Annotated in this window: 27 protein-coding genes and 1 pseudogene; 12 read left to right on the plus strand and 16 right to left on the minus strand. The window is 37.5% G+C overall.

What is annotated here, in order from left to right; translation table 11 throughout:
• Positions 1–346: 346 nt before the first annotated feature.
• On the minus strand, positions 347–6,442 hold the full coding sequence (locus D5R40_RS10685; protein ID WP_124154628.1) for a non-ribosomal peptide synthetase: 6,096 nt from the start codon (positions 6,440–6,442) through the stop codon (positions 347–349).
• Between the two features lie 1,190 nt (positions 6,443–7,632).
• Between D5R40_RS10685 and D5R40_RS10690 the strand changes: the two genes are divergently transcribed.
• The gene (locus tag D5R40_RS10690; protein ID WP_124143570.1) at positions 7,633–7,932 is read left to right on the plus strand and encodes a sll1863 family stress response protein; all 300 of its coding nucleotides are present in this window, start codon (positions 7,633–7,635) and stop codon (positions 7,930–7,932) included.
• A 392-nt stretch (positions 7,933–8,324) separates the two neighbouring features.
• Here D5R40_RS10690 and D5R40_RS10695 read toward each other — a convergent pair whose 3' ends face one another.
• Positions 8,325–10,022 (minus strand): potassium channel family protein, encoded by a 1,698-nt coding sequence (locus D5R40_RS10695; protein WP_124143569.1) that lies wholly within the window; start codon positions 10,020–10,022, stop codon positions 8,325–8,327.
• Positions 10,023–10,933: 911 nt separating this feature from the next.
• Here D5R40_RS10695 and thiL point away from each other — a divergent pair.
• Positions 10,934–11,959, plus strand: a complete 1,026-nt coding sequence (thiL, locus tag D5R40_RS10700; RefSeq protein WP_124143568.1) for a thiamine-phosphate kinase — start codon at positions 10,934–10,936, stop codon at positions 11,957–11,959.
• Positions 11,960–12,017: 58 nt separating this feature from the next.
• On the opposite strand, the gene D5R40_RS10705 is transcribed toward thiL, so the two are convergent.
• A complete protein-coding gene (locus tag D5R40_RS10705; RefSeq protein WP_124143567.1) occupies positions 12,018–13,037 on the minus strand; it encodes a type I glyceraldehyde-3-phosphate dehydrogenase in 1,020 nt (339 codons plus the stop codon).
• A gap of 1,152 nt (positions 13,038–14,189) precedes the next feature.
• Here D5R40_RS10705 and murC point away from each other — a divergent pair.
• From murC to D5R40_RS10725, 4 genes are all read left to right on the plus strand, one after another.
• Positions 14,190–15,848, plus strand: a complete 1,659-nt coding sequence (gene murC, locus D5R40_RS10710; RefSeq protein ID WP_124143566.1) for a UDP-N-acetylmuramate--L-alanine ligase — start codon at positions 14,190–14,192, stop codon at positions 15,846–15,848.
• A 38-nt stretch (positions 15,849–15,886) separates the two neighbouring features.
• Positions 15,887–16,858, plus strand: coding sequence for a UDP-N-acetylmuramate dehydrogenase (gene murB / locus D5R40_RS10715; RefSeq protein ID WP_124154629.1), 972 nt, complete (start codon positions 15,887–15,889; stop codon positions 16,856–16,858).
• Between the two features lie 577 nt (positions 16,859–17,435).
• Positions 17,436–17,786 (plus strand): YbaB/EbfC family nucleoid-associated protein, encoded by a 351-nt coding sequence (locus tag D5R40_RS10720; RefSeq protein ID WP_124143564.1) that lies wholly within the window; start codon positions 17,436–17,438, stop codon positions 17,784–17,786.
• A 639-nt stretch (positions 17,787–18,425) separates the two neighbouring features.
• A complete protein-coding gene (locus D5R40_RS10725; protein ID WP_124143563.1) occupies positions 18,426–18,902 on the plus strand; it encodes a low molecular weight protein-tyrosine-phosphatase in 477 nt (158 codons plus the stop codon).
• A gap of 302 nt (positions 18,903–19,204) precedes the next feature.
• Here the strand turns inward: D5R40_RS10725 and D5R40_RS10730 are convergent, their stop codons facing one another.
• The 8 genes from D5R40_RS10730 to D5R40_RS42545 all read right to left on the minus strand — a co-directional run bounded on the left by D5R40_RS10730 (position 19,205) and on the right by D5R40_RS42545 (position 25,304).
• Entirely contained in the window at positions 19,205–19,879 is a 675-nt protein-coding gene (locus tag D5R40_RS10730) for a response regulator transcription factor (protein ID WP_124143562.1), read from the minus strand.
• A 363-nt stretch (positions 19,880–20,242) separates the two neighbouring features.
• A complete protein-coding gene (locus D5R40_RS10735) occupies positions 20,243–21,829 on the minus strand; it encodes a glucose-6-phosphate isomerase (protein WP_124143561.1) in 1,587 nt (528 codons plus the stop codon).
• 53 nt (positions 21,830–21,882) lie between these two features.
• Positions 21,883–22,140, minus strand: a complete 258-nt coding sequence (locus D5R40_RS10740; protein WP_124154630.1) for a cytotoxic translational repressor of toxin-antitoxin stability system — start codon at positions 22,138–22,140, stop codon at positions 21,883–21,885.
• Positions 22,141–22,191: 51 nt separating this feature from the next.
• Entirely contained in the window at positions 22,192–22,419 is a 228-nt protein-coding gene (locus tag D5R40_RS10745; protein ID WP_240041576.1) for a hypothetical protein, read from the minus strand.
• A 78-nt stretch (positions 22,420–22,497) separates the two neighbouring features.
• Entirely contained in the window at positions 22,498–22,743 is a 246-nt protein-coding gene (locus tag D5R40_RS10750) for an HNH endonuclease (protein ID WP_124143559.1), read from the minus strand.
• 1,911 nt (positions 22,744–24,654) lie between these two features.
• Positions 24,655–24,795 carry a hypothetical protein gene (locus D5R40_RS42535; protein WP_161564357.1) on the minus strand — a complete coding sequence of 47 codons (141 nt, stop codon included), beginning with the start codon at positions 24,793–24,795 and terminating at the stop codon, positions 24,655–24,657.
• A gap of 79 nt (positions 24,796–24,874) precedes the next feature.
• Entirely contained in the window at positions 24,875–25,087 is a 213-nt protein-coding gene (locus D5R40_RS42540) for a transposase (protein ID WP_124154631.1), read from the minus strand.
• Positions 25,088–25,106: 19 nt separating this feature from the next.
• Positions 25,107–25,304, minus strand: a complete 198-nt coding sequence (locus D5R40_RS42545; RefSeq protein WP_124143557.1) for a hypothetical protein — start codon at positions 25,302–25,304, stop codon at positions 25,107–25,109.
• A gap of 703 nt (positions 25,305–26,007) precedes the next feature.
• Here D5R40_RS42545 and D5R40_RS42550 point away from each other — a divergent pair.
• Positions 26,008–26,109 (plus strand): element excision factor XisI family protein, encoded by a 102-nt coding sequence (locus D5R40_RS42550; protein ID WP_124143573.1) that lies wholly within the window; start codon positions 26,008–26,010, stop codon positions 26,107–26,109.
• Between the two features lie 91 nt (positions 26,110–26,200).
• Entirely contained in the window at positions 26,201–26,506 is a 306-nt protein-coding gene (locus tag D5R40_RS10765; RefSeq protein WP_124143556.1) for a small RNA NsiR4-regulated ssr1528 family protein, read from the plus strand.
• Positions 26,507–27,171: 665 nt separating this feature from the next.
• Here D5R40_RS10765 and D5R40_RS10770 read toward each other — a convergent pair.
• The gene (locus D5R40_RS10770; RefSeq protein WP_124154632.1) at positions 27,172–29,664 is read right to left on the minus strand and encodes a dynamin family protein; all 2,493 of its coding nucleotides are present in this window, start codon (positions 29,662–29,664) and stop codon (positions 27,172–27,174) included.
• A gap of 1,721 nt (positions 29,665–31,385) precedes the next feature.
• Entirely contained in the window at positions 31,386–31,526 is a 141-nt protein-coding gene (locus D5R40_RS35035) for a hypothetical protein (protein ID WP_161564356.1), read from the minus strand.
• 196 nt (positions 31,527–31,722) lie between these two features.
• Between D5R40_RS35035 and D5R40_RS10775 the strand changes: the two genes are divergently transcribed.
• Positions 31,723–32,412, plus strand: a complete 690-nt coding sequence (locus tag D5R40_RS10775) for a glutathione S-transferase family protein (protein WP_124143554.1) — start codon at positions 31,723–31,725, stop codon at positions 32,410–32,412.
• A 1,771-nt stretch (positions 32,413–34,183) separates the two neighbouring features.
• On the opposite strand, the gene D5R40_RS10780 is transcribed toward D5R40_RS10775, so the two are convergent.
• Both D5R40_RS10780 and dnaK read right to left on the minus strand, forming a co-directional pair.
• On the minus strand, positions 34,184–35,182 hold the full coding sequence (locus D5R40_RS10780; protein ID WP_124143553.1) for a DnaJ C-terminal domain-containing protein: 999 nt from the start codon (positions 35,180–35,182) through the stop codon (positions 34,184–34,186).
• 239 nt (positions 35,183–35,421) lie between these two features.
• Positions 35,422–37,437, minus strand: coding sequence for a molecular chaperone DnaK (dnaK, locus tag D5R40_RS10785; protein WP_124154633.1), 2,016 nt, complete (start codon positions 37,435–37,437; stop codon positions 35,422–35,424).
• Positions 37,438–38,085: 648 nt separating this feature from the next.
• On the opposite strand from dnaK, the gene pds reads away from it, so the two are divergent.
• From pds to D5R40_RS40930, 3 genes are all read left to right on the plus strand, one after another.
• Positions 38,086–39,543: a 15-cis-phytoene desaturase gene (gene pds, locus D5R40_RS10790; RefSeq protein ID WP_124143551.1), complete on the plus strand. Its 1,458-nt coding sequence runs from the start codon at positions 38,086–38,088 to the stop codon at positions 39,541–39,543.
• A complete protein-coding gene (crtB, locus tag D5R40_RS10795) occupies positions 39,527–40,465 on the plus strand; it encodes a 15-cis-phytoene synthase CrtB (protein WP_124143572.1) in 939 nt (312 codons plus the stop codon). The genes pds and crtB overlap by 17 nt, the downstream gene beginning before the upstream one ends.
• Positions 40,466–40,624: 159 nt before the next feature.
• The gene (locus tag D5R40_RS40930; protein ID WP_275670291.1) at positions 40,625–40,747 is read left to right on the plus strand and encodes a hypothetical protein; all 123 of its coding nucleotides are present in this window, start codon (positions 40,625–40,627) and stop codon (positions 40,745–40,747) included.
• A gap of 157 nt (positions 40,748–40,904) precedes the next feature.
• Here the strand turns inward: D5R40_RS40930 and D5R40_RS10800 are convergent.
• Positions 40,905–41,217, minus strand: a pseudogene (locus D5R40_RS10800) (RNA-binding protein); the annotation flags it as partial.

The following is a 41,217-nucleotide window of genomic DNA, read 5'->3' on the forward strand; positions in this document are numbered from 1 at the left end:
CTTCTTCCTTCTTCCTTCTTCCTTACCTTTGCTATACAAGACCGATGCTACCGGACATGATATTATACTATCGGTCTTTTATTCCTCCTGTTGCCTGTTGCCTGCGCACAGCGCTATATAAAATCCGGGTAATTAGTCACTGCATTCGTCATTGCGACTGGAACGGAGTGGAAGGAAACAATCTCGTTTGACCATGAGATTGCTTCCCTTCGGTCGCAATGACAACTGTTGCCACTTTGCAAAGATACCAAATGGCTATCTATAGATAATCATAGGTTTCTCAGAACGGCATAATCATACCCATAATCAGCAACGGTAATCAATAAATCTTGCTTTGATAAATCCCTTATAATTCAGTTTTCCATGCTTTAGCTAGACAAAATTTAAGTTTTTCAGCTAATACCATTACGTGAGGTTCACTCAACATGGTAATATGATTTCCAGGAACCACATGAACCTCTACAGGTTGACTAGAAAACTGGTTCCATCCCCAAGTTGTATCTGTGGGAATGTCACCAAGCATTCCCAATTCATCCCGATCAACTTTACTTGTACGGAACAGGGTAATCGCACCTTGATAGCTTCTTTGTGGGAGATAACTCATAAAAGCCAATTCCTCAGCTTTAATAGTTTGGACAATCCCACGCACTCGTTCAATTCCTGAGTTAGGTGGCAATAAACTGACGATTTCCATCTGCCGTTTGAGATAGTTTAATTGTGCTTCAGGAGTTAAAGGTTTGAGGGTTTCATAAGAAATGTCGAAATTTTTCCCAGATAAAATTTCTAGCATATGGGCAATATTGGACAACCATCGGGTATCATCCCAATCTAGCTGTTTTGGGGTGGTACCTTGAAGTGGGGCGGGAAAGTCAAATAGGGCGAGTAGGGCGACTGTTTCTCCCTTCTGTTGTAGCTGTTGTGCCATTTCAAAAGTAACTAGACCCCCAAAGGAATGACCGCCGAGGAAGTACGGACTAGAGGGTTGAAGGGTTTGGATGGCTTGGAGGTAGTAGGCAGCTACCTCTTCAAGACTACTAAAGGGTTCTGATACCCCATCTAAGGATGGAGGTTGCAAAGCGTAAAAGGGTTGCTCGTTTCCCAGATGACGGGCAAGTTGGTGGAAGTAGACCACATTGCCACCGGAACCAGGCATACAGAAGAACGGTGGGTGGTTTCCTTGGGGTTGAATAGCAACTAAGGGAGACCAAGAGTGAGTATCAGTTTTTTGAGTGAGCGAAATTTTGGGTTGAATTTCTCTTATAGGCGTCCCCGCGTCCCCGCTTTGGCGCAGTAGAATGGCTAATTTTTCTAGGGTAGGACCTTGGAAAAGGGCTGCTAAAGATATATTTTGGCCAAATTCTTTCTCAATCTCAGCCATGAGACGCACTGCTAACAGAGAATGACCACCGAGGTCAAAGAAGTTATCATGCATTCCCACCTGTTCTATTCCCAACACTTCTTGCCAAATCTCTGCTAATGCTTTCTGTGTCTCTGTTTCAGGAGCAACATACTCCGTTGATACACTACTGATATTATCCGGTATAGGTAATGCCTTACGATCTACCTTACCGTTAGGAGTCAGTGGCAGTTGCGGCAACACTACAAACCCGCTTGGTATCATATACTGCGGCAACCGCTGTTTCAGATACTGTTTCAATTTTCCTATTGCTTCTGTCTGCGATCCTTCTGGAGTTTCACTTTCTAGCACTAGATAAGCGACTAGACTTTTATTACCAGAGTTATCTTCTGTTGCTAATACTACTGCTTGTTTAACACTGGGATGTTGAGTGAGAGTCGATTCTATTTCTCCTGTTTCAATACGGTATCCTCGCACTTTTACCTGGTTGTCGATGCGACCGATAAATTCTATATTGCCATCGGGTAAATATCTACCTAAGTCTCCTGTCTTATATAGTTTAGAGTTGTGAAGATCGAAAGGGTTAGGTATGAATCTTTCTGCTGTTAATTCTGGTCTGTTTAGATATCCTCGTGCTAAACCTGCACCACCAATATGTAGTTCTCCTGTTACTCCTATGGGTACTGGTTGTAAATCACGATCAAGGATATAAATTTTCAGATCGCCTAAAGCTTTTCCAATTGGACTACTGACCTGTTCTATGTTGTCTGTGCTTAAGATTTTGTATGTTACATGGACTGTTGTCTCCGTGATACCATACATATTGATTAACTGAGGGAATCGATCGCCATGCCGCTCAAACCAGGGGACAAGAGTTTTTATCTGTAGAACTTCCCCCCCGAAGATGACATATCGTAGTTTGAGAGCATCAACACTATAGTCTTGATCGACTTCAATTAGTTGAGTGAATGCAGATGGAGTTTGATTCAGGACAGTCACCTGATGTTGGACTAACAGATCGTAGAATTCTTTTGGAGAACGACTAACCCAGTACGGCACAATTACAAGGCGACCACCATACAGCAGAGCGCTCCACAGTTCCCACACAGATAAATCGAAGGCGTAGGAATGGAATAATGTCGAGCAGTCGTTAGTGTTAAAATTGTAAATTGATTCAGTTGTGCGAAATAAACGGGTGACATTTTGATGGGAAATTAAGACTCCCTTTGGTTGTCCTGTTGAACCTGAAGTATAAATTACATAAGCCAAATTGTCAGGAGTTACTGCCATAGCAGGATTATCTGTACTTTCTTGAGATGAGGGGAGTGTTTCTAAATCTCTATCCAAACAAACCACTTTGGCTTGATGTTGTGGCAAATTTGATAAAACTGATTTAGTTGCTACTAATATTGGTACTGCTGCATCTTCCAAGATATAACTCAAACGTTCTGCTGGGTAACTGGGATCTAATGGCAAATAAGCTCCACCAGCTTTAAGAATCCCCAACAATCCCACTATCATCTCCAGAGAACGTTCGACACAGATACCCACTAATACCTCTGGTGCAACCCCCAGAGTTTGCAAATAATGCGCTAGTTGATTAGCTTGACAATTTAACTGGTGATAAGTTAATTGTCGGTCTTCAAATACTACCGCCACTGCATCCGGTGTTCTTTCTACTTGTTCTTCAAACAACTGATGAATACATTTATCTTTTGGATATTCAGCTTGAGTATTATTCCACTCCACTAATAGTTGATGACGCTCTTTGTCCGTTAACAGAGGTAATTCAGAAATGCTTATGTGGGGATTGGTAACGATTCCCTCTAGCAAAGTACTCAAATGCCCACTCATCCCCTTAATTGTAGTGGCATCAAACAAATCACTGTTGTATTCACTCACAATAACCATTCCCTCCGCTCCTTCTTCTAAGAGAGAGAAAGTGAGGTTAAACTTAGAAATCCCAGGATCTACCTTGTAGTGAAACGCCTTCCATCCTAACTTGTCTTCGGTGGGAGACCAAGACTGAGTATCAGCTTTTTGAGTGAGCGAAATTTTGGGTGGAATTTCTCTTATAGGCGTCCCCGCGTCCCCGCGTCCCCGCGTCTGTGCGTCCCCTACTAGAGGTGGATTGATCGTCAAAGCCACCTGAAACATGGGATTTTGGTTAACTTGTTGATTGGGGCGAAAGGCTTCTACCACCTTCTGGAACGGCACATCTTGATGGGAATAAGCTGATAAACAAACATTCCGGACTCGCTTTAACAGTTCGCAGAAACTAGGGTTGCCGCCCAGGTCACTACGCAAAACTAAAGTATTGATAAAGTTTCCCATCATTCCTTCTAACTCTGGTCTGGTGCGTTGGGAGATGACAGTACCTAGAACAATATCTTCCTGATTTGAATAGCGATAAAGCAAAACTTTGATTGCTGTCGCGAAGGTCACAAATAAGGTAACACTTTCTTTGTTGCTAAGAGTTTTGAGCTTTTCGATTAAGTCAAATGAGAGTCGGTGACGAACAAATGAACCAGCAAAAGTCGTTTGTGCAGTGCGAGGACGGTCAGTGGGAAGTTTTAATTGGGGTAAGTTTTCGAGTTGTCTTTGCCAGTAGGTAAGCTGATGAGAAAGTATTTCTCCTTTTAGGCGCTGGCGTTGCCAAACCGTAAAATCGGCATATTGTATAGTTAATTCTGGCAGAGGTGATGGTAAACCTTGACAAAATGCCGTATAAATAATTTCTAATTCTTGTACTATTTGGCTCAACGATTCGGCATCTACCAGAATATGGTGAATAGCGAAGTAGAGTCGATAGCTGTCTGAAGTAAGCTGAATTAGAGTAGCTCGCAGTAGGGGTCCTTGATTGAAGTCAAATCTCTGACGAAGTTGTTCAGTGGCAATACGCAGTGCTTCTGTTTCTCTTGCGGTTTCTGACCATTGCCGCAAATCGACTATTGGTAAAGTAAATGTAGATGGTGGCTGAATTTCCTGGCAGGGTTGACCGTTAACCAGTGGATAGGTAGTTCGGAGAATTTCGTGGCGACGGATGATTTCTGTGAGACCTTTTTCCAAGGCAGGAATATCGATCTCTCCACCTAGATGAATGGTCAAGCTTTCATTGCAGACTGGTTCTTCTGGTGTTAACTGATTGAGAAACCACATTTGTTCTTGACTAAATGATATTGGCATCATTGGTTCTCGTGGAATTGGTTGTAGGGATGCTCCAACATCTAATCCCTCAAGGGGAATAACCTCCTGGGCTAACTCAGCAACTGTGGGACACTCGAATAGGAGATTTAGAGGTAATTCTACTTGCAGGCGTACCCGCACTAGCCCGATAATTTTGGTGGCTAACAAGGAATGTCCGCCTAATTCAATAAAGTTGTCGTGGACTCCGATGGGAGAAACACCCAGAATCTCTGACCAGATTTGCGCTAGTTGCTGTTCCATTGCATCCCGGGGGGCAACAAAACTGGTTTCACGAAGCAAATTTGAAGCATCGGGAATGGGTAGATCCTTGCGATCGACTTTGCCACTGGGTGTTAAGGGTAAAGCTTCCAGCATTATAAACGTTCCAGGCATCATGTAGTCTGGTAACTTTTCTGATAGAAAGTGGCGCAGTTGACCCGAAGTCGGGATTTGCCCCTGATTTGGACAAACGTAGGCGACTAAGCGTTTATCCCCTGGTTGGTCTTCTCGGACAATCACCGCAGTCTGCCGCAGGTTGGGGTGTTGGGCGAGTATTGCTTCAATTTCTACGAGTTCGATCCGGAAACCCCGCACCTTGACCTGATTATCAATGCGACCGAGATATTCGATATTTCCATCAGGTAAATAACGAGCTAAATCTCCAGTTTTGTAAAGACGAGACCCCTCTTCTTGACTAAAGGGATTGGCAATAAATCGTTCTGCACTCAATTCGGGACGGTTGAGATAGCCTATAGCTAGGCAAACTCCCCCGATGTACAACTCGCCGGGAATCCCCACAGGTACAGGTTTTGCGAATTCATCTAATAGGTAAATCTGAGTGTTAGCAATGGGACGACCAATAGGTGGTAGTGCTGACCAATTCTCAGTAGAACCGGTTAAGGTGAATGATGTCACTACATGAGTTTCTGATGGTCCATAATGATTATGAAGGGAACAATCTTTTAGCTGGTCGAAAAAGCTGGCGATCGCCGGAGTTATTTGCAACTGTTCCCCTGCTGTTATTACTTCCCGCAAACTGGTGGGAATCAATCCTAAAGTTTGAGCGGTCTGTGCTAACTGCTGTAAAGCAACGAAAGGAAGAAACAGTCTTTCTATTTGTTTTTCTCTTAATAGATGTAGTAAAGCAACAGGGTCTCGTCGCACTTGTTCTGAGATTAAGACTAAAGTTCCACCCCCACACCAAGTTGAAAATATTTCTTGAAAGGAGACATCAAAGCTAATTGGTGCAAATTGCAGAGTTTTTGCTTTTGGTGAAACTCTTGTGTTTTCTAGTTGCCAGAAAATCAGATTACTCAAGGCAATATGCTTCATCGCTACACCTTTCGGCTGACCTGTAGAACCAGAAGTATAGATTACATAAGCCAAGTTTTCTTCAGAAGCAGTACAGTTTAGATTGAATTGATTTTCTTGATTAACTACATCCCACTCACCATCTAAACAAATGATTTGCGCTCTTATTTTCGGTAATCCAGCTAACAAGTTTTTTTGAGTTAATAGCACTGAAGCTTGAGAATTTTCCAGCATATAGGCAATGCGCTCAATCGGATAAGTTGGGTCTATAGGAACATAAGCACCACCTGCTTTGAGAATACCCAAGAGACTGATCACCATCTCTAGCGATCGCTCAAGGCAAATTCCTACTAATACGTTTGGACCTATCCCCAGATGCTGCAAGTAATGAGCTAGTTGATTGGCTTTTTGATTTAAACTTTCATAAGTTAGTTGGTTCCCCTCAAACACAACAGCTACAGAATTGGGAGTTCGTTCTACTTGCGCTTCAAACAACTGATGCAGACAAATATCCGGAGGGTAATTTACGGCAGTCTTGTTCCACTCTCTTAAAAACTTATAATTTTCTTGATCTTGAATCAATGCCACATCCCCTCGTTTTTATTGTTAAAATAGCAATATTCTTTTGAGATTATAATGGACTTTGAGTTTTTTACCGAATAATTAATTAAGATTTAATGCCTCTCCTTTAAAGGATAAAAAATAAGTCAAAAGTAAGAAATAAGAAATAAGAAATAAGAAGTAAGAAGAAAATTATAGTGGTCAATAGGGGTCAAGGATTCAGCAAGTATTTATGCTTAATATTTAACTGATAATTTGACTCCCGATCAAGGTAAATGAAGATAATTTATTTGAAGAAGGAGACAGGAGACAGGAGACAGGAGACAGGAGGAAAATTACATGGGGATTCTCACCCCAAGTAATTTTGAACACCGTGTAGACGGTGGGGTATTAAACCCACAAAGAAAATGATAATATAAATACCTAAGCAAGCTACGGATTTTATACTAATTTTTATGTTAAAAATTGAAGTGCGGAATGTGGGTTTTAAGCTTCATTTTTCAGCGCTTGGTCAACCGTTTTACCGCAATTATGAATCATTTATCAACACAATTAAAACAGATAAACAGTTTCAAAATCTTACCCATATTGTTTTTTCTAGGATATTTTCTACAGAACCCCAAGAGGACTGATTTATGTTATCTAAATATACTTATCAAAATAATATGGGTTTAAAACCCCGCCTTGACTGGCGAAATATTTTTGGAGCGAAGCTCAAATCCCCGTTACAAAAATAACTTCTGACTTCTGACTTCTAACTTCGTTAAACTCTAGCCCAATATCACTATGGAAACATTTAAAAATAGCCTAGCTTTTTATGTTAACATGAAAAGCACATTACCTCTAGGGATATAACTAAATCTATATTCAGATCGGGCAATTTAATTTATTTAGAGGTTGAATAAAATAAATCTTGACATATCGTTATATATTGTGATGTATTGTTGACAACAACCAGAGCAATTATTACAATCATACATAAATAAAATAGACAATATATATTCTTTCAGATTCTTAGTAGCCCAATTAACTAATCAGAGTTAGTTGTTCTGGCAATTAGCCAACTTTTAAATCTGTTTGAGAAGTCAAAGTATTAGTCTATTTTTTTTAGAAAAAATAGTTTTTAATCAAAAAGTGTTTCAGTCCGGAATGCTGTTTGCGGAGCATTCCGGTACGGAAAATGCTAATAGTTAGTTAAACCATATCGAGTCATAATTATGGCAAATAAACCAGAAACAAAACAAGCCTACGAAGCTAAAATCAAAGCTCAAATTGATAAACTTAATGCTCAAATTGATGAAATGAAAGCCAAAGCAAAACAAGCTAAAGCTGATGCTGCAATTAATTATCACAAAAAAATAGAAGAATTGTCTACTAAGCGTGATGCAGTCAAAACCAAATTTCAGGAACTACAAAACTCAAGCGAACAAGCATGGGGAGATGTAAAAGTTGGTTTTGAAAAGGCTTGGAATGATTTGCACAACGCCTTTGATAGTGCAGTTTCTAAGTTTAAATAACTGATATTTAGCTACAACTAATTACAGAGTATTTTTGACTATCCCCAGGACTAAAGTCACGGGGATTTTTAATGTGGCGTTGATGAATCAAGCTATGAAACCTAAATTTCGCCAAATATAAAATGCTTTTCAGTTAATAGTTAGATATAGCAATGAGCGCTGGTATATTTACAAATTGCAGGAGGGGTTAAATAGCTAAAAGTCTTATATTATCGGCAATTTATTCCCCCTTCCGGAGCTGTTGCTTTCCGGAGCTGTTGCCTGCGCACAGCGCTATAATTTTTCCTACCCACTTAATTAATTACGAAAAGTTGAAAACTCCTGAGTTAAAACCCAGGAGAATAAAAATGACATATTTGCAAACCTCCCAATCTATTCGGTGGAGAATTAAACTATTTAACAGCATTACTTATTAGTTGTATAGGTGCATCTCTCCAGAGTTGGTCTAATCTATTAGCTGGCATCGTTAAGTACAAAACATCACCAGAATTCAGAGTCGCATTTAGCAATTCCCAACCATGAATTTCTTTACCGTTGCTTTCTATATACAAAGGTACAAAATCAGCACTGCTAGCTGCTTGTTGAACAATTTTTCCACAAAAAGGATGTCCCGGTGTAATTAAAGTGGCTAACGCTACCCACAAACTATCTGTTGTAATCCCATTACCAAGAATTCTACCGCCGATAGCTGCTGCTGCAAAAGCAGGGGAAGCTAATTCTGTGGGACTAAGTACAGACTCAAACTCAAAAACCTGTTGCACCATTAGAGCTAAGTGCGGGTCTTGACTTCTCACCACAACTGTGATTTTAGGAACAAGTCCCTTGGCACTCAGAGCAATTTCTAAATTAACAATATCATTACCAGTTACAGCTAAAAGTGCTTCAGCTTTTTCAATATTGGCAACTTCTAGAGTCGTAGATAAACTTGCATCTCCCTCAATTACAGGAATTTTCATAGACCTGGCAGTACTGAGAAATCTACAGCTAGGGTTACGCTCTACCACTACTACTTCATACCCACTACCAATCAGTTGCTCGGCAATATGTAAACCAATGCCACCAAACCCACAAATAATGTAATGTTGTTTTAGTGGTATGCGGGCAGCATCCCAATACTCTTGGAAGCGAGTACCTAATACAAAATCATTCAGGAGCGCATAACAAATACCAACGATCGCCGTTCCCACAAGCATCATTATCGAAGTAAATATTTTGATACTGCCTGGTGCTTGTTCGGCTATTTTTTCATTTCCCCCTGCTCCCGTAATCATCCCAACTGTAAAATAGAGAGAATCAACAAAGCTGTTATTCAGATTTATACTAATATAAGTAATAGTGCAGAATAACACAGTTACTAAAAGAGCCAAGTTGAGAATTACTGCTGATTTACTGTGTCGCTGAAATTGCCTGAGTCTGCCAAATATTTTGAATAAGTAATAAACTAAATTTTGTCTGCGAGTTCGCAGCTTTGGTTTGCTAGAAAGAATCAGACGATCTCCTACCTGTAACTCCCGCTCTTCTACTACAGCAGAGACTAAATCTATTGGATCTGCCACTGGTATATAGTAGATCAACATTAGAGAGCGGTCGTCCCACAAAGAACTCAGTTTACGACCTTTCCAAGGATGATTATGACCGATTAATTCTTCTCGCATTGGCCAGGTCTGATTGTATATGTGTAACTGGCCAATAGCATGATTTCCTAAAGCTGCAAAAGCAAACACTGGAGCTGCTAAAGCTGACACACTCATTGTTGTATGATCGGTTAGAGTGTGGTCTAAGCGATCGCCCAAACTTGTATTAAATAGGCGATTGATAATCCGAATTTTCGGATTGAGAATTCTTGCTAACATTAAGACGGCCAAATTAACAGACTCATCTTTCCCTGCTAAAACCAGAGTATGAGCGCTTTGAATGCCTGCTGCTAATAAGGTAGATGCTGAACGAAAGTTGCCGACAATAATCTCTGTACCCTCTCCACGGAGTGGGCGATCGCTTATACCTACAACTGTTGCACCCTGCTGTCTTAATAAACGGAATACTTTGTAGCCGGTACGACCCAAGCCACAGACTATTATTCTAGGTTTCATTAGATCGGGAAACTTATTAAAGTAATATTAAGAAGTCATCTTTTAGTTTGTACTATAAACTATCATTTATTATTTATACTAAAAAAAATGTAACTTACAACACTGTTTTTTTGCTAATATTTATCTTTGTTTTTTGTCAATAGTCATTCTTTTTATTGATTTATCTTGATTTTTTGACACAAAAATTAATGTTGTTTTTTAATTTTTATCAATCATTCTTTTTAGTGAGTTACAAAAATCAGTTTAAATTCAGCTATTTTTCAAACTAATCAATCTCCTTAATAATTCATATTCTAACAAAAAAAGCACAAATATGTCAAAGTAATATTGATTTTTCATCGAGAAAAAAAACTTTTGAATGATTATATTTTTTGAAGAATATAGTGTATAATTACTATCAAAATTATGCACATGATTGAAAGTATATAAGTAGCTGATATAAAGCCTTTTTATGTTACTTACAAAATATTCTGGGAAAAGGCAATAGAAGCTAATAATTCAAAATTGCTATCTGAAATCTATTTTCAGATAGAGGGAGCAAAACTTATTGTTTAATCTAACTTTTAGTTTCTAGAAATTTAGATAAATAACTATAGATTTAATACACTTTATTTTACTATTTCTCAATTCTGGAGAAATAGACTTAGATCCTCTCTTTATTCTTGACAACCTTGATTTAGGTAAAACTTGTAAATTAACTACAGATACTGATGATACTGATGATTTAAAGAGTAAGTTTGCAGATAATTACTGAATACATATTCTCCTATAGCTAAAAACAAAGTATTTTTCGATCAGTAATTATCCAAGCATGATATAAAAACAAATAATTGAGAAATTTTAGACTTTCAAAAGTAATTAGATATGTAGGTTTGAATTCTAAATATAACTGCAGTATAGTATAGATTGTCATGACCACAGTTAAAGATATTAGTGAACAAGGACTTTTAAAGGTATTACACCGTTTTTGCCCCACAGAAGTTGTTGGGGATGATGCTGCTATTGTGCCAATTCAACCCCACAAATCATTAGTAGTTACAACAGATACACTCGTTGATGGAGTACATTTTAGCGATCGCACCACTTCCCCTGAAGATGTCGGTTGGCGTAGCGCTGCTGCCAACTTATCCGACCTCGCAGCAATGGGTGCATTCCCTATTGGTATTACGATCGCACTCGGTCTCACTGGCGATACTCCCGTTACTTGGGTTGAAAAACTTTACCAAGGAATTTCTGAATGTCTACAACCATATAATACTCCTATAGTCGGTGGAGATATTGTGCGATCGCCTATCCGTACTATCTCAATTACTGCTTTCGGACAAATTGAACCTTCACAGACTATTCTTCGTTCAAATTGCCAACCCCAAAATGCGATCGTTGTTACTGGAGTACATGGAGCATCAAAAGCAGGGTTAGAATTATTACTGCATCCAGAACTAGGTGAATTTCTCACAGAAGCAGAACGTTCTTCCCTAATTTTAGATCATCAACGTCCTCGACCAAGGCTCGATCTTTTAACAAATTTATGGAATTGCTTATCTTTAAATAGTTCTAATAGTGTAGAGAAGAACCAAAACTCGGTCTTAGTAGGAGGAATGGACAGTAGTGATGGGCTAGCAGATGCGATCGTTCAGATGTGTCAAGCATCTCAGGTCGGAGCTAAGATCGATCGCAATCAAATTCCCATTCCTTCTTCTTTAACTAAACTTGTCTCACCCGAACAAGCATTAAAGTGGGCACTCTATGGAGGAGAAGATTTCGAGCTAGTATTATGCTTACCTCCAATTTGTGGCCAAGAATTAGTCAAAAAAATTGGAGTCGGTGCAGCCATAGTAGGTACAACCACAGACGACACCGACATCTTATTAATAGATAGCCAAGGAATTTACCCAAACGAGCAACTTACACTTAGCCAAGCATTTCAACATTTTTGAAAAAATTATTTATCTTGGGTTTTTAATTCAATTGCCAGAGAGTGAAAACTCAGACACACTAAGCAGGCCACTTCTGTGCGACAACTTCAGCCAAGTCTACAACACGCTGACTATAACCCCATTCATTATCATACCAAGCAATAACTTTCACCATATCGCCATCCATAACCATTGTCAGACTAGCATCTACAATAGAAGATGAATCATGACCACGAAAATCACAAGAAACCAAAGGCAAATCGCAGTATTCAATGATACCCTTCATTGGTCCATTAGCAGCTTCTTGTATAACTTCGTTAACTTGTTCAGTAAAAGTATTTTTCTCAACTTGAGCTACAAGGTCTACTACAGAAACGTTAGGAGTAGGTACCCGCATAGCAATACCATTTAACTTACCTTTCATTTCTGGAATTACCAGAGCCACTGCTTTAGCTGCACCTGTAGAAGTTGGCACAATATTTACAGCCGCTGCTCTAGCCCGCCGTACATCTCTGTGACTAGCATCCAAAATACGTTGGTCGCCAGTGTAACTATGAGTTGTGGTCATTGTACCTTTAATAATGCCAAAATTGTCATTTATCACTTTGACCACTGGAGCTAGACAGTTGGTTGTACAACTAGCATTGCTGACAATATCATAATCATCATGCTCATAATCTTGATGGTTAACACCTACCACGAAAGTACCAACTTTTCCACCCTTACCAGGAGCAGTAATTAAAACCTTTTTTGCTCCAGCTTGTAAATGCTTTGAGGCTCCTTCCTCAGTCACAAATACACCTGTAGCCTCTATAATTAGATCGATATTCCAGTCTGCCCATGGTAAATTTAAAGGATTACGGTCAGATACACACTTAATTGTTTTACCATTAACTGTGATGGAATTTTCATCCGTACTAATATCCACACCCTTTAATGTGCCCAACATTGAATCGTACTTTAGTAGATGAGCATTGGTTTTGGGGTCGGAAGTATCATTGATAGCAATAACATCAAGTTGGCTATCTGTACGAGTGAGCCAGCAACGTAAAAAATTTCGTCCAATCCGTCCAAAACCATTTATAGCAACTCTAATCACTTTTTACCTCCTAACAACAGCAATAATCATGTATAATTAAAGTTTTTGACAGTTTTAAATACTGAATTAATCCAGTTTCAGTGTTAACTAGCTATCAGCGCTTCAGCATTTTCCGTACCGGAATGCTCCGCAAACAGCTATCAGCTTTTTGACCTTGGGTTTATACTCCGGCAAATAATGCGCCGGATGGTTGAGTCGGGGTTGAAATCCTCGACTAGGGCATAAAAAAAACTCCTAATGCTGACTGCTGACTGCTGACTGCTGACTGCTGACTTCTATTTAATTGAGCCAAGCCCCGTGCTGCCCCACTGGGTGCTTTTTGGTAGTTCCAGATATTGATTTCAGGCTTAAACTCTACCTTACCTTCATCTCAGATCCCTAACTTTTTCAGAAGTGATATGAATTTTAGATAAGGAGAGCTTAAAAGAAAATTAATCTTGACCATTATCATACAGCAAAATGGTAATTTGGTAATTTTTTTGTAGGTTAATTACGATCCCTGCCATTAATCGAGTTAGCTATGGCATTAAATTTAAGTTTTTGTTCACAGCTTGTTGTATAAAGGAACCTATGTGGATGGGGTATAGAACTTGTGAGGATTTTTTGTCAAAAGTCAAAATTATAAAAGTCAAAAGTCTACATTGAAGTAGAAAAATTTTTCTGCTCCACTAATCAATCCTGGGACAGTTTAAGTAGTAAGAAGATATAGAAGCGAATAAAAAACTTTTGTTAAATAGTTTTATAGTAAGTTATTCATAACAAATTTTGTTTGCTCAATTTAAGTAAGTCAGAATTAGCAACCCATTAGTTATTGGACAACAAGTTACTGACTAACAACTAATGCTTGAATAGCAATCTAAACTGTGAATGATAATTCATAATTGATTTTGTCTAGTTAGGTTCTATAAATACTTATTCTTTTGTAAAAAATCCTGATAATTTATCCTTGATTAATTTTTCGAGGTATATCCGGAAAAAGACTGGCCAGTGGGTAAAGATTTGATAGAAAACAAACTCATTGCAAGTAATAGAGCTGATTAACTAAACTAACCAGTATTTTTGGTAAATTACTGCTAGACTCTATCTAAAAAAAAAAAATCCTGGTATGATATCGCGTGTTATGGGCACAGTGTGGTGTATAAGGAGTAATTAATGTCTATATATGTAGATTTCAGTGGTAGGCCGTTTCATTTTATTGGTATTGGAGGCATCGGAATGTCAGCTTTGGCTTACATTTTAGCCAAACGCAATTTACCAACTTATGGATCGGATCTAAAATCAAGCCATATAACAAAGCGTTTGCAAGCAATAGGAACCCATATATTTTGGGATCAAGATGCTAAAAATTTAGAACTATTTCAACAAATTTCTCTTGAGAAAAATGTATCTCCGTCAAACGACTCAAACTTAAATTTATCCCCTATCGACCTCTGTCTAAGTACAGAAGGATTAATGACGGAAAAACACAATAGTAGGATGGAGGATAACCAAGAAATTTCTCAACTTCCACAAGTAATTTGTTCAACAGCAATTAATCAAACTAACTCTGAGTATAAAGCCGCAATTGCATTAGGATGTCCCATTTTACATCGCTCGGATCTATTAGCAGCTCTAATTCAAGAATATCAAAGCATAGCTGTAGCAGGAACTCATGGCAAAACTACAACTAGCAGTCTCATCGGATTTATGCTTCTAGAAACTGGTTTAGACCCCACTATTGTTATTGGTGGAGAAGTAGATGCTTGGGAAGGTAATGCTCGTTTAGGTAACAGTCCTTATCTAGTCGCAGAAGCAGATGAATCAGATGGCTCTCTGATTAAATTATCTGCACACATTGGTGTAGTAACAAATATCGAATTAGACCATCCAGATCATTATGAAAGTTTAGATCAGGTGGTTGAGACTTTTAAAGTATTTAAAGAAAATTGTCAAACTTTGGTAGGTTGTATAGACTGTTCTACAGTGAAAAACTTCCTCCAGCCAACTATTAGCTATAGCCTTGACTCAGATAGTAATGCAGATTATACAGTCGATTGTGTAGATTATCAATCTCATGTTACCTTAGCTCGTGTTTGGGAGCGGGGCCAAATTCTGGGAGAGTTACAGTTGGGGTTATTGGGTAAACATAACTTAAGTAATGCTTTAGCTGCTGTAGCAGTAGGCAGGTTACTAGGTTTAGAATTTCCTGCTATTGCTATGGCGATCGCTAAATTTGAAGGCGCTCATCGTCGATTTGAACATCGCGGAGAGTGCAATGGTATTGTATTCATTGATGACTATGCTCACCATCCTAGTGAAGTTAGTGCAACTTTAGCCGCAGCTCGCTTACGAAAAAACAGTCAAAAAGTGACTACAAAATCTCACATATCTAAAACCAGTTTATCTTTGACAAAACAAAATAACTCATTGCCGATCCAAAGAGTTGTTGCTATATTCCAACCTCATCGTTATAGTCGTACTCAAGCTTTTATTTCAGAGTTTGCGAAGTCATTTAATGATGCTGATATGGTGATTGTTACTGATATCTACAGTGCAGGGGAATCACCATTGGGTAAAATTAGTGGCCAACAAGTAGCTGAAGCAATTTCTGAAGATCATCAACAGGTTTACTATCAACCATCTTTAGAATTAGTAAGTAAATTTTTAAATGAAGTCTTAAGACCAGGAGATTTGGCAATATTTCTCGGTGCTGGCAACCTCAATAAAATTATTCCAGAGGTTATGGCATATTATCAAAAACCTCACTATCAGGTTGTATCTATTGAAACAGCTTATATAGAGGAACATTCAGTTGAGTTAGCTAACTCTTAAACAATATCTTTAAAATTACGATAATTCAAGTATTAGTTATGACAATGACTCTCCCTTATAACATAGCTAGTTCAGCTCAAAAGCCACAATATAAACCTATTCCACTACTGGGAACAGATTGTGTAATTAGGTCTAATGTTCCTTTAGCTCCTCTGACTTCTTACCGAGTTGGAGGACCTGCTGAATGGTATGTCACACCAAAAAAATTAGATCAATTACAAGCAAGTTTTCAGTTTGCTCACTCTGAAGGACTACCAATTACTTTGCTAGGAGCAGGTTCCAATATGTTAGTGAGCGATCGTGGTTTATCGGGGTTGGTGATTAGTAGTCGCAACCTCCGTCACATTAACTTTGAACAGGAAACAGGTCTTCTAACCGTAGGTGCTGGTGAATCATTACCACGTATTGCTTGGAAGGCAGCTAGAATGGGTTGGCAAGGTTTGGAGTGGGTTGTTGGTATCCCTGGTACTGTTGGTGGTGCTGTGGTAATGAATGCTGGGGCACAAGGTAAGTGTATAGCTGATATATTAGTTAATGCCCATGTTATGTTGCCTGATGGTCGGATAGAAATTCTGTCTCCTCAAGATTTAGAATACAGCTATCGTCATTCTAGCCTACAAGGTAAGTCTATTTTGGTTGCTCAAGCTACTTTTCAGTTACAACCAGGGGAAAATCCTGCTTCGGTGACTGCTATAACTTCTGAAAATTTTAACAAGCGAAAGACTAGCCAACCTTATCATTTACCTAGTTGTGGTAGTGTTTTTCGCAATCCAAGGCCACAAGCTGCTGGTTGGTTAATTGAACAAACTGGGCTTAAGGGTTATCAAATAGGAATGGCCCAGGTAGCTCACCGTCATGCAAACTTTATTCTTAATTGTGGGGGAGCTACAGCTAACGATATTTTCCAATTGATATATCATGTTCAAGAACAGGTGGAAAAGCAATGGTCTTTTTTATTAAAACCAGAGGTAAAAATGATCGGAGATTTTTCAGGAGCACTAACTTTCTAATGTCAGTATACTAAACGGGTGCTTCTTGCTAGTTAAACAATCTAGTTAAGTGCAAATTAGGTACACAAAACGGATAAATCAACTTTAGATACTGAGTTTTTCTGTTAATTATTCAGATTTCTAACTACAAGTAAATTACTATCAGGTTTCAATTAGTAATAGTCACTAAAATTGGCATGATTTTCAGATTCCCCACCTTCTGAATTAATTACTATATTTTAGGAAGTCTATGGTCTATAAACAGCTTTTAACTAATATTATTACCAATTATGGTATTGGGAAATCTTGAATAAATTAGGGCTTGAAATGGCAGGTTCGTCAAATTATTAATTTAATTAGGTACTAAAAATCTATTGCAGTGTTATGATTTTTATGTAAAGATGCCATGATATTATATATAAGGTAGGTGCGCATTTTGATCGGCTCCTACTAAAGCACAAAATCTAACTAGATTCTGTATAAATATATTGAGAATCTAGAAGAATTAAAATATGTGCTGCATAAATTATTAGAGACCTAATAATTTAATGGCAACAAACAAATAACAAATAAGACTTACCATAGAAGAGTAATAATTATGTCACAATCAGGAAAAGGCTTTAACTTCGGGTTAGGTAAAATGAAAGAACTAACAGAGGCTTTTAAAAAAGCTCAACAGGTTCAAGAAGGAGCTAAACAACTTCAAGAAGATCTCGATAAATTAGAGGTTGAAGGGGTAGCAGGTGGTGGTTTAGTCAAGGTTTTTTTGAGTGGAAACCAAGAACCACGGCGAGTAGAAATTTCACCTGATGCACTAGGAGAAGGGGCAGAAGTAATTTCTGAATTGGTGACAGTAGCAATGCAAGACGCTTATAGTAAGTCTACTGCTACTATGCGCGAGCGCATGGAAGATTTGACAGGTGGTTTAAATATACCTGGACTTTCATAAAGTCAGAAGTCAGAAGTCAGAAGTCAGAAATCAGAAGTCAGAAGTTGTTTTTGTAACGGGTATTTGAGCAAGCCTACAAAAACATTTTGCCTTAAAAGGCGGGGTTACGCGACCCAATTATTTTGATAATTTAAGTCTTAATAGCTAGGGCAGGTTTAAGTTAAGAACCAATGTATCGTAGACTAATAACTAACCTGTATCCTAGTCTTAATCATATTTATAAAATTGTCATTTCAGTTAGTCTCCTCCGGAGGAACTTCGGACTTCAGTATCTCTAGCTGTTTGCGCAGCATTCCGTAGGAAAACCTTATTTAAAACATAAGGAATATTCTCTTTCTCTTGGTCGATTGGATATGGCGTTAGCGGAGCGGCTCTGCAAGAGCGGGTCTCCTCCCCATGCCACCCTTCGGGAAGCTGCGCTAACGACCGCTTTTTATACTCTTAAAAAGGGAGGCTTGAAACAAAATTTTTTCTTTCAGAAGACTACTGCTAAAGTAATTATTTCAATCATTTAGATGAATTTTTATGATTAATTAATGAGGCTTGATATTAGCGATAAAAAACTTTCTTATCCTCTTCCTTCTTCCTTCTTGCTTTTTCCTTTTTCCTTCTTCAAGATTACCTATTTTTGATTAATTTATGGAATATAAATTATTATTTGTTTGTCTTGGTAATATCTGCCGTTCTCCATCAGCAGAAAATATTATGAATCATCTGATAGAAAAAGCTAATTTGAGCGGTCGTATAGTTTGTGATTCTGCTGGTACAGGAGGCTATCATATAGGTAGTCCACCTGATTCTAGGATGACTTATGCAGCTAAGATGCGAGGAATTACCCTTAAAGGTGCAGCTCGTAAATTTCAAGTAGAAGATTTTGATAATTTTGACTTAATCTTAACAATGGATAAGGATAATTATCGGGATGTACTGCGCTTAGATACTGCTGGTAAGTATCAGGATAAAGTCAAATTAATGTGTGGCTTTTGTAGGTATTTTGATGTGCAGGAAGTTCCCGATCCCTATTATGGTGGTCAGGATGGATTTGACCATGTGATTGAAATACTTTTAGATGCTTGTGAGGGACTTTTAGAGTATATTATTAATCAAAAAAAATAGCGGTCTATGAATGCTGAATTAGTCTAAATTTTTGGCAAAAAATCAACTCAAACTAACTAAATTTAAAATTAATTATTGATCTGCTGATTAAATCTAAAAGCATTTATATATAAAGGTTTTAGCTGTTTTAGGTTGAAAAAAATGCCTGGAAATCAGCTCTTCATACTCATGCATGGAGGGTATTTTAGGCGCATAGTTGGGCATAAAAATCATTCTTACAATTCTTACTTCTACCTCCTCTTAATTACCATTTTTCCTGTCTCCTGTCTCCTACTTCTACTGAAATACTTTTTCAGCAAACCCTAATTAGTCAAGTAATTTTCCATAGTAAAACGAACTAATTCAGCTCGATTATTAGTATTGGTTTTTCTAAATAAACTGCTGACATATTTTTCAATAGTTCTATGGCTTAAATGTAGGCGGTCGCCAATCTGAACATTAGAAAGACCATTAACTAAAAGACTCAAAACTTGTTGTTCTCGCTCAGTCAAACTAATCTTAGAATTGGCAATAACTGACTGAGATACTGCTTCTGAATAATGTGATTTAGATAGCTTTTCTGTCTGAGAATATTGGTTAAATATGGGTGAAATTTGGGCAATAAGAGCAGACCGCTCCAACAAAGACCGAACTATTGCTCCTAACTCTGGTAATTCAAAAGGTTTTGGTAAGTAAATATCACACCCCAAATTATAGCCTTTTACTCGTTCTTCTGTACTTGTATGGGCAGTTAAAAAAATCACAGGCAATAAACGAAAAATGGGACGCGATCGAACTTGTCGTACCAGGTCATAACCATTTATTTCTGGCATAGCAATATCAGTAATCATCAGGTGTGGCCGAGATTTCTCTAATAAATCCAAAGCTTGTTGACCATTTTCAGCTTTGACTACCGAGTAACCAGAAATCTCTAGGTAATCACCAACACATAAACGAGTTCCCAAATCATCATCAACTACGAGAATTGTTAAGGGCATTGTTTAATGGGAATAGGGAAGTAAATTAACATTGGGAGTAGGGAAATACCTAGACTATTAGTAACTAAATTTTTATGCTTGTGAAGTTATCTCCTAGTGACATTCTCATGGTGCTGAACCTGGATGTACGCGTAGACTTCCCAAGATTATAATTATGTGGGTTGCTGTCCAACGCAACTTATTATCTTAGGTCAGAAAGCACCCACAAACTTACTTTACAGGCTATTTCCGGGTCCCATAGTCCTTGAGTTACTATATTCTCTGGTCCATGAGTAAAAACTATATCTGTTGCTGCACAATCTGGATGAGTCCAATAACCAACCCGAATGCTCTAGGCCAAATTAATACCTATAATACTTAATACTACTGATAGCTTACAGCTAAATTAACTGGTTGCCCAAGATTTCCATGAAAAACAATATTCTGTTGGTTAGCTGCCAAATGGCGCAAAATCTTATAGATGATTTCTATTTTGTCATCAGCACCTACTTTTTGGGCAATTTCTTCTAAAGATAGGGGAGAAACCTCTTGCTTGAGGACATTTACTACCTGTTGTTGTAACTCTAGCACTGTGGCCGCAGCTTTTTTACCTGCTTCTACTCCTGGTTGGTGATAGGCATTAATATTAACTAGAGAGCCATAAAAACTAACAGCTCTCTCATAAAGAGCAATTAAGGCCCCTACATTTTTAGGATTAACTTTGGGTATTGTAACTGTAATAGAATCTCGCTGATTTTCATAAAGTGCTTGTCTAGTACCTTGTAGAAAACCAGATAAGTAGTCACCAGAAGTTACTCCAGGTTCTACTTCGGGAGAAATACCTTGACGGTCTTCTAGAACTTCGATAAAGGTAAGAAAGAAATTAGGTACACCATCACGCAACTGTTGTACATAAGCGTGTTGGTCTGTGGAACCTTTATTACCATAAACTGCAATACCTTGGTTGACTATATTACCATCTAGGTCTTTTTCTTTGCCTAAAGATTCCATGACCAACTGCTGTAAATAACGGCTGAACATTAGCAGACTGTCTTTGTAGGGGAGAACTACCATATCTTTTTCCCCTCGTCCGTTACCTACGGCATACCAACTCAAAGCTAATAAAGCGGAGGGGTTGCCTTTAATATCATGTTTGCGAGTGGCTATGTCCATTTCTTTTGCCCCGTCTAGCATGGCCTGGATATCAATTCCTTGCAATGCTGCTGGTAGTAAACCAACGGAGGATAATTCAGAAGTACGTCCCCCTACCCAGTCTGCCATGGGGGTAATATTTAGCCATCCTTCAGATTTGGCAATTTTACCTAGTTTACTATCGGGGGTGGTAGTTGCGACGGCGTGGGGAGCAAAGTCTAGATTTTGAGCATCATAAGCTGCTTTGACTTCCATCATACCGTTGCGAGGTTCTGGCGTACCCCCTGACTTGGAGATGACTATGACTAGGGTACTTTTGAGGCGGTCTTTGAGTTTGTAGAGTACGCGGTCGATACCTGCAGGATCGGTATTGTCGATGAAATGTATTTGCATTGGTGGGTCATTTGGACTAAGGGCTTCGGCCACAAATTGAGGACCGAGAGCTGAACCACCGATACCAATGGACAGAATATCTGTAAATTTGGGGGCATTGGGAGGTTTGATTTCTCCACTATGGACTTTCTTGGCAAAAGTCTCTATCTGTTCGATAGTTTGGACAATTTCTTGTTTGATTTCGGGGGTGGGCGCAAGTTCTGGGGATCTCAGCCAGTAGTGGCCAACCATCCGGTTTTCGTCTGGGTTGGCGATCGCACCTTTTTCTAATTGCTCTATATCTTGGAAAGCTTTTTCAAATTTTGGCTTGATTGTTTCTAGAAAAGAATCGTCAAATTTAATGCGACTTATATCAACATAAAATTTTAATCCTTCATGGTAATAAAGCCAGTTAATATAGCGTTGCCAGAGTGCTTTTGAGTCCATAAAAATTACTGTATTTTTTGTTTTTTTTAGTCTGGTATCTATAGTTTAGAATATTAAATTTGTGGCTTTGGTAAAATACGGATAAATTTAAGAATTTGACCTGTTACTTCTATACCAATCAGGTATTTGTCCACAGTAAATCTGTAGAAAATAGCACTGGTTCCAAGTTGTCGTAATTCTGGTAGTTCTTGTAAGTAATTTATTTGACTGAATTTGATAAAAACAAAATCATATATTTTTTGGTAGGTGGCAGTTTCTAAAGTTTTTAGGTCTTCGACAAAAGACCGAGCATAACGCACTTCTAGGTTCACAATAATATTGTTTTTTCTATATCTTATTTATTATTATTGGTTATTTTTAGTTTAACTATCTTCTCGGTCAAAATACAATATTTGTATGGCTTCTTCTTTGGTTAAGATATCTCCTGGTTTGTGAGTTGTTTTAGATTGTTGAATAGCTTGTAGCATGAAGCTGTCATAATAAAGTGTTTGTAAATATTCCCAACCTCTTTCTAGGTCTACATCAGACATTATACCTATTAGAGAGTACAACTTACTTTTGAGAAAGTTAATTCTTTTTGAATTTACCATATATTTATCCTGATTTAATCCGGTTCAATTTTACTCAAAAATTGAGATTTTTCGGGGATGGAATAATTTTTTTTGGCTTTAGTTACTGAAGTTCCGTTGGAATCGTGGGTCAAAGTTATGTTTCTTTTTTTGATTACATTTACTACAGAGGGTTTGTAGGTTACTAATATCATTACTACCACCACTAGCTAGGGGGATAATATGGTCTATAGTAAGTTGTGTTTCTCTAGTAGTTTTACCACAACTTTTACAATGGTAGCGGTCGCGCTCGAATACATATTTTCTGACTGCTAAAGGAATGTTTATTCGGGGAGTTTTGCTCATAATTTATTTCTGATTAAATCTCTAATTTTTGTTAATTCAGTATGATTATATCACCAGTTAATAGTTTATTAAAATACTAACATTATCCCTGCCCTCGTTTGTGCAGCATGACAAACGGAAAGTCAGAAATAGGAAGTCACCAAGTCAGAAGTTTTTCCCCGTGATAATTTCGGTAATAATATCTCTATTTCTAGACGGATAAATAGGGTAACGCAACCCCCGCTATAAATTTTATTTTAGCGGTTGAAAATTAGTGGTAAGTAACAATCTCCCACTAATTTTAACTTCTGACTTTCGGTCTGAATGCTGCGCAAACACACTTCTGGTTCCTGACTTCTTGAATTTACTGTGGATATTCAGTTATAATAAATCTTTAAGCATAATGTTTTATTGATTGAATAATGCTAGCAAAAGATACTTACAAGAATACAGTTAAAATGCTTTAAATGCTTGAATTAAAGATGGGTTGACTATTCTAGTGCCGCTACGCGGAAGTCAAAAGTCAAAAGTCAAAAGTCAAAAGTATTGATTGGTAAGGCTTTTAGGATTTTTTAACTGGTCAGTTATTTCCGCCATCCTGCACTAGTCGCTTCTTATTTTCTACAATATTGAAGCTCCGGATGTCTTGACTGTGCTATTGGCAGATTTTTCTAGATAACTAAAACCTTATTCTTTCTTGAATTAGTTCATAAATCAGATGAAATTTGCAACCACTATAACAATTTTATTTGAATTTTGAAATATCCTAGACTTTTAGATAATAATACGAATTTTATAAATCTTAGCTACAAATAGCTAGTTTATTTCTTAGGAGTCAGGTAGGGAAGCTGTCGGATTAGCAACGTACAGAATGAATAGTTTCAATATCATTTATTAGGTCTTCAACAATTAATAATTAATAATTAATAATTAATAATTAACAATTACCTCTCTTTGAAAAGAAGAGGATTGACTAAAAGGAAAATTTTTTCTTTTCTCTTGGTCGATTGGATATGGCGAGGAGACCCGTTCTTACAGACCCGCTCCGAAGATCGCCATCCCACCCTTCGGGAAGCTCCGCTTTTTCCGTTTGTCATGCTCCGCAAACATGTCGCGCAGCGTTACCTGGACTTTTGTAAAAAAGTAAAATAGATTTAGCTCTATTCTATAATTAGAGCGAGTTATACCTGAGTCTACCCCCAGATTACCCCCAAGTCAGCTTGATGTTGAGCAAAATATTTCTTGATTCTGTTGTCACCAGCAAAAAAATTTGTAGGAAACACCACTCACAAATACTTCTAATGTCTCTGTAAAATTTGTCACAGCTTGGCGAGAATCACCCTTTCTCAAGCCTGCCATTAATTGTTGGTAAACAATGAAAGTATAGGCAACAAACACTCAGATCAAATGACGCATCATACTGGTTTGAGCTGTGAGTTGATCTTCTTTTCAACCCAACCATCCCTGAGCTTCCCGATCAAACTTTTCAATATAGTTTCTCTCACAAAAGGTTGTAAGTATCCATCCATTCTCCGGTCACACTTTTATATTGTTTATGTGTGATTAAATCATCAATTTCAGTCCCTTGAGATATATAACTATGATTGATGACGATCGCAATAGTTCTAGGACCAGTTAAACCTTTGGTTTCTACTTCTATGGTAGCTACCCAAACTGTTTTGGGTATATCTTGTTGTGATCGATCCTTCCAGCAAAATTATTTTCAGGTAAAGATATGCCTATTTCATCTCACCTTTTTTGTGATTGTTTTTTGCCAGTTTTTTGATGGATAACACTTACCTGACGATTTTTCGCTAACCCCCTTATATATTTGGTGGTGGTGCATAGTCATGGTAAAGGAAGCACCGGGAGTTTGGGGGGATGGGGGGATGGGGAGATCAGGAGTGTGGGAGATGGGGAGTGTGGGAGAAATTAAAAAATATGTATCCTACCATTACTATGCAGGACTATCATATATTTAAGTTCCAGTTGTTCTAACTCCTGTAGAAAAGACGAATTATTTCCATCACCTCCATTCACTAAAACTATACCTGGTCGATATTTTCTGGACAAAGTTTTTTTGACTAACTTGATTGCTCAATCGGGTTTTTTCACAAATTCTTGATCTTGTTTTGCATCTGGAATTTGATGATCACTTTTGGTATAACTCCAAATCCAAAGGTAGACTGCCCACTCCATCATATAGGTGAGTTGTAACTATTACTACTCCATTGTCTGCAGTACTAATTTCTCCAAGATATTGTCGGCCGACTCCACCAGTAAAATTACCACTTTTTTGATGGCCAGAATCATCAATAATCAGAGCACATCCATTTCTAATTCGGGTTTGATCATGTTGATTCATAATTTCTCAACGACCTTTGCTAATGCAAAGCTTCCCTAACATTTATCGAATTTTCAGCCCATTTGGCATAGGCAATAAAATGATGTATATTTTTATATAAAGAGCCGATAATATTGTCGGTAATTTGAGCAATATTTTGGCGTTGACTTTCTCCTAATAATCCCGCCAAATCCAAGGCGAAATCCCTTTTTTTGACCTTTGGTTTTGAATAAATCATCAAATTTTTGACACCACTTTTGAAACCATGGCGGTAAGGCAGACAAGGTTGTTTGTTTGAGCAGCTATCAAGTTTAGGTAAAAACCATAATATATCATAATTTTCACCTCAGAGACTGCATTTTTTTTTGAAAGTCCAGTTAACGGAGTTGTGCGCCAGCAAAACGACCGCTTTTCTCCTTTAAAGGAGAGACTTTAAACCTTAATTATTCGGTAAGTTATCTTTTTAGTCAAAGAGGCATTTCCTGCACTTGTGTTTTAATTGCCCTGATTATTCGTAACATTCTTTTTTTTAATTAGTATTTAGTATAAGGAATAGGGAAAACTAAAGTAATAAAATTCTCATAAATCATTCCGGATTGCTGTATTTATGGTTAACACTTGATTAGTAAGGAAAAAAAATGGGCGTTGGTAAAGCGCGTGTATTATATTAATCTTAATTCTTTAGGAGTCAACCCACCCGCGTGCCTCTCCCAGGAGGGGAAGTCAGTCGGAGCGAGTCAGGAGGGAAGAAAGAAGAAGAAACCCCGAGTAAAAGGAGAAAGTTTTTTGGTCGCGTAAAGGTCACGGAGTTCTATAGCGCTCTTATCCAGACATGATATCATACCTCAAATTACCAACGCCAAAAAATGAAATATACTGATGTTTATATTGAGTTTAAAAATGAAAATATTTACATAGAATAATATTTTACTGGAGAAGGAATAACTGATGAGTTAATCAGATTAGATCTTATTAAAAGTGATATTATTTTTGCTTTTAAAGCTCCAGATGTGAGAAAGTTTACTGAGTTTGCTATGAGTTAAATTTTAATTGGAAAAATTTACTCCTATAGAAAGTTTTGAGGTGTGCCTTACACGAGATAAAATAATCATGTAAACCCAATAATTTTTTGCTATGTCTTCAGAAAAAACTTCCACAACTGCATCCACTACTGGAGCAGATGCTGTGGATGAGGCGATCGCTAAAGGAATAGATTTAGATGGTTCTGCTATCCCAACAGAAAAGCTCGACCTTTATCACAAGGTAATGGCATTAGAAGGTCAACGACAACGGAGTGGGGTTAGTAATACAATGCGGTCTCGTATTGTGCGTATTGGGGCGAAGCATATTTCCCAGGAAGAGTTAAATCAAATGTTGAAAGATGCAAATTTTGCTCCACTTAAAGAGAAAGAAATTGCTTTTTATTATGGTGGGAAATAAAAATAGTTTGTAGTTAGTATTTTAATGTTTTTGTTTCAGGGTTTGATAATTGTTATCTCTAAATTTTGAATCCTGACAGGAGGGGGAAGCATTCGGAAAGAAAATCTAGAGTTTATACTTTTAGTTACTGCCTGAATGTTAGCCCCTACAGAATATTTTCAACTAGGTAAACAGGGGATTTTTTCTATAGCACTCCGTCTTTTGGCGTTTGACAATAAATTTTGGTTGTAAGGGAACACCGGAGTAGGGAACAGGGAACAGAAGAATGTCAAGAGCGTATTTGCGTAGCGCTATATCTTCAAAATGATCGGGTTTATCAAAATATATTGATTTTTGGTATTACATCAATTTGCAAAAAGAATGTTACGAATAATAAGTGCGATTAAAAGACTTGACAGGAGATATCTCTTTGACGAAAAAGATAATTTACAACCTAAAAAATGGAATCGAAGCCATTCATTCTGACTCGGTCCTCCTAACTTCCCCTCCTGGGAGGGGTTAGGGGTGGGTTGACTCCTAAGAAATAACCTATTGATTTGTAGTAAATATTTATCAAACTGGTATTACTTTTAACTTTTGACTTTTGACTTTTGCCTTGCGCAAAGCACTATAACTGTAGGATGCTTCAACAACACACCCTACATTTTTCTGAAATAAAACTACCCCTAACTATTCAAATTCATCTGCTGTCTTAAATCATCAAGTGGAGATACTTCTTCACTCTCCAATAATTTCTCATTTTCATCACTTACTACATCCAAATCATCCCCATTTTTCCCAAAATTAAACCCATAAATAATTGGCAATTGTCGCTCATTCAATAACATCGTCCGTAAACAACTATTAATACTAGAAACCAACTGATTATAAACCCCTATTTTCTCCTCAACCTCACTTTGTAAACGTAAATTTCGTTGAATTTTTTCCGCAGCTTCAGTCTCCAAACTTTTCTCTAAATATTCCCGCGCTTGATTATATTGCTGCATAATATCTTCCCCTTGTTTTTCCGCCATAGGTAATAAATGAGTCTTCAAAGTTTGATTCAAAGTCTGACGAAAAGTCTGTCGAATAGTCCTAGAAACTTTCGGCTCAAAATCCAACTTCAACAATTGCCTAATTGACGGTTCAGCTTCTACCATACTGCTACAATCAAAACTTTGAGAAGTCTGCAACAAAGTCTGCCGAAACTGATAGATAGAAAAAGTTCCTTCATCATAAAAACGGGGACTTTCTCGCACAAACCTGTCACATTCTATCCGCGCCGCACTTATTAATGCCGTAGTAACTACTTTTTTTACTTCCTTTAAATGTTGTTCAATACCTCCATCATTCCCCAACAAACGATAAAGTTGTCGATAATATTCTGACTTACGAACTCGGTCAATTAAACGTTGGAAAAATCCACTTACCACTGACTCGGTAGAATCAACTAAAATATCCTCCAATTGATTGGCTAAATAATAAAGTGCTTCGACCAAAACTGCTAATAAAGGTGCCGTTGCATTCCGTGGATGATTAATAGTTGCCCTACTATAAGCAGCTTCTACAGAAAAAGTATCTAACAGTTCATCTAAACGACGAATCATTCGAGATTGGAGTTGATTAAAATCTGCTTCAAAAGCATCACATTTATTTGTGACTAGCAAATTTACTTCCTCAGAAATATGTTGATTAAATCCTTCGCCCACTTCCTGAAGTTGAGAATTCAACAATGATAATTCCTGGATTTTCATTGCCTCTATTTCCTGAGGTTGACTCGCCAAGTTTTGTTGAGTAGCTAAATAATTTTTCTGTAATTGAATACAGATATTTTGCAAATCATCTGCCAAATTTGCAAATAATTGTGGACGTTTCTCCTCCTTCAGATACCGAGTAATTCCATCCCTAAATTCTTCTATTCCACTATCTTTTATTAATTGTTCGATTAACGGTTTTCCCCACTCACCTAAAATCCGGACATAATTTTCATTAGGTGACTCAAAACCATGAATACTCACCGGAAAGTTACTAGGAAGTTTGCGAGAAGTACCACAATAATTGTTAAAAGCATAGACAAATTGTGGCGTTTCCTCCTCCTCATCTAAACCTTTAACACTATTAGCAAATATAGTATCTAAACCAAAGCGATCGCCTGCACTTGCTTCTTTAATTAAACTGCCATAAAAACCTAACAACCCACTGGTCTTATAAATCCTTTCTGTATCCCGAAAATCAGAAATAATCAAACTTTCTAATCGTTGTCTGAGTTGAGAATTGTACCAAGTTTCATCAATACGATTAAACACATAAAAAACCCGGTCTCTAATTCCAGGATTTTCTCGCATTTTTTCCAGTAATTCTGTTTCTTCAGTTGTCATATCTCCCGCAGCAGCAGCTTTTAAAACACAAACAACCGCAGAAGTTTCTGGATGCTCTATTTTGTCATAAGTAATTTGAGCATCTTTTTCTACTGGCGCATCAATTCCTGGAGTATCAATAATTACATTTCCATCTTCTAAAAGAGGATGATGACAATAATATTCTACTCTCTTCAACACAGCACTATTCATCCCCCGTCGTGCATAACTTGCCGCTTCTTTCAGGTTAGAAAAGTTAAACTGCTCCATAGAATAAATAGCATTTTCGGCAGAATGAATACATTCCTTATTCGCCTCAAAACCATCTACTAATAATTTCAATGCTTTTGCTTGTTTAGCCCGCTCCGATTTATTTTCGCCACCTTCATTTTTAATAATTGCGTCGCATTGTTCCCTAATAATTTGGATTACCTCTGGTTGTTGAATATTAGCATTGGAGTCTAAGCCTAATTCCTTTCGTAAAATTGCTACTTGTTCTTGAATTTCTGCCCCGCTTAAAAATGTTAAAACTACTCGTTCTTTTTCAGGTTCGGCATATTCAATATAACATTCTGTTCCTGTAGCGTGTCCCTCGGCACTATAAAGTAATTCTCTTCCTAATAAAGCATTAATTAACATTGACTTACCCGCACTAAAAGCTCCCGCAAATACTATTTCAAATTTGGGAGAAATTACTTTATTTAAAGAAGCACGAACCGCTGTTGTATCTTGTTGTCTTAGAGTAGATTCTTGATGCAATAATTGAAGTAAATTTTCTACCTGATTTTGTAAGTATTGACATTGAGTAGGAATTATATTCATTTCTATTTTATGGTGTGAGTAAATGTCTGTTATTTTATTATTAATTATTTGTTGATGCACAACAATAGTATTTTCACTGATTAATATTTCACTTGAATCAGCATAAGACCGTAATTTGAGGGATAAATCAAAAAAATATTCATTGGTAATTTTTAAACAAGGAAATGTATATAGTAATTATCGGGTAAGCATTCAGCCATCAGCTATCAGCTATGAATTATTAACTCATTTCTTACCACATAATTGCATGGGTTTACAACTCAAGCGAGTCTTTCTTGTACTTCAATACTCTGGTTAAAAATGTAGTATAAGTTAAAATAAAGTTGGCTTCATTCATTAAAAAAATGTTTGTGTAGCATTCCGGAGGAAGAGCTGATTACTCATAGCTAAATGTTTATAATACTCTGGTTAAAAATGTAGTATAAGTTAAAATAAAGCTGGCTTCATTCATTAAAAAGCTGTTTGCGCAGTATGACCTAGGAAGAGCTGACTACTAATACCTGAATGCTGACATTCTCGACGCAGTTTTGTAGAAAATATAAGTACTTGTGCAAAATTAATTCAAAATTTGTAAGTAGATAGTAGGTAGTAGGGAACAAAAAATATACTTGTCTACTTCAGCAGTTAATCTAAAAATACTTTTTCGTTAAATATTCAGCTAGCTTGCATTCAGCTTTTAGCTGTTTCATAAATAATGAATATACACTGCTAAGGTCAAGATAAGTTGTTTTTTCAATACTTTGAATTATCCTTAAACCGTTCAATACTAATTCCTGTTATAAAGGCAGTGAATTAATAGCTGATTGCTGAATGCTTACTTTTTTCCTATCTATTTAACCAGACCATCAAATAAACAATTAATTTTGCTTAATTAGGGTTTGCGTATCGAAAGTCTTTTTGCTGGGGTAGGAGACAGGAGAAATGGAAATGAGTGAGGAGGTAGGAGTAAGAATTTTCTCTCAATTTTTATGCCATAATCATCCCAATATACTAGCTTTTTGAGCTTTTTCCACCGAAAAGCTGATACTTTTTTCAAAAAAAAACGCTAAAATATTTATCTGTCAATACTTTTAGAATTAATCAGCAAGCCCTAATTATTTCTTGGCAAAAAAGAACAGCACCCCAAAATTAATATAGACTTTAAAGCCAACTTTGGTAGTAAGATTTACCGAATAATTAATAATTAATAATTAAATAATTCTGGTTTAAAGCCTCCCCTTTTAAGGGGAAAAAAGTGGTCGATATTCGCAGCTTCCCGAAGGGTGGGATGGATGGGTTTCCTAACAATATCCAATCGACCAAGAGAAGAAATAATATCTCCTGATATTCAATCCTCTCGGTTTTAACCAGAGGTAATTATCAATTATCCATTATCAATTAATGAAATCTACCTCAATTAGTAAAGCTTTGATCTAAAACTAAAAGCAATAGCTGTTTGCGTAGCATCCTACAGGGAATATCTGATAGCTGACGGCTAAATGCTTACTAATAAAGTCATTTATACCTAACTGATTATGATTGTGAAATCTACTTAAATCACTAACAATTTCTTAACTGATAAAAATGATTGTTGGAAAAATTTTGCCAAACACCATACTCGCATCTCTAAAATTATCTCCATCTCTCTTTTTTCAAGAATAAGAAAGATTTACCTTCTAAAAGATAAGCATTTCCTGCGGAATGCTGCGCAAACAGGAGTCAGCTATCAGTTTTATTACCTTTCAAGGAGAAAAAAGTAATTTTATCAAAGCTTCAGAGTACGAAATTGGAACAATTCTTACTCCTATCTCCTCTAAATTCCCCGTTCCTCCTGTCTCCTGTCTCCTGTCTCCTACAAAGAGCAAAAATACTTTTTTCAGCAAACCCTAATTAGGTATCTGTTTGTGGAGCATTCCGGAACAGAAAAGCTTGGGTTTAAATCTCCGACTTCTATTAAGTCGCTTAATTTTAAGAAGAATTTAAATCCCCTTATCAAAAGCTGACTGCTGATTGCTGAAGTACTTAATTGCTAAAGGCTTTTTAATAGCAAACTCAATAAAAATTAGAGCTTTTTAAATTATGACTATCGACTTATATTATTGGCCTACTCCTAATGGCTGGAAAATTTCTATTATGTTAGAAGAAACAGAAACCCCTTATAACTTAATTCCAGTTAATATTACCGCCGGAGACCAATTTCAGCCAGAATATTTGAAAATTAGCCCTAACAATAAAATGCCAGCCATTGTTGACCCTAATGGACCCAATGGCAACCCTATTTCTATCTTCGAGTCAGGAGCTATTTTGCTCTATTTAGCTGAAAAAACAAGTCGCTTTATTCCCGATAACCCAAGCGATCGCTACACAGTAATTCAGTGGCTAATGTTTCAAATGGGAGGTCTTGGCCCAATGTTAGGGCAAGCTGATCATTTTCGTCAATATGCACCCGAAAAAATTCCCTATGCAATTGAAAGATACACCAATGAAGCATCACGTTTATATGGGGTATTAAATCAACAATTATCTCAAGTAGAATATGTGGCGGGAGATTATTCTATTGCTGATATGGCAATATATCCTTGGATAGTACCCCACGAAAAGCAAGGGCAAAATTTATCAGACTTTCCTCATTTAAAGCGATGGTTTGAAACTATTAGTCAGCGACCTACAGTAAGTCGTGGTTTAGCAGTTTTAAGTGAGAGTCGGACAAAGAAGTTTGATGAAAAAGCCAGGGAAAATCTTTTCGGTACTCGTCAGTTTCAGCAGTAATTAATAGCTATTTAACTATTAAGTAGAAAATGGTAAATTTTGGGCGCTATTTATCAAATTGTAAATTAGCTCAAAAGTTTATATTAAATGGCTTTAGGAGTTTTTTGATTAAATATACAGTGTCTTTTTTTTAGTCTGCTCTACTTAGTTTTGGTAGGGTAGGTAAAAATTTACTTACCCTACCTAACCTAGTTTTGATAGTAGAATTTGGCACGGTATTATGTAATATTTTCACCAGTTCAATTCTATGGCTAGCTTAAAAGGAGAAGTATTTATTTTTGAGGTAGTTACTATCAACAACTCTGGCAAAATAATCTACCGCACCTCTACCAGTGCCAGGCAAAAAAGACCATAAGCAAGTTTCTAATACAGATTTCCAGCCACTTACCACAAAACAGTCAATCTATCAATCTACTGAAAAATGAGGAGAGAAAAATTAGTCATTCATCGTCACATAAATTCAGACGATCGCCTCTAAAAACAACGACACGATAGGTATTTGCAGCCTCAAAATTCTTTTAAGCAATACTAACCCTTGGATTTTTATACCATTTAGAGTATCACACAACCGAGTAAAAGCGCTAAAAATATTGAAACTTCGTTAGCTGATTGGGAAAACTTTTCTCCGATTTTGTCAGAGGTTGATGACAAAATTAAAAAATTTCAAACTAAAAGACTGAAATTGATAACTAAAACTTACCTAATAATTAATAATTAGAGTTTGCGTATGGAAACCCTATTTAAAGTCCCTACAGATTATTTCGTTTACGGTTTGTTCGGGAGCAAGTAATGAAAGGGGTATTCATAATTCTGATGTTGATTACGGTTAGTCCAAATATCTTAATTCTGATGCTGATTCACCAACGCCAAAACAAATAAGCCGAAAAATCCAGACCTCCATCAACATAGATGCGTTTTCTCAAAGGTTGTCTGAATTCTTTTCCAAAACTTCCCTCCGCTGCAAAAAAAAATCATCCTCAATAATAGAAATATTGCCCGATCGTTCCCTATGAGTATAGGTAATCAAAATATTGAACCTTGTCATTTTCTGAAGCTCAAAAAAATTAGAGGATAATGAGGTTGCATCCCCTCAAAAACCGCGATAGGATATACATATTGGCAGTTGTTCGCCCAGGGCAAACGCATCTTATTTTGCCGTTCCCTATATGTAGTGTTTATTTGATTTTATAGACACTATATGTTGAAAGTCTATTGTCAACAAGCGCAATAAAACCCGGTTTATTGATAATTACCCCTAGTTTATTGACGAGATGCGTTTGCCCTGGTTGTTCGCCCCTACGCATGACTTTTTATTCAACAAAAAAAAGTGAAACAGATTTTTATTTGCTCTCAAAAATGCCTCCTGACCAAAAAATAAGGTCTCAAGCCTCCCCTTTCAATGGGATGAAAAAAAATCAAGTTCAATATTTCAATTCCGATGCTTTCCTGTGGAATGCTCCGCAAACAGGCAGAGGTACTGATAACTGATAACTGAAATGACCCTGAATCAGCAGATAAAGCGCAGGACTCCTTCTTGAGTTTAAGTTGCACTTTTTCATTTTCTGAAGCTCAAAAAATTAGAGAATAATGAGGTTGCATCTTCTCAAAAATCGTGATAAGGTATATAAAGTTTTAGTCACTCGTCCCTTCGCATGACTTTTTATTCAACCACAACCCAGGAAATATAAATTATATATGTAAGGTTAGAACATATCAAAAGCTCAAAACTCAGACAAAGCAAGCTTATTCCTTCGCACACCTTAAGCTCAAATCAAACAGGCAAATCCTTCCTCGGCTTAAACCTCTCAACCTCCCGTAACTTCTGATAAATCTCCAACTCCTCCTGACTAGGCTCCTTCGGAGTCACAATCTTAATCTCCACCAACTGGTCTCCACGCTCACCCCTCCCATCAGGATACCCCTTACTCGCAAGCCGTAAACGTTGACCAGAAAAAACCCCCGCCGGCAACTTCATCTTCACCCAACCATCCAAAGTAGGCACCTCAATATCCCCACCCAAAACGGCCTCCACAGGAGTAATAGGCAACTCACAAAAAATATCCGGTCCATCCAACTGATAAAAATCATGAGGAGCGATCGTAATCTTCAAATACAAATCTCCCCCACCAATACCCTGATTTTTCAGACGAATTCTTTGACCACTAACCATAGCCATCGGCATATTCACCTCTATCGAACGCCCATCCTCCAAACGTATTTTTTCAACCCCTCCCACATAAGCCTTTTCCAAAGGTAAAGTTAATCTAGCCTCAATATCCTTTTTTACTTCCCGCTCTGTTGCCTTATAAGTATTCTTTTTCTGACCAGAACGATAAACATTAGAAGTCTGAGTTTTTGGAATTGTCGATTCAACTGGAGTTCTAACTTCACGGCGACGACCTAATAGTTGGTCTACAAAAGTATTAAAATCTGAAAAGTCACTAACATCTGAATTTTTTTCATTTTTTCGCCCATTTTCATCACGATTATCCCAATTCCTAAAATCAGGAACTCGTATCCCCACCCTACCCCCAATTCCTTTAGGTTTCCAATATCGAATAAACTGATCGTATTCTGTTCGTTTTTCTATATCTGATAAAATATCATAAGCTTCATTAATATCTTTAAATTTTTCTTCTGACTCTTTATCACCAGGATTTACATCTGGATGAAACTGTCGTGCCAGTCTCCTATATGCTTTCTTAATTTCATCCACCGAAGCATCTTTAGAAACATCTAAAATCTGATAATAATTCCGAAAATTTTGCATCTGCTAACTTAAACTTATAAGTTTTAACTATAAATATTTTCTATAACTTTTTGAGGAAAAACGGTAGAATACTTAAGACTTCTTACCTTCTCACTTTTCGAGAAAAATAATAGAAAGTCACTAATTTACTTAGGAAATTCTCCAATATTTATAACTCATTCACGACAATAAATTCACTTTTAATTTTAACTATATCTTGCAACTAAGCAAGAAACTATCTCCCGTAAAATCTAAAATAGTTACAACCAATCATCATCATCATTCCAATCATCACTCTGATAATAACGATTAGGTCTAGTCGGTCTGTTATAACTGACTCGATCCGAAGACCTACGATCTATCCTACTATCATAATCATAACGTTCCTTGCGCTTGGGCTCCTCTCCAGAAATACTGCGACGCACAGACCCAAAGAAATCATCATCCTCAGATTCAGAAGTATAAATTGAAACTTCACGATTCAGATCGTACAGAGCATCCTGTAAATCAACTCCCACCCGATCAATACCACGCTCATCATCCCTCTCCAGGCTATCCCTTAGTTCTCTAATCAACATCTCCATCCGTTGACGACTCCTAGCAGCAAATTGCATACCATAATCCAAGGCCACCTCCCGGAGTTGTCGTTCAGCTTGAAAGGCCAAAGCCTCTGCACGATTGCGCTTTTCTACTTGCTCCCTTCTTAGTCGGTCTGTCTCAGCAAATTTTTCAGCATCCCGAATCATCTGACTAATTTCTTGCTGAGTTAAAGTCGATGCTCCTTGAATAGTAATACTTTGAGCCCTACCAGTAGTTTTGTCCATTGCAGTCACCTGCAAAATACCATTAGCATCAATATCAAAAGCCACTTGTACCTGTGGCACACCCCGTGGAGCAGGAGGAATACCCGTCAGCTTAAATTTTCCCAGAGACTTATTCTCCGCCGCAATTTCTCTTTCTCCCTGAATAACATGAATCTCAACAACAGTCTGGTTATTTTCTGAAGTAGAAAAGATATCAGAACGTCGTACCGGGATAGTAGTATTTCGAGGAATAAGTTTTTTCATCACCCCACCAATAGTTTCCAATCCAAAAGATAATGGGGAGACATCCAACAGCAGCACATCTCGTACATCCCCAGCTAAAATTCCCGCTTGAATAGCAGCTCCCACAGCCACAACTTCATCAGGATTAACCCCTTGATTTGGTTCTCTATCTATTAGAGAGTAAACTAAATCTTGGACAAAAGGAATCCGAGTTGAACCACCCACTAATACTACTTCATCAATCATAGAAGGACTAATACCCGCATCTTTTAATGCCATTTTCACAGGGCGTCCTATTCTGGGAATTAAATCCCCACAAAGTCCTTCAAATTGAGACCTAGTCAGCCTAGTTTCTAAATGTTTAGGGCCATCTTTTGTGGCTGTAATAAAGGGTAGGTTAATCTCAGTCACTCCGACCCCAGATAATTCTATTTTAGCTTTTTCCGCAGCCTCCATCAGCCGTTGTAATGCCTGGCGATCGCTTGTCCTTAAATCTATTCCTTCTGTCTCTAAAAATTGTTCTGCTAACCAATTTACTATTCGTTGGTCAAAATCATTACCCCCTAGTTGAGTATCTCCACTCGTGGATTTAACTTCAAATACTCCATCTCCTACCTCTAATATTGATACATCAAATGTACCTCCACCCAAGTCGAAGACCAGAATTACCTGATTATCTGTATTCTCTAATCCATAAGCCAAAGATGCAGCCGTTGGTTCATTCAGAATTCTTTTAACTTCTAAACCCGCAATTGTCCCTGCATCACGAGTGGCCTGTCTTTGGGAATCATTAAAATAGGCTGGTACGGTAATTACTGCCCCTGTAACTTCTTCTCCCAGATAGCGACTTGCTTCATCTGCTAGCTTCCGCAATATCATTGCTGAGACTTCTTCCGGAGCAAAATCTCGTTTCATCCTAGGACATTTAATTTTGACATTGCCATATTCATCTCGGCGAATTGTATAGGGAACCCGCTTTGACTCTGGAGATAGTTCAGAGTATTTACGTCCAATGTATCGTTTGACCCCATAGAAAGTGTTCTGAGGGTTCAGAACAGTTTGTCTTCTGGCCATTTGTCCTACTATTCGTTCTCCTTCCTTGGTGAAGCCAACTACAGATGGAGTTGTCCGCATTCCTTCTGAATTAGCGATCACTATGGGTTTTCCGCCTTCCATGACGGAGACTACGGAGTTTGTTGTACCCAGGTCTATGCCGACTACTTTGCCCATGCCTTAGTTTTCTTTATTCTGTCCTTTTGTTGATTATTCTATCGTGTCAAATTTCTCAAGCTTTGAGGATAGCCTCACCCTCTGAAAAGAAGGCAGAAGGCCAGAAGCAATAGACAGCAATAATCAAATATATTTTTGCCTTCTGTCTGCTTATAGAGTTGAAAACAACTAAATTTATTTATGAATTATGGACTAAGGTTAATTTTTTTAGAGAAACAACTATGCTCAAGAATTCCTTGCTAACACCCTCAAATTTATTGAATTTATGGGGTTTGTATTCTCCTCTCTGGCTCCTTATTCCTTATTTGGCCTTTTTTTCTATAGCTACATACTTAACTTAGATTTATAGATTTAATTTTTTTTGTGCTCGCCTCTTACCCTTAGTCTGTTAATCTTAATCTGTTATCGATATTCAAGAGCAAATTTAAGTATGTATTTTTAAATTTTATTAAGATACTTAGATTATATTACTAATTTTGCTGTAACATTACCACACTTATCTACTTTTTGTCAAAAGTATATATAACAAAAATTGAGGCAAATGGAATTAAAAATAACAAATGAGATGTTGCTGAAATTTGTAACAACTTGTAAAGTTATAATAATAAAAAAGAAGTAAATTGAATTAAAGAGGTTTTTACCAAGTAAATGCGAGTTGCGATCGCGGGAGCGGGACTAGCCGGTCTTTCCTGTGCCAAATATCTAACAGACATGGGTCATACTCCAATAGTCCTAGAAAGAAGGGACGTTCTAGGAGGTAAGGTAGCAGCCTGGAAAGACGAGGAAGGAGACTGGTACGAGACCGGTCTACATATATTTTTTGGAGCCTATCCAAATATGTTGCAGCTATTCAAAGAACTAAATATAGAGGATAGACTGCAATGGAAACAGCACACGATGATTTTTAATCAGCCAGAAAAACCAGGAACATACTCTAGATTTGATTTTCCTGATATTCCAGCACCTTTGAATGGAGTAGTGGCTATTCTCCGCAATAATGATATGCTAACCTGGCCAGAAAAAATTAGATTTGGTATAGGTCTGATTCCAGCTATGCTTCAAGGCCAGGAATATGTGGAAAAAATGGACAGATACACCTTCTCAGAATGGTTGAAAAAACAGAATGTTCCTCCGAGAGTAGAGAAAGAAGTATTCATCGCCATGTCAAAAGCGTTGAATTTTATTGGGCCAGAGGAAATATCCTCAACTGTAATTCTCACAGCTCTAAACCGTTTTCTCCAAGAAAAAAACGGCTCTAAAATGGCCTTTTTAGATGGTTCGCCAACAGAGCGATTATGTCAACCTCTGGTAGATTATATTGCAAAGGGAGGTGGAGAAGTACAGTTGAACGTACCCGTAAAGGAATTTTTACTGAACGATGATGGTCAAGTCAGTGGATTTCTAATCAGAGGATTAAATGGAGCACAAGACCGAGTAATAACTGCTGATGCTTATGTATCAGCAATGCCAGTCGATCCCCTAAAAACAATGTTACCCAAACCGTGGCAGCAGATGGAATACTTCCAAAAGCTCAATGGTCTTGAAGGTGTACCAGTAATTAATCTACATCTATGGTTTGATCGCAAACTAACAGATATAGACCATCTACTGTTTTCACGCTCACCTCTACTAAGTGTCTATGCAGACATGAGTAACACTTGTCGTGAATATGCTAATCCCGATCGTTCCATGTTGGAATTAGTATTAGCACCCGCCAAAGACTGGATTTCTAAATCCGACCAAGAAATAGTCGCAGCCACAATGGCAGAGTTGGAAAAATTATTTCCCCATCACTTTACAGGAAATTCTCCAGCTAAGTTGTTGAAATCTCACGTTGTCAAAACGCCCCGCTCTGTATATAAAGCTACCTCCGGTCGCCAAGATTGTCGCCCTTCCCAAGTAACACCAATTGCAAATTTCTTCCTTACAGGAGACTATACTATGCAGCGCTATCTAGCCAGCATGGAAGGAGCTGTACTTTCTGGAAAGCTTACAGCGCAGGCAATTACTAAGGCAAGCTCCGCTAACGCTTCTACTCAACTTGAATCTCATGCAAACCTGCAACCAACAACTCCAAAGCCAGCAAAGAATGCTGCAACGGTCTAAATATTCTCAGCGCATGACTCGTTCATCCCTGGTATCACTAGAAGAGTCTTATGAGTTGTGTCGTCAAGTCACAGCTACCTATTCTAAAACTTTTTACATGGGTACTCAGTTAATGCCAGAAGCTAAACGTAAGGCGATATGGGCAATATATGTCTGGTGTCGTCGTACAGATGAACTGGTCGATGGACCCATGTCAAGTACTACAACTACAGAAACTCTCCAAGAGTGGGAAAAACATCTAGAATCTCTCTTTGCTGGCTATCCACTAGAAGATACAGATGTAGCTTTGGTAGATACACTATCCAAGTTTCCTTTAGACATACAACCATTTAGAGATATGATCGCGGGTCAGCAAATGGATCTGTACCGCAGTCGCTACGAAACATTTAAGGAACTGGAACTTTACTGTTATCGAGTAGCAGGTACAGTTGGTTTAATGACTATGCCAGTTATGGGAGTGGTTCAATCAAGTTTGACTGCTCCCTGGAATAAAAACCAACAGATGAAATCTCCCACATCAGAGGCGATCGCTTTGGGAATTGCCAATCAACTTACCAATATTCTACGAGATGTAGGAGAAGATGCTCGTCGGGGTCGGATTTACATTCCTCTAGAAGAATTAGCTTTGTTTGATTATACTGAAGAAGATTTATTGAATGGTGTAATTGATCGACGCTGGCGAGAATTAATGAAATTTCAGATTAACAGAGCACGCAAGTTTTTTGTTGATGCAGAGAAAGGTATTAGGCGTTTGAATCCTGATATTCGTTGGCCTGTTTGGTCAGCTTCCATGCTTTACAGTAAAATTTTAGATGCTATTGAGCACAATCAATATGATGTGTTCAACCGTCGAGCTTACGTCTCTACCCCTAGAAAGTTAGTATGTTTACCCATAGCATTACTTAGATCGAAAGTGTTATAAGTTTTTGAATTTTTTCTTATAACATATAGTTAGTTTGAATCATAGAGATAAGTGAATTGCAATATGAGGTAGAGCTAAGTTTAGCTACAAACATAGTCGTTCCAAGCTTAATTAAATATCAAAATCATGAAACCTATAACTAATTAACTGAAATCTGTCTTGTCTTACAGCGCTTTTCAGATTGATGAACCACATCATCATAACAAAAATCGTTTAAGGGGAAATGGCTATTCGCCTCTACTGTGGTCTACTGAAATGAAAATTGCTGTAGTCAAAAATTAAACTATAAAAAGAGCCTTTGATTTATCATTAAATCGAAGGCTTCAAAGTGACTTTATAAACTTATTAAGATTTTATAGATATAGCTACAGTTCCTTGTACAACTATATCTACAATCATTTTAACTTGATAGTCTAATTTACTTTACTTGTTTGTTTTCTTAAGAATTACTGGTAGCTGCTAAACGCTGCTTCAACTGTGTTAACGCATCTGCCCAACGGGGGTCTGGCTGAACTGCATCATTTCCGCTAGAATTAGGAGTACTACTGGTAGTTTTAGATGCTCCTTTATCCTTTTCACGACGAGACTTTTTCGCCTTACCAGTGCTTCTGCTGGCTGGTTTTGACTCATCCTCAGTTTTTTCTGACTCGCCCTTATTCTTAGAGCGTGGCAAAGCCTTTTCAATTTTCAAAGGACTTTCTTTAAACTGATAACCATTGTACTTTTCGATAATTTGGTCAGCTTGTTCATCA

The organism is Okeania hirsuta, from assembly GCF_003838195.1.
Classification (GTDB): domain Bacteria; phylum Cyanobacteriota; class Cyanobacteriia; order Cyanobacteriales; family Microcoleaceae; genus Okeania; species Okeania hirsuta.

Coding starts and splice junctions, on each gene's coding strand:
- D5R40_RS10690 (WP_124143570.1), top strand. CDS start 7,633: ATGGCAAATAAACCAGAAACAAAACAAGCCTACGAAGCTAAAATCAAA.
- D5R40_RS10695 (WP_124143569.1), bottom strand. CDS start 10,022: ATGAAACCTAGAATAATAGTCTGTGGCTTGGGTCGTACCGGCTACAAA.
- thiL (WP_124143568.1), top strand. CDS start 10,934: ATGACCACAGTTAAAGATATTAGTGAACAAGGACTTTTAAAGGTATTA.
- murC (WP_124143566.1), top strand. CDS start 14,190: ATGTCTATATATGTAGATTTCAGTGGTAGGCCGTTTCATTTTATTGGT.
- murB (WP_124154629.1), top strand. CDS start 15,887: ATGACAATGACTCTCCCTTATAACATAGCTAGTTCAGCTCAAAAGCCA.
- D5R40_RS10720 (WP_124143564.1), top strand. CDS start 17,436: ATGTCACAATCAGGAAAAGGCTTTAACTTCGGGTTAGGTAAAATGAAA.
- D5R40_RS10725 (WP_124143563.1), top strand. CDS start 18,426: ATGGAATATAAATTATTATTTGTTTGTCTTGGTAATATCTGCCGTTCT.
- D5R40_RS10730 (WP_124143562.1), bottom strand. CDS start 19,879: ATGCCCTTAACAATTCTCGTAGTTGATGATGATTTGGGAACTCGTTTA.
- D5R40_RS10735 (WP_124143561.1), bottom strand. CDS start 21,829: ATGGACTCAAAAGCACTCTGGCAACGCTATATTAACTGGCTTTATTAC.
- D5R40_RS10745 (WP_240041576.1), bottom strand. CDS start 22,419: ATGGTAAATTCAAAAAGAATTAACTTTCTCAAAAGTAAGTTGTACTCT.
- D5R40_RS10750 (WP_124143559.1), bottom strand. CDS start 22,743: ATGAGCAAAACTCCCCGAATAAACATTCCTTTAGCAGTCAGAAAATAT.
- D5R40_RS42540 (WP_124154631.1), bottom strand. CDS start 25,087: ATGAATCAACATGATCAAACCCGAATTAGAAATGGATGTGCTCTGATT.
- D5R40_RS42545 (WP_124143557.1), bottom strand. CDS start 25,304: ATGATTTATTCAAAACCAAAGGTCAAAAAAAGGGATTTCGCCTTGGAT.
- D5R40_RS10765 (WP_124143556.1), top strand. CDS start 26,201: ATGTCTTCAGAAAAAACTTCCACAACTGCATCCACTACTGGAGCAGAT.
- D5R40_RS10770 (WP_124154632.1), bottom strand. CDS start 29,664: ATGAATATAATTCCTACTCAATGTCAATACTTACAAAATCAGGTAGAA.
- D5R40_RS10775 (WP_124143554.1), top strand. CDS start 31,723: ATGACTATCGACTTATATTATTGGCCTACTCCTAATGGCTGGAAAATT.
- D5R40_RS10780 (WP_124143553.1), bottom strand. CDS start 35,182: ATGCAAAATTTTCGGAATTATTATCAGATTTTAGATGTTTCTAAAGAT.
- dnaK (WP_124154633.1), bottom strand. CDS start 37,437: ATGGGCAAAGTAGTCGGCATAGACCTGGGTACAACAAACTCCGTAGTC.
- pds (WP_124143551.1), top strand. CDS start 38,086: ATGCGAGTTGCGATCGCGGGAGCGGGACTAGCCGGTCTTTCCTGTGCC.
- crtB (WP_124143572.1), top strand. CDS start 39,527: ATGCTGCAACGGTCTAAATATTCTCAGCGCATGACTCGTTCATCCCTG.